Annotated in this window: 52 protein-coding genes, 2 tRNA genes, 1 pseudogene and 1 riboswitch (1 of these 56 running past the window's edge); of the genes and pseudogenes, 28 read left to right on the top strand and 27 right to left on the bottom strand. The window is 42.6% G+C overall.

Annotated features, from left to right (window positions below):
• The 5 genes from JWG45_RS14355 to JWG45_RS14335 form a co-directional block, all read left to right on the top strand.
• Window positions 1–931, top strand: partial view of a cysteine desulfurase gene (locus tag JWG45_RS14355; protein WP_205280375.1) — the 3' portion only. Its footprint begins 311 nt before the window's first position; the window shows 931 of its 1,242 coding nt (coding positions 312–1,242); the start codon falls outside the window, past its left edge; the stop codon is at window positions 929–931.
• The gene (sufU, locus tag JWG45_RS14350; RefSeq protein ID WP_205280374.1) at window positions 915–1,349 is read left to right on the top strand and encodes a Fe-S cluster assembly sulfur transfer protein SufU; all 435 of its coding nucleotides are present in this window, start codon (window positions 915–917) and stop codon (window positions 1,347–1,349) included. Before JWG45_RS14355 ends, sufU begins: the two co-directional genes overlap by 17 nt.
• Before the next feature lie 341 nt (window positions 1,350–1,690).
• Window positions 1,691–2,014, top strand: coding sequence for a metal-sulfur cluster assembly factor (locus JWG45_RS14345; RefSeq protein ID WP_118967684.1), 324 nt, complete (start codon window positions 1,691–1,693; stop codon window positions 2,012–2,014).
• 153 nt (window positions 2,015–2,167) lie between these two features.
• Window positions 2,168–3,061, top strand: a complete 894-nt coding sequence (locus JWG45_RS14340) for a DKNYY domain-containing protein (protein ID WP_205280373.1) — start codon at window positions 2,168–2,170, stop codon at window positions 3,059–3,061.
• A gap of 195 nt (window positions 3,062–3,256) precedes the next feature.
• A complete protein-coding gene (locus JWG45_RS14335) occupies window positions 3,257–4,309 on the top strand; it encodes a BPSS1187 family protein (protein ID WP_205280372.1) in 1,053 nt (350 codons plus the stop codon).
• 47 nt (window positions 4,310–4,356) lie between these two features.
• Here the strand turns inward: JWG45_RS14335 and JWG45_RS14330 are convergent, their stop codons facing one another.
• The 3 genes from JWG45_RS14330 to JWG45_RS14320 form a co-directional block, all read right to left on the bottom strand.
• Window positions 4,357–5,190: a hypothetical protein gene (locus JWG45_RS14330; protein ID WP_205280371.1), complete on the bottom strand. Its 834-nt coding sequence runs from the start codon at window positions 5,188–5,190 to the stop codon at window positions 4,357–4,359.
• Between the two features lie 726 nt (window positions 5,191–5,916).
• Complete coding sequence (locus tag JWG45_RS14325; protein ID WP_205280370.1) at window positions 5,917–6,423, bottom strand: hypothetical protein; 507 nt, start codon at window positions 6,421–6,423, stop codon at window positions 5,917–5,919.
• Window positions 6,413–6,880: a RidA family protein gene (locus JWG45_RS14320; RefSeq protein WP_205280369.1), complete on the bottom strand. Its 468-nt coding sequence runs from the start codon at window positions 6,878–6,880 to the stop codon at window positions 6,413–6,415. Before JWG45_RS14320 ends, JWG45_RS14325 begins: the two co-directional genes overlap by 11 nt.
• Before the next feature lie 126 nt (window positions 6,881–7,006).
• On the opposite strand from JWG45_RS14320, the gene JWG45_RS14315 reads away from it, so the two are divergent.
• Genes JWG45_RS14315 through JWG45_RS14295 form a run of 5 tightly spaced genes read left to right on the top strand, consistent with a single transcriptional unit; the run spans window position 7,007 to window position 12,640 of the window.
• Window positions 7,007–7,810 carry a class I SAM-dependent methyltransferase gene (locus tag JWG45_RS14315; protein WP_205280368.1) on the top strand — a complete coding sequence of 268 codons (804 nt, stop codon included), beginning with the start codon at window positions 7,007–7,009 and terminating at the stop codon, window positions 7,808–7,810.
• Window positions 7,807–9,450 (top strand): DEAD/DEAH box helicase, encoded by a 1,644-nt coding sequence (locus JWG45_RS14310; RefSeq protein WP_205280367.1) that lies wholly within the window; start codon window positions 7,807–7,809, stop codon window positions 9,448–9,450. The genes JWG45_RS14315 and JWG45_RS14310 overlap by 4 nt, the downstream gene beginning before the upstream one ends.
• Window positions 9,417–10,508, top strand: a complete 1,092-nt coding sequence (locus tag JWG45_RS14305) for an N-acetylmuramoyl-L-alanine amidase family protein (protein WP_205280366.1) — start codon at window positions 9,417–9,419, stop codon at window positions 10,506–10,508. The genes JWG45_RS14310 and JWG45_RS14305 overlap by 34 nt, the downstream gene beginning before the upstream one ends.
• Entirely contained in the window at window positions 10,489–11,277 is a 789-nt protein-coding gene (locus JWG45_RS14300) for an LIC_10740 family protein (RefSeq protein WP_205280365.1), read from the top strand. Before JWG45_RS14305 ends, JWG45_RS14300 begins: the two co-directional genes overlap by 20 nt.
• Window positions 11,278–11,335: 58 nt before the next feature.
• On the top strand, window positions 11,336–12,640 hold the full coding sequence (locus JWG45_RS14295) for a hypothetical protein (RefSeq protein ID WP_408611637.1): 1,305 nt from the start codon (window positions 11,336–11,338) through the stop codon (window positions 12,638–12,640).
• 569 nt (window positions 12,641–13,209) lie between these two features.
• Here the strand turns inward: JWG45_RS14295 and JWG45_RS14290 are convergent.
• From JWG45_RS14290 to JWG45_RS14280, 3 genes are all read right to left on the bottom strand, one after another.
• On the bottom strand, window positions 13,210–14,097 hold the full coding sequence (locus JWG45_RS14290) for a DUF2167 domain-containing protein (RefSeq protein ID WP_205280363.1): 888 nt from the start codon (window positions 14,095–14,097) through the stop codon (window positions 13,210–13,212).
• A 63-nt stretch (window positions 14,098–14,160) separates the two neighbouring features.
• Window positions 14,161–15,327, bottom strand: coding sequence for a hypothetical protein (locus JWG45_RS14285; RefSeq protein ID WP_205280362.1), 1,167 nt, complete (start codon window positions 15,325–15,327; stop codon window positions 14,161–14,163).
• 292 nt (window positions 15,328–15,619) lie between these two features.
• Complete coding sequence (locus tag JWG45_RS14280) at window positions 15,620–16,468, bottom strand: tetratricopeptide repeat protein (RefSeq protein WP_205280361.1); 849 nt, start codon at window positions 16,466–16,468, stop codon at window positions 15,620–15,622.
• Between the two features lie 114 nt (window positions 16,469–16,582).
• Here JWG45_RS14280 and JWG45_RS14275 point away from each other — a divergent pair, with 114 nt between their 5' ends.
• Complete coding sequence (locus JWG45_RS14275; protein ID WP_069608322.1) at window positions 16,583–16,762, top strand: hypothetical protein; 180 nt, start codon at window positions 16,583–16,585, stop codon at window positions 16,760–16,762.
• Here JWG45_RS14275 and JWG45_RS14270 read toward each other — a convergent pair whose 3' ends face one another.
• The gene (locus tag JWG45_RS14270) at window positions 16,763–17,590 is read right to left on the bottom strand and encodes a crotonase/enoyl-CoA hydratase family protein (protein ID WP_205280360.1); all 828 of its coding nucleotides are present in this window, start codon (window positions 17,588–17,590) and stop codon (window positions 16,763–16,765) included. It abuts the gene before it with no gap.
• 76 nt (window positions 17,591–17,666) lie between these two features.
• Here JWG45_RS14270 and JWG45_RS14265 point away from each other — a divergent pair, with 76 nt between their 5' ends.
• Complete coding sequence (locus tag JWG45_RS14265; protein ID WP_408611636.1) at window positions 17,667–17,918, top strand: LIC12628 family protein; 252 nt, start codon at window positions 17,667–17,669, stop codon at window positions 17,916–17,918.
• A gap of 144 nt (window positions 17,919–18,062) precedes the next feature.
• On the opposite strand, the gene JWG45_RS14260 is transcribed toward JWG45_RS14265, so the two are convergent.
• Window positions 18,063–19,442, bottom strand: coding sequence for a histidine kinase dimerization/phosphoacceptor domain -containing protein (locus JWG45_RS14260; protein WP_205280359.1), 1,380 nt, complete (start codon window positions 19,440–19,442; stop codon window positions 18,063–18,065).
• A gap of 569 nt (window positions 19,443–20,011) precedes the next feature.
• On the opposite strand from JWG45_RS14260, the gene JWG45_RS14255 reads away from it, so the two are divergent.
• Both JWG45_RS14255 and JWG45_RS14250 read left to right on the top strand, forming a co-directional pair.
• Window positions 20,012–20,464 carry a MarR family winged helix-turn-helix transcriptional regulator gene (locus tag JWG45_RS14255; protein WP_205280358.1) on the top strand — a complete coding sequence of 151 codons (453 nt, stop codon included), beginning with the start codon at window positions 20,012–20,014 and terminating at the stop codon, window positions 20,462–20,464.
• A 37-nt stretch (window positions 20,465–20,501) separates the two neighbouring features.
• Window positions 20,502–21,161, top strand: a complete 660-nt coding sequence (locus JWG45_RS14250) for a hypothetical protein (RefSeq protein WP_205280357.1) — start codon at window positions 20,502–20,504, stop codon at window positions 21,159–21,161.
• A 114-nt stretch (window positions 21,162–21,275) separates the two neighbouring features.
• On the opposite strand, the gene JWG45_RS14245 is transcribed toward JWG45_RS14250, so the two are convergent.
• The 5 genes from JWG45_RS14245 to JWG45_RS14225 form a co-directional block, all read right to left on the bottom strand.
• Window positions 21,276–22,343 (bottom strand): alpha/beta hydrolase, encoded by a 1,068-nt coding sequence (locus JWG45_RS14245; protein ID WP_205280356.1) that lies wholly within the window; start codon window positions 22,341–22,343, stop codon window positions 21,276–21,278.
• A 341-nt stretch (window positions 22,344–22,684) separates the two neighbouring features.
• Complete coding sequence (locus JWG45_RS14240; RefSeq protein WP_205280355.1) at window positions 22,685–23,803, bottom strand: M23 family metallopeptidase; 1,119 nt, start codon at window positions 23,801–23,803, stop codon at window positions 22,685–22,687.
• A 53-nt stretch (window positions 23,804–23,856) separates the two neighbouring features.
• Window positions 23,857–24,267: a bactofilin family protein gene (locus JWG45_RS14235; protein WP_100784954.1), complete on the bottom strand. Its 411-nt coding sequence runs from the start codon at window positions 24,265–24,267 to the stop codon at window positions 23,857–23,859.
• Between the two features lie 70 nt (window positions 24,268–24,337).
• Complete coding sequence (locus tag JWG45_RS14230; protein ID WP_205280354.1) at window positions 24,338–26,827, bottom strand: penicillin-binding protein 1A; 2,490 nt, start codon at window positions 26,825–26,827, stop codon at window positions 24,338–24,340.
• A gap of 6 nt (window positions 26,828–26,833) precedes the next feature.
• Window positions 26,834–27,910, bottom strand: a complete 1,077-nt coding sequence (locus JWG45_RS14225; protein ID WP_205280353.1) for a zinc dependent phospholipase C family protein — start codon at window positions 27,908–27,910, stop codon at window positions 26,834–26,836.
• Between the two features lie 75 nt (window positions 27,911–27,985).
• On the opposite strand from JWG45_RS14225, the gene JWG45_RS14220 reads away from it, so the two are divergent.
• On the top strand, window positions 27,986–29,254 hold the full coding sequence (locus tag JWG45_RS14220) for a diaminopimelate decarboxylase (RefSeq protein WP_205280352.1): 1,269 nt from the start codon (window positions 27,986–27,988) through the stop codon (window positions 29,252–29,254).
• A complete protein-coding gene (locus JWG45_RS14215) occupies window positions 29,232–29,942 on the top strand; it encodes an IspD/TarI family cytidylyltransferase (RefSeq protein ID WP_205280351.1) in 711 nt (236 codons plus the stop codon). The genes JWG45_RS14220 and JWG45_RS14215 overlap by 23 nt, the downstream gene beginning before the upstream one ends.
• 247 nt (window positions 29,943–30,189) lie before the next feature.
• On the opposite strand, the gene JWG45_RS14210 is transcribed toward JWG45_RS14215, so the two are convergent.
• Window positions 30,190–30,597, bottom strand: coding sequence for a hypothetical protein (locus JWG45_RS14210; protein ID WP_205280350.1), 408 nt, complete (start codon window positions 30,595–30,597; stop codon window positions 30,190–30,192).
• 13 nt (window positions 30,598–30,610) lie between these two features.
• Entirely contained in the window at window positions 30,611–30,820 is a 210-nt protein-coding gene (locus JWG45_RS14205) for a heavy-metal-associated domain-containing protein (protein WP_205280349.1), read from the bottom strand.
• A 186-nt stretch (window positions 30,821–31,006) separates the two neighbouring features.
• On the opposite strand from JWG45_RS14205, the gene JWG45_RS14200 reads away from it, so the two are divergent.
• The 5 genes from JWG45_RS14200 to JWG45_RS14180 all read left to right on the top strand — a co-directional run bounded on the left by JWG45_RS14200 (window position 31,007) and on the right by JWG45_RS14180 (window position 34,636).
• The gene (locus JWG45_RS14200) at window positions 31,007–31,291 is read left to right on the top strand and encodes a 2Fe-2S iron-sulfur cluster-binding protein (RefSeq protein ID WP_205280348.1); all 285 of its coding nucleotides are present in this window, start codon (window positions 31,007–31,009) and stop codon (window positions 31,289–31,291) included.
• A gap of 24 nt (window positions 31,292–31,315) precedes the next feature.
• Window positions 31,316–31,711: a Cu(I)-responsive transcriptional regulator gene (gene cueR / locus JWG45_RS14195; RefSeq protein ID WP_205280347.1), complete on the top strand. Its 396-nt coding sequence runs from the start codon at window positions 31,316–31,318 to the stop codon at window positions 31,709–31,711.
• A 136-nt stretch (window positions 31,712–31,847) separates the two neighbouring features.
• Window positions 31,848–31,929: transfer RNA gene (locus tag JWG45_RS14190), tRNA-Leu, on the top strand.
• Window positions 31,930–32,229: 300 nt separating this feature from the next.
• A complete protein-coding gene (locus tag JWG45_RS14185; RefSeq protein ID WP_232380698.1) occupies window positions 32,230–33,708 on the top strand; it encodes an MBOAT family O-acyltransferase in 1,479 nt (492 codons plus the stop codon).
• Window positions 33,677–34,636, top strand: coding sequence for a hypothetical protein (locus JWG45_RS14180; RefSeq protein ID WP_205280346.1), 960 nt, complete (start codon window positions 33,677–33,679; stop codon window positions 34,634–34,636). The genes JWG45_RS14185 and JWG45_RS14180 overlap by 32 nt, the downstream gene beginning before the upstream one ends.
• A gap of 483 nt (window positions 34,637–35,119) precedes the next feature.
• Here the strand turns inward: JWG45_RS14180 and JWG45_RS14175 are convergent, their stop codons facing one another.
• The 7 genes from JWG45_RS14175 to JWG45_RS14145 form a co-directional block, all read right to left on the bottom strand.
• Window positions 35,120–35,767, bottom strand: coding sequence for an FFLEELY motif protein (locus JWG45_RS14175; RefSeq protein WP_205280345.1), 648 nt, complete (start codon window positions 35,765–35,767; stop codon window positions 35,120–35,122).
• 53 nt (window positions 35,768–35,820) lie between these two features.
• A complete protein-coding gene (locus tag JWG45_RS14170; protein WP_205280344.1) occupies window positions 35,821–36,564 on the bottom strand; it encodes an SPOR domain-containing protein in 744 nt (247 codons plus the stop codon).
• Window positions 36,561–37,184 carry a dephospho-CoA kinase gene (gene coaE / locus JWG45_RS14165; protein ID WP_205280343.1) on the bottom strand — a complete coding sequence of 208 codons (624 nt, stop codon included), beginning with the start codon at window positions 37,182–37,184 and terminating at the stop codon, window positions 36,561–36,563. The genes JWG45_RS14170 and coaE overlap by 4 nt, the downstream gene beginning before the upstream one ends.
• A 456-nt stretch (window positions 37,185–37,640) precedes the next feature.
• Window positions 37,641–39,506 (bottom strand): NHL repeat-containing protein, encoded by a 1,866-nt coding sequence (locus JWG45_RS14160; protein WP_205280342.1) that lies wholly within the window; start codon window positions 39,504–39,506, stop codon window positions 37,641–37,643.
• A 407-nt stretch (window positions 39,507–39,913) separates the two neighbouring features.
• Window positions 39,914–40,366 (bottom strand): hemerythrin domain-containing protein, encoded by a 453-nt coding sequence (locus tag JWG45_RS14155; RefSeq protein WP_205280341.1) that lies wholly within the window; start codon window positions 40,364–40,366, stop codon window positions 39,914–39,916.
• Window position 40,367: 1 nt separating this feature from the next.
• Complete coding sequence (locus JWG45_RS14150; protein ID WP_205280340.1) at window positions 40,368–42,050, bottom strand: EAL domain-containing protein; 1,683 nt, start codon at window positions 42,048–42,050, stop codon at window positions 40,368–40,370.
• A gap of 214 nt (window positions 42,051–42,264) precedes the next feature.
• Window positions 42,265–42,669: an STAS domain-containing protein gene (locus JWG45_RS14145; protein ID WP_205280339.1), complete on the bottom strand. Its 405-nt coding sequence runs from the start codon at window positions 42,667–42,669 to the stop codon at window positions 42,265–42,267.
• A gap of 331 nt (window positions 42,670–43,000) precedes the next feature.
• On the opposite strand from JWG45_RS14145, the gene JWG45_RS14140 reads away from it, so the two are divergent.
• The 3 genes from JWG45_RS14140 (at window position 43,001) to JWG45_RS14130 (ending at window position 45,760) form a co-directional block, all read left to right on the top strand.
• Window positions 43,001–43,462 (top strand): globin family protein, encoded by a 462-nt coding sequence (locus JWG45_RS14140; RefSeq protein WP_205280338.1) that lies wholly within the window; start codon window positions 43,001–43,003, stop codon window positions 43,460–43,462.
• Window positions 43,463–43,812: 350 nt separating this feature from the next.
• A complete protein-coding gene (locus tag JWG45_RS14135; RefSeq protein ID WP_205280337.1) occupies window positions 43,813–44,250 on the top strand; it encodes a hypothetical protein in 438 nt (145 codons plus the stop codon).
• A 418-nt stretch (window positions 44,251–44,668) separates the two neighbouring features.
• Window positions 44,669–45,760, top strand: a complete 1,092-nt coding sequence (locus tag JWG45_RS14130) for a helix-turn-helix transcriptional regulator (RefSeq protein WP_205280397.1) — start codon at window positions 44,669–44,671, stop codon at window positions 45,758–45,760.
• A gap of 406 nt (window positions 45,761–46,166) precedes the next feature.
• On the opposite strand, the gene JWG45_RS14125 is transcribed toward JWG45_RS14130, so the two are convergent.
• Window positions 46,167–47,351 (bottom strand): DUF1577 domain-containing protein, encoded by a 1,185-nt coding sequence (locus tag JWG45_RS14125; protein WP_205280336.1) that lies wholly within the window; start codon window positions 47,349–47,351, stop codon window positions 46,167–46,169.
• Between the two features lie 1,009 nt (window positions 47,352–48,360).
• Complete coding sequence (locus JWG45_RS14120; protein ID WP_205280335.1) at window positions 48,361–48,792, bottom strand: AAA family ATPase; 432 nt, start codon at window positions 48,790–48,792, stop codon at window positions 48,361–48,363.
• 299 nt (window positions 48,793–49,091) lie between these two features.
• Between JWG45_RS14120 and JWG45_RS14115 the strand changes: the two genes are divergently transcribed.
• Complete coding sequence (locus JWG45_RS14115) at window positions 49,092–49,334, top strand: hypothetical protein (RefSeq protein ID WP_205280334.1); 243 nt, start codon at window positions 49,092–49,094, stop codon at window positions 49,332–49,334.
• 16 nt (window positions 49,335–49,350) lie between these two features.
• Here JWG45_RS14115 and JWG45_RS14110 read toward each other — a convergent pair.
• A tRNA-Phe gene (locus JWG45_RS14110) sits at window positions 49,351–49,423 on the bottom strand.
• 93 nt (window positions 49,424–49,516) lie between these two features.
• Between JWG45_RS14110 and JWG45_RS14105 the strand changes: the two genes are divergently transcribed.
• Together JWG45_RS14105 and JWG45_RS14100 are read left to right on the top strand one after the other, a co-directional pair.
• Window positions 49,517–50,182 carry a protein-L-isoaspartate O-methyltransferase family protein gene (locus JWG45_RS14105; protein WP_205280333.1) on the top strand — a complete coding sequence of 222 codons (666 nt, stop codon included), beginning with the start codon at window positions 49,517–49,519 and terminating at the stop codon, window positions 50,180–50,182.
• 952 nt (window positions 50,183–51,134) lie between these two features.
• A pseudogene (locus JWG45_RS14100) lies at window positions 51,135–52,498 on the top strand (acyl-CoA dehydrogenase family protein).
• A 573-nt stretch (window positions 52,499–53,071) separates the two neighbouring features.
• Here the strand turns inward: JWG45_RS14100 and JWG45_RS14095 are convergent.
• Window positions 53,072–54,043, bottom strand: coding sequence for a porin OmpL1 (locus JWG45_RS14095; protein ID WP_205280332.1), 972 nt, complete (start codon window positions 54,041–54,043; stop codon window positions 53,072–53,074).
• A gap of 157 nt (window positions 54,044–54,200) precedes the next feature.
• A complete protein-coding gene (locus JWG45_RS14090) occupies window positions 54,201–55,157 on the bottom strand; it encodes a porin OmpL1 (RefSeq protein ID WP_205280331.1) in 957 nt (318 codons plus the stop codon).
• A gap of 994 nt (window positions 55,158–56,151) precedes the next feature.
• Window positions 56,152–56,248: riboswitch (TPP riboswitch) on the top strand.
• Between the two features lie 128 nt (window positions 56,249–56,376).
• Between JWG45_RS14090 and thiC the strand changes: the two genes are divergently transcribed.
• A partial coding sequence (thiC, locus tag JWG45_RS14085) for a phosphomethylpyrimidine synthase ThiC (RefSeq protein ID WP_205280330.1) occupies window positions 56,377–57,671 on the top strand: 1,295 nt, incomplete at its 3' end.

Here is a 57,671-nt window from a genome sequence, read left to right as displayed (position 1 = left end):
TTGGGGAAGGACCCAGATCAAAGAAGGGGACGAGATTGTTCTCAACGAACTAGAACATCATTCCAATATCGTACCTTGGCAGATGTTGGCTCAAGAAAAGAAGGCGATTCTAAGATTCATACCTTTGAATGAGGACGCGACTCTCGATCTTGCGAATCTAAACGAAATCATAACAACGAAAACAAAGTTAGTCGCCGTTTCCCAGATGTCGAACGTGACCGGAACGATACACGATCTGGGGCCGATTCAAAAAAGAGCGAAGGAAGTGGGAGCGAAGGTTCTCGTGGACGGGGCGCAAGGAGTCTGTCATCTTCCCGTGAACATGAAGGAGATGGATTTTGACTTCTACGTGTTCTCCGCGCACAAGATGCTCGGACCGACGGGTGTCGGAGTTCTGTACGCAAAAGAGGAAATCTTGGAAGAGATGCCTCCTTGGATGGGAGGAGGGGATATGATTTCCCAGGTATTCAAAGAAAGATCCACGTATGCGGAACTTCCTTCCCGATTGGAAGCGGGAACTCCGAATATCGCGGGGGTGATCGGATTCGGAGCCGCGATCGAATATCTCGAAACGATCGGAATGAAAGAAATCCGAAATCACGAACTTGAACTTTTGTCTTATGCCTTGGATCGTTTGGAGGATTTCGGGGGGCTGGAACTGTACGGACCGAAGGATCTTTCCAAAAGGGGAGGAGTGATCTCCTTTAACTTCCAGGGGGTTCATCCTCACGACGTGGGAACAATTTTAGACGAAGAGGGAATTGCGATCCGTGTCGGACATCACTGCGCCCAGCCCTTTATGGCGTTCAAAAACATCCCGGGAACGTGCAGAGCGAGTCTCTATCTTTACAACACAAAAGACGATATCGATCGATTGATCGAAGGTCTAATTAAGGTAAAGGAGATTTTCTCCCGTGTCCTTAAGCGATAGTCTTTACAAAGAAGTTATTTTAGAGCATTATCAAAATCCGAGATTTCGAGGAAAACTCGAACCCGCCGACTTGTATGAACACGGGGTCAATCCTCTTTGTGGAGACGAACTCGAATTGACGATCAATCTGGAAGGGGAAAAAATCTCCGAAGTTCGGGTGAACGGAAAAGGGTGTTCGATTTCTCAGGCTTCCGGGTCGATGATGGCGGAATCGATACGAGGAAAGACGGTTTCCGAAGCTGGAAGGATACTTTCTCGATTTAAGGAGATGCTCTTGGAGGACAAGGATCCTAAGTTTGAAGAAAACTTAGAAGAATTGGAATCAATGGAATCCGTGAAAAAGATTCCCGCGAGAATTAAATGTGCGGTTCTTCCTTGGAATACGCTGGAAAGGGCTCTTTCCAAGATTCGGAAATGAAAGCCAGTCTTCTGTGAAAGATTTGAATTTTTGGGAGTTCCTACTATTGTTTCACAAAGAAACTAAATAAACTGCAAAAAAATGTCCATTTTGGGGCGGTTCCGCGTTGCGGATCGGGCTCGCGGCTCCAGTCAATAAATTGAATTGTTCTCAGTTCAAGAGAAAGGGCGCCGAGTTTCAATTTATTGACTCCGCCTTGATCCCTACCGCGTTTAGAACTAGGGCTTTTTTACCAGGACCGGGTTCGACCCAGAAAGTGGAAATTTTGGGAGTTCCCACACAGGTTTTTTCAAGAAACAAAGCGAGTCCGTGAAAAATTAGAAAAGGAGGGGCCCAAGAAAATGTTAGAAGCTCCCACAAACGCATTGGAAGAACAAATCTACGAAGAAGTCAAAAAGGTAGAAGATCCCGAAATCGGAATCTCGATCGCGGAACTCGGACTCATTTATAGGATCAAGGTAGAAGGAACCAAAGCAAAAATCGATATGACTTACACATCAATGGCTTGTCCTGCGGGCCCCCAGATGAAACAGGATGTCATCAATCACACACTCCGCGTGGATGGGATCACGGAAGCTGAAGTGGAAGTGGTCTGGATTCCGAAATGGGATCCGCGAGAAATGGCCTCTGAAGATGCGAAGATGGACTTAGGCATTTTCGACTAAGGGCCTTTTCAAAAACGCAAAACCTTCCCGATAAGAATTGGAAGTTATTCCATCCTTCTTGGGGTCGATGCTCGCAACGTTCGTTCTTTTTGAACTTCGCGAATTTTGTTGAATCGGTTCAAAAAAATTAAAAAAATAGAATATACAAAAATTATGAAATACAGATGGCTTTTGGTTTTTATGTTTATAGTCTCCTGTTCGAAAGGATATCATTATAAATATTGGATTCTTCCCTATTATGAAGACCACAAGATCGAAACAAGGGAAAGAAAAAATTTTGAGATTATCGACGGAGAATATGCGAAAGACGATCGAATCGTTTATTACAAAGAGACGAGACTACCCGAAGTCGACCCTGAAAGTTTTCGAATTCTGGGAAAAGGATATTCTTCGGATCGGAAGGCAGTTTATTACGTAACGACGAATTTGAATATCAGAACGAATTCTCCCAAAGCCTGGTTGATTGTGATTCCTCTCGATTTAAAGATTTGGACGGAGAAGGAGATCGTATTTTTCGTTTTAGAAAAGGCAAAGCCGGAAAGTTTCCAAGTTTTGAGTCGCGAAGGAAGTAACACCGATTACGGGATTGACGGAAAACGCCTTTATTATACTGGGATAAACATCGATGAGGATGCGGAATCACCTTTGTTTCTGGATTCTATTTTTTACGAAGTTTTAAAAACGAAAACCGCGATTTACTATCAGGGAAAACGAATTCCCGGAGCTGATACGGAGACGTTCACACTTTTGGGACAGTATGCAAAGGACGGGAAAGGATGTTATTTTTTAAACTCATCGGACGTTTTATCTTTTTCTTGCTCACCGAAAAGTTTTGAAGTCCTAAAATATCCCAATCCATTGGATGTAAATCTATCGATGGATTCCGAATACGCAAAGGACTCGCAAAATGTCTATTGGCAGGGGAAAGTCATTTCCAGAGCGGATTCCAAAACGTTTCAAATGGTTTTGGAAACTTCGGAGTGTGCGGAATCCGGAGTTTGTGCCAAGGATCGAAATCGAAAATACAAAGGCGGAGAAAGGCTCTAAGGAGAATCTTAGACGAATGATTTTCGATTCATTCCTGCAGATAGAATGATTCTTCGAAAAATATCGAAAAAAACTTCACTTTTTGTGAACCGAATTTCTCCAAAAAAAAGAAGAATGAAATTCAACGAAACAACGATTGTTTTGTACACTAAAGGATTTCTTTTTCGATTCTAAACTTGAAACAAAGAAGGTAAGATGAAAAAAAATACTTTAGAGTTTTCTACTATACTTTTCTTGCTTCTTCTTTTGTTCTTAGGTTGTACAAAGTGGACCGCTGATAAGGATGAAAAAGACCGGGATCTTCACGAGACGATTTTAGGATTTGCGGTGATCGACTTTATTCAATGCGCTCAGACTTCGCTTCCGCCGCGTGTTGATACCTTCAACGGACTTACTAGAATTTTTGTTCTCCCGAGTTATGGAGCGAGTTGTATTCTAAGATATAATGATCCGCATTTGATGTATCTCCCTTACGGGACTCCTAAAAATTTGCTGTCGGTTTTTTTGCCGGGCTCGGGTTCCAATCCGATCGGAGTTTCTAAGATCATAGAAGAAGGGGCGATCCGAGGTTATCATAGTATCGGCCTTATGTATCCGAACTCGGAGCCGATTAACGTTATCTGCAACACGGCGCCTAATAATTCAGCTACCTGTTTCGGAAATACGAGAGAAGAAATTCTAACGGGAGTGGATAAGACGACCGCGGTTTCGGTGGATTTTATTAATTCGATCGATGGAAGACTTTTGAAATTGCTTCAATATCTCGCGGCTAAACGGCCCAACGACGGTTGGGACCAATTCTTGAGCGGAGGCGGGGTTAATTGGAGTAAGGTTTATCTAGGAGGACATTCTCAGGGAAGCGGTCACGCCGCCTATCAAGGAAAAATCAAGTCTTTGGGAAGGGTTTCCATTTATAGCGGTGTTTCCGATTATCACGTCGCTTCTGCGAGCAACGCGGCTTGGTTGAGCGTTAGCGGTCTGACCTCGGCGAATTCTTATTATGGATTGATTCACATCGGAGATTCGGTGGCAAACTTTTCCGGGAATCCCAATCAGGTTACCGATGTTTGGTTGAATTCTTTCGGAATGACGGGAGCCCTCACGGACGCGGATTCGGGAGCGGCGCCTTTTGGAAACACACACCGTCTGACCACGAATCTCTGTGCCGGCGGGGACGAGAACGCAAAACACAACTGTACGATGTTGCCGAGCCAGAGTTCCACATGGGATTATATTAGTTATCCATAATATTTTAAAGATCGTATGTTTCAATACGGGCAGCGTGTTATGCGTTTTTATTTTCCGACAGAGACGCTGATGACAATACCAAAAGCATTGTAAATTCCATTTACCGCTTCGGTTGGTACGGAAAAACCTGCGTATTGATAGGAAGCTTTGGCGTCGGGTCCGAGTAAATGACTTGGATAGGGTTGACTCAGAGTTAAATAAGCGGGAAGTTTTCGAACGGAAGGGTCGAAGATTTGTCCATAAAAAAATCCGAAATGAACATTGCCCGATAAGACGACTCCGAAGGTAATTCCGTAGGCGAGGGAATAGCCGAGGCCTGAATTCTTGCCCTCATTCAATCCAACGGTGACTCCGACAAAGGCCGGGCTAATCTTTTCCGGAGACCAATACCCGGTGACCGTAGGAAACAAACGTGTGATATTCCTCAGTTTTTCATTTGCGACAATAAAGCCGAAAGAATCGACACTCGCACCTGAAATGTATTCCCCTCTCCCTTGGCCGGAAAGATACATGATGCCGGGAGAAATTCCGAACCTCGGTTTGAAGTTATATTCTTCGGATGCGATTTGTTCTCTTTTTCGAATGTATTCCGCTTTGATTTGTTGTAGTTTTGTTTTTACCTTTTCGACTTCTTTGAATGCACTTTTGTCCGAGTTCGCTTCCTTTATGAATGTTTCCGAATCCTTTTTTAATTCTTCGAAAGTTTTCCCTATGTCGCCATCCGGTTTAAGATCGCGTTCGCGCATCGGGTAGGAAAGTTGTTCGATAAATTGGTTGGAACGTTCGATGATCTCCGCGGCTGTCTGGGAATTTTTTGAAGATTGTGCTATTAGAATATTAAAAATTATAAAAGTAGAAAATACCAAAGTTATTATTTTCATTTTTATTTCTCCATAACGTCCGGATGATCGATTGAAATTTAAATTTGTAAATAAATAATTGTATAAAAGTTATTGAATTTGAATCCGCTTTTTCGAGAAATTTTTTAGACTATGTCTCTTCGGATTTTTTTTGTGGGAACTCTCACGATTGAAAAATTCTTCTGAAACCAGTCTTTCGAAAAAGGTGGGTTTGGGTTTTCCGCAGGAAAGAATTATGGTTTTGGAGGAAGGATGTAAAAGGGAGTTGTTTGCTCCTAAAAGAAGATCAAAAAGTAGGAACTCCTTTTTGAGGAGATCCTACTTTTTAGTATCCAAAAAGACGAAAGAATACGAGGTCCTATTTTTGGAAAACGAATCGTAAAATGAGAATTTAAAACTTTGGGAGTTCCTACTTTTACTTTGTCTTAAGCCAATAAAAGGAAAAATCGAAGATCCGGCTTTCTTGTTGTGAACTGCGGAATGGGAAGACGAAAAAATCGAAAAAGGAGTTCCCACGTTCTGCTTTTTCACGGAGTGAACCCGTTTTATTCCGGGGGATTTCTAACACATCGGATGTCTTCTGTTAGCGGAAAGTCTGCGCTCTCTAATCTAAGATTCTAAAAAGAAGGAGTTCCTACTTTAGGTTTTCCAAAAACGGAAAGGAGGAAATTGCGACGAAAGATTTCTCGCACCCATTTTTCGTCGGAGAAAATAAAAATGGATTTGTTTACGCTTCTTTATAAGCTCTTAGTCTTTCTGAAAGAACTGATTCAGAGCCAGAATCGAGGTGAAACCCCAAGCTCCCAAATAACCGTAGAACTTCCAACTGAAAACGTAATCGGTTTCTCTCAAAAAACTCACAAAGAACGTCTCAGGAAAAAAGATTCCAGCGAGAGTTCCCAAACCGAGAAGGAATTGAAGACTCAACAGAAGAGAACCCAGCCAGTGAGATCTCCAGAAAGAACCGAAAAAGAAAACACCGGCGGAAAGAATGATAAAGTAAAAGTTAGACGAAACACGAAGGCCTTCCGTTTCTTCCCCTCCGAGATTGATCGTGTATTCGATCCAAGTCGAAAGGCTGAAAAAAAGTTGAAGCGTGACCGCGACAAAGAGAACTTTTTCGGTCCCCGATTTTTCTTTCCAAAAGTCCGTAAATCTTCCGGTAAAAGAAAGATAGAACGTCAACCATTCTCTCGCGAGAAGAGGAATTGTTCTAACGCTCCACTGAATATCCTTCCAGAGATTACTGAACATCTGCGACCTGAAAAACGACCTCGATTTCAACGGGAGCGTTCAAAGGAAGAGAAGGAACGCCGACGGCAAAGCGCGCATGACGTCCCGATTCTCCAAAAACGGAAAGAAGGAAATTGCTTCCGTGGTTCGCAACCAAATGATGCTCGGTGAAGTTCGGACCACATGCGACAAACACTCCGATCTTTACGATCCTCACGATCTTATCCGGACCTCCGCAAATCGCAGAGGCGGCCGCGATCGCATTCAGGCTGGCTTGGATCGTGGCTTCCTTTACGTCTTCAATGGAAAGGCTTTCTCCTAATTTTCCAGTGAGCATCAATTGTCCGTCTTTTAGGGGAAGTTGTCCGGAAGTAAAAACGAGGTTGCCGCTCTGATTGGCAGGAATGTAGGCCGCGATTGCTTGCGGAGGAGGTGGAAGTTTGTAACCCAGAGATTCGATTTTATTTTGGATGCTCATACGTCTTGATTCTATAGAATTTTTTGAAAGATCCTTCCAAGAAGATTCTCTTCCTCGATTTTTCAAGCAGTTTCGAAAAAAGGAATTTTCTTTCTTCTCCCTTCCCGTTTCTCTAGGTCTGAGAGAATGTTTCCCAAACTCGAGCTCATTCCCCATCCACGCTTTCCCGATCAGTATCAGATCTGCAAACGCACCGGGGTTTGTTTTTATAAACCCGCCCAAACACGGGAATACAAAGATTCTTACTTCCTGGACGAATACAAAAATCAGTATCAAAAGACCTACTACGAAGACGAAGAAGCCCTTCGAGATCTCGCGAGAAAACGTCTTTCGATGTTGGGTCGATTTCAGAACCCGGAAAATTCTTCTCTTTTTGAATTGGGCTCCGCCGCCGGATTCTTCTTAGATGAAGCGAGAAAAAAAGGGTATCGGGTTTCCGGTCTCGAGATTTCTCCCGCAGAAGTGGAATATTCGAGAAAAACTCTGGGACTGGATGTCCTCTGCGCTTCCTTCTTAGAGGAGAATGTTCTGAAAAGCGCCTCCTTTGACGTTGTGGCGGCTTTCTTTGTGGTGGAACATTTTCCTGACGCGGACTTTGTCTTTGAGAAGTTAACCGGTCTTGTCAAACCGGGAGGCTTTTTGTTCTTAGGACTTCCTTCGCTCAACGGTCCCACATTTCAAACCAATCCGGAAGAATGGTTTCGCACGCATCCAAAGGACCATTTTTGGGATTACAGCCCAGCCTCCTTGAAAAAAATGTTGAAAGGATACGGTTTTACAACTGAGTATAAGAAACCGATGTCCTACCACCCGTCCCGAGATAGGGGTTGGCGAGGAAAAATCCTGAGTCACAGACTTTTTGCACGTCTCTCGGACCTCACCTGCTACGGGGATACATTCCACTTAATCGCTCAGAAGCAGCACACATGAAATTCGAAGAACTTTCCATACATTCCAAATTACTTTCCGCCATTCAAGACATCGGTTATACCGAACTGACTCCAATCCAAGAGAAATCGATTCCTCATGGACTGGAAGGAAAGGACATTACGGGTCTCGCACAAACCGGAACGGGAAAAACCGTGGCCTTTTTAGTGCCTGTCATTCACACGATTCTTACCAAAGAAATTCAGGGAGTTTCCGCTCTCGTCTTAGCTCCTACAAGAGAATTGACGATGCAGATTTCCGACGAAGCCAAAAAACTTCTCAAACACGCAGAAGGTGTTCGTGCGGTTCCGATCATCGGCGGAACCGATTACAAGTCCCAGAACAAGGACTTGGAAGGTCTGAAAGGAATCATCGTCGCGACTCCGGGAAGATTGATCGACATGATCAAGTCCGGTTCGATCGATATTACAAATGTTGAATTCTTCGTTCTTGATGAAGCGGATCGAATGCTCGACATGGGATTTATCCAAGACATCCGTTGGCTTCTTCATAAATGTAAGAATCGGAAGCAGACCTTGCTCTTTTCCGCGACTCTTTCCGTGGAAGTGATGCGTCTCGCCTATCGATTCTTAAACGAACCCGTAGAGATCCAGATCAATCCGGAAAAGATTATCACGGAGAGAATCGATCAAAAGATCGTTCACTTGGGAAGAGAAGAAAAAATTCCTTATATGACCAACTTGATTCTCAACTCGACCGACGAGGGACAGGGAATCATATTCACGAATTATAAAGCGAATATTCCAAAAATCGTACATACTCTTCGAAGATTCGGAGTTCCCGTTACCGGAATTTCCTCCGAGCTGGATCAGAAAAAAAGACTTAGGCTCCTCAGAGATTTTAAATCCGGTAAATATCGTTACATGGTCGCAACCGATGTCGCCTCTCGAGGAATCGACGTAGAGAATATCGACATCGTTTACAACTACGACCTTCCACAAGACACGGAAAACTACGTTCATAGAATCGGAAGGACCGCGAGAGCCGGAAGAAAAGGAAAGGCGATCGGCTTTTGTTCCGAATCCGATTACGTGGAATTGGAAAAGATCGAAAAGTATCTCAAACAAAAGATCGAAGTACTCGAAGTCAACGAAGAATACATTCAGTTTCCCAAGGGAGAATTTCAGGCATTTGTGGGTGGTGATTCTTACGATAAGGAAAAGGAAACTCATTTCAAACAGAACGGAAGACGTCCTCACGAAAGAGAACGCGGCGGGGCTCATCAGCACGGTCGCGACAAAAGAGGGGACAAACGTCCTGCACACGCACACGCCGGGCACGCAAATCCTCGCGACGGGCATAAGAAAAAGCCGGCGGCGGCGATTCAAGAGGCCGAAGTATTTTTGCAAAAAGCCGATTCAGTTTTATCCGCAGAGCCGAAACAAAACAAACCAGGCAATAAGCAGAACAAGTTCCAGGGCAATAAAGACAAACAACGTCAACCACAGGGACAACGGAACCAAAATCAGAATCAGAATCAGAATCGAAATCAGCAGTCGTCCAACAAACAATACGACAAGAGCAAACGGAATCTGTTCGATATCAACGATACAAAAAGAGAAGGTTCTCAGAAGAAAAAGGGTTCGATTTGGCAAAAAATCAAATCTATCTTTGGGGGCTGATTTTATTCTCCCTAAGTTTGTGGGAATTGGAGGCGAAAGTCGCCATTCCCACACAATCCTCCGAACGTTATGTGCGCTTTGAGGACGTTCAAAAAGAATTTCCTTCCCTCAAATCCTATTTTAATCCCGCGACTTTCGTAGGTTCGATCCGACATCCTTCCGGGGAAATTCGATTTCGGGTGGGTTCTTCGTTTTACACGTTCAACCAGACGATCGAAAAGATTTCCTCTCCGGTCCTTTACAAAGAAAGGGATTTTCTCGTTCCTCCGGAAATCATAGAAGCCCTCTTTGTTCAGTTGATGTCCGAAGACGTTCGTTATGAATATAAGGAAAACGTGTTGGAGTTGGAAGTCCTTCCTGGCGCCGAAAAACTCGGGATCAAAACGATTCTTATCGACGCCGGACACGGAGGAAAGGATCCCGGAACGGCCTCCGGTTCCGGAACCCACGAAAAAGAAATTTCCCTTCAGGTTGCGAAAATTCTCAAAAAATTCTTCGAGAAGGTTTATCCGGAGATCAACGTAGTCCTAACGAGACCGGACGATACGTTTGTGGAATTGGAACGCCGTTCCGAAATCGCAAATAGAGAACTCAAAAAAACGGGAAGTTCTTTGTTTATCAGTCTTCACTGTAATTCTTCCATCAACGAGGAAGTGAACGGTTTCGAGATCTATTATCTTTCTCAAACGCCTTCCACGGAATCGGCGAGAGAAACCGCTCTTCTGGAAAACAGGATTCTCAAACCCCGAGGAAGCACGGCGGTCAAACGTGTTCAGGCGGGAATGATGTCTTCCTTAATCCAGAGAAGGAGCAGAATCTTAGCAAGGTCTTTGGAATCGGAGATGAAAAAAAAGCTCCAACCTCAAATCCTGTCCAGGGGAGTGAAAAAGGCCGATTTTTCAGTCCTGAGAGGAAGCCTTATGCCAGCGGTTCTCGTGGAAATGGGCTATCTCTCGCATGAGAAAGAATCCAAACTTTTGCAAAGCAAGGGTTTGCAAGTCAAGTTAGCGAAAAGTATCGTAGAGGGAATCCGGGGATATGAATTGGCAAAAAATTAAAGAATCTGCAATCGCGATCAAAGACGCGGCATGGGAAGCGATCAAGGCCGCCGGAGTAAAAATCAATCTCGGTTATCTCTGGTTGTTTCGCACTGCGACCGAAGATGGTGTTTCGCGAAGAACTTTGTTTCTCACCTACGCTTGGATCGGAGTCATTTTGTTTTTTACTTCCTTTATTCTCGCGGGTCACAATCCCTTTATTACGCTCGTTCCTTTTTCTCTCTATGAAGTCGGAAACAGGGATCCGAGAACGGAGATCACCATCTACGGTTCGGACGGCGAAAGACAAGTTTTTCCGGTTCGGAGAAAAGTTCTTTTGGAAGAGGACGAATTCCGCCGCAAGACGATGACCCTCATCGGGGAAATCAGCGAATCCTCTTATTTTGATAAGGCCTTTGCTTCCGGCAAGGGAGAACATTATAAAAATCTAAAACGTTTACCTGAAATTCAATACGCGGTCAAAGCGATTTGGAAAAACGGGAACACCTTGATTCTTGATTTTAGAAAGTCGACTCTTCAGGAAATTCTTTCCGGAATGAAGTTTAGAATCGATTATACTTACGTACAACAGCAGATGAAAGAAGAGGACAAACAAAAGGAAATCGCTCGTAAGAAGATGGCACTTTTGGATTCCACGTTTATCGCTTTGGAAAAGACGGTTTTCGAAAACTTTTCGGACATTCAAAGCGTAGAATATAGGCTCGACGGTCTTCCCGAGACTATTCCCGGAATGGAATATTCTCTCAATTTAAGCCACAAAAGGAACTGAATTCTCTCATTCCAACGCTTTAAAAGCCGATACTAGAAACAAGATGAAATCCAATTTTATGGATCGCTTGTTTCTTACCGGAAAAAACAAACTCGTTTTTCTGTTTGTCCTTTTCATTTTGGGAGAGGCTCTCTGGTCTTCCTCCGATTTACAAATTTCACCCGATATACAGAATATTACGGAATTCCGCACCGATCGACTCGCATTCCATTTTGTTCAGTTAGTCGATAAGGAAGGAAAAGCCCTCGCGGATCGCAACCCGAATCGGGATTCTTCCGAAGCGACTCTTATGATCATTTATAAGGGTCAACTTACGCTTTTAAAAGACGGATACGACGATCCGAACGGCGTAAGAGAAAAAGAAAAAGACTATCTCGTAAAAATATCCAATTACGCAAGACTTCGAGAGTTGGAATCGGATTACTACAGACTTCCCGAGTCTGAAAGAAGTATCACCGGCGCAAAAACTCCCGAAAACAAATCCGGTTCAAACAAGCCGAGTGAAACGAACTCATCCAATATACAGACTCCACCTAACAAAGAAGAGGCGAGTCAGACCTCGGCCGAACCGGTAAAACGTTCGAAAGAATTGGATCTTCTCATGAAATACGACGAAGACCTTCTGAAAAATTATTCTTCGGAAAGAACGGTGAGCGCTGAACTCGAACGTTCGGAACGATTTTACGGAAAAGAATCTCCTAAGACGAGTTCACTTCGTTTTAGAGCGGAAGAACTCCGTAAAAAAGTAAACGAGAGAAGAGATAAACTTCTTGCATTCCTCAAGAATCCGGGCCCTGAAACCAATCCTTATCCGGGCGAAAGAAAGGATCAGTCGTTCTATATCAATACGGTCAATGGAATTCCGGATTATTATCTTCATTCTACGACTCCGAGAGAACTCGACGGCCAGATGAAAGGGGAAGAAGAAGTCGGAAAAAAATACGGAGAATTGTATAAGAGCGCGAGGGATCGTCTGATCGATTCTCAGATTAGAAAATTATACTATTATCTTTGGAACCGCGAGATGACCAACACACGCGTAAAAATCGATAAGGTCAAAAAAGGAAAGAAGGCGATCGTAGTAACCGGAGATTCCACCGTTTTTACGATGATCGATAAGGAAGGGGACGGAATCACCGAATCTTTTTTTGTCGAAAGTCCGGGAATCCGTTTTTCCTGGGGAAGAGATATTCCGAACATCATTTCGATTTCCAATTGCACCGATGAAACTATATTAGCAAAGATTAAAAATCTTACCGAGGACGTTCTTGCGGGAAGAATTCCGGAAAAGGTCGACAAGATCGATCTCACGGTTCCGGAAGAACAGTTGATCATAGAATTGGGTCCGAAAATCCCTCAGTGAGACGAGATCTGTAGTTCTTTAAGAATCGAGCGGCGTATATTATAGAACACAAAATCTAAAAGTTTGTCAAAAATCTTTCCGGAAATCGTTTCTTCTATTCGGTAAGCTCCTCCTGAGAACGCAGGAGTTCCCACAAACCGCCGCTTGTGTTAGCGGGTTTTTGAACTTTCTAACAAACAAACCTTGTGAAATTATGATAGGAGTTCCTACATTTTGAGATTTTGAAAAAAGCTCAAAAGAAATCGAAACACAAACAACCTTCGCTTTCCCTTTCTTCTCGAAGCTGTCAACGTTTTTGGGGTGAAAATCGATTGTTCCGACAAACGGATTAGAATCATAAAAAGGATTGAAACAGACTTTAATCCCGGCTTTCCGGTCTTATTTCTATTTTCGAGACTTTTGTCCTACTTTGGTCTCCTACGTTTTTCAAAAGAAACAGGTTCAGGCAATCCGTTTTTTGAAAAGATGAATTTCACTAAAAAGTAAAACGAAGAGCAAGAATCGGAGTTTTGTTTTATCGAATCCGTGGTTACAGACTCCTACTCCGATTCTCAATCCATCCCGCTTGATTAAGTGTTTGTTGTGTCGTCGGTCGGAGGGGGAGTTTTTTTCTCTCCGAAGACAAACTTTTTGAGAACGCTCAATCCACCGATTGCTGCTAACGCGATGACCTTCCAGAATTTTAGGAGAAGTGCAAAGATACCGGCTTTAGCCAAAACTTTTCCTGCGATCAAACCTCCGATTCCGTAAGCCGCAACCGTGTCCAATCCCGGATTAAAATCGGAATATCTGCTTCCCTCGTTGAACTCCGTGGAATTTACGATCGCATCCAATTCTTGATTCACTTGGGGGAGTTTGTCGATATCGGCGATGACGTTTAAGATCAATACGCCTTTTCTACCCAACATTCGAATATTATAATTAAGTGTGTCCACTTCGCTTCCTTCGAACTTGAGAATTTTCGCCCAGTGCAATTTTTTCGTTTTTTCGTCGTAAAACGGAGGAGAAGCCCAGCCGACGAGTTCTACGGTCTGATAACCTTCCTTCTTTCTTTCCTCATTGGATTCTTTCGTATCTTCTTTCATTTCATCGAGAAGGTCTTCGTAGTCCATGTCCTTTGCATCGTCGTCTTTGATATAACCTTCTTCCGAAAAGCCGATGCTGATCGCAAAAGTGAAGTTTGGACTGGTAGGAGTTTCATTTTTTAAGAATAACATCCCCAGCGGTTCGGAACCGGGCGGGTTTCCCCAAACTTTTTCCAAGACAAGTTTGCTCTGTTTTCCGTCGATATATCGAAAGTGCGGTGGAACGGTCAAGGTCGCAAGATTATCGCCTATGACAATTTTACCGGTTTGGTATTTTAAGTTTTTAACGATTTGATTCGCCTCTTCGTTCTGTTGTGAATACAGACCGAAGGAGAGAAGTATCAAAAACGCAACGGTGATTCTATATTTCATACTACGGTTCTCCTATGGTTTGGTTGATTGGTATTTTATTCTCAAAAAATTTTATCCGAATGGCTACTCAATCTGTTTTAGTTTATCGAGTGTATTCTGCAAATATTTGTATTTTTGTATATTTTCGCCGAATCGTTTTTCCAGAGTGAGTAGTCTTTCGTATAATTGCGCGTGTTGTGTCTGTAAGTCGTATTTCGACTGATCCGGAATTTGATCGTGGATCGTATCGACGTTTCGAATCGCCTGCGGAGCGAATTGAAGAAAAGAATAGATCGGAACCACCTGTTGATATTGACTCCAAGGATCCGATTTGTTATCCAAGGGAGTCGAGAGAAGTTGATCGAGGGTTTTTTCTATCAGCTTCATTTTCTCTTCATAAGTCAGTTTAAAACCGGATACATTGTAAAGATAAACGGCAAGAGACATGTCGTGACCGAGCGCAGCGTATGAGAAATAGTTTAAGTTGTCCTTTTCAAAACTCGTAGAAAGAAGAGTTTCAAAAGGTGTAAGTTTATATTTTGGGTTCTTCTTTAAATATTTTAGAATAAACTGAGATTCTCGATTATAGGAATCGAGTTCGTACAAATATTTTTCGAGCACGCTCGTAGAACTCAAATCTACAAAACGTTCGGGATCGTCGAAGTAACTTTTAGAATGCTGACATTCGTGGACAAAGGCGGAGAGTACGATGGAAGGGTGAGTCTGGTAGAGTTCTAAAAGATAAGGACTGAGATAGATACTCGGATCCGGATCTTCTTTGGAACGGATAGAAAAGGCCGCCGAACCGAAAATGTCCCGATCCATATCTTCCCGAATTCCGACTCTCAAAACCCCGCTTCTGAGTTTTGTAACTGATTCTTTTACGAGCAAATACACGTCGTCGTTTTCGTCTTTTTGTTTTTTAATAACCAATTGGTCTAGATCGTCTATGATGGAATGAACCACGCCTACGAGCTTTAGTTGTTCCTTGGAAAGGGATTCCGCAGAATGAGGAGGAGCGCTGAATAGGAAAAGTATGATTAAAAACGGAGGCGCGAAACGTGTCTTCAAAAGATTTGGGATCATCCCGTTTGATTCGATGAGGTTTTGCAATTTTATAAAACGGCTCGCGCATCGGACGGAGGAACGGATTTTAGATGGATTTTCGACTTTTTCTTTTTTTAAAGTTTTTTTTGAAACACAGATTCCGAACAAGGATTGAATCCAACGATAAAAGATAAAGTCTCTCATTTCAGGTCCTATGTTAAGAATGAAAAGAATTCTCTGGAACGAGCCTTTAAAAAAATCTAAAAAAACAAAACAGTCAAGAATTTCTTTCTTTAGAAGGTTTTCTGACGGTGGAAGAGGGTTTATCTTTTAAGCTTTTTGACGGGTACGTTTTTTGAAGTCGTTTTCTATTATATCGGGAGGTATTGCGATTTCGGCCTTTCTTCCGGGAAATTACGGTGATTTTATAGGAATTTTCGCGGATAAGATTTTTCCTCCATAACGGAATCGATAAAAACTGAGCGTGGATTTTGTTTTAGGGTTCTTCTATTTCAACATTTTCTAATGTATCAAAGAAACCAGTCTGCAAAAGAGGGGCGAAATCCACCATATCTTCCGCGTTTAGTTTGAGTCCGTTTTCCATCGAATACGCTTGTAAAAGAGACGCACAGGCCAGATGACTTTCTCCGAGTTGTGCGTGCGCTCTTGCTTTGATGATTAGAATATCCGAATCCGATTCTCCGAAATATTGAATGTAAAGATCGATGAATTTAAGCGCGTTCTTATGGTCGGCGACTTTTAGATAACATTGGGCGATCATGTCGTAGTGAAGAAAATTCTCATCATTGTCCATTCTCATGGAAGTTTTGAGGGAAACTAAGGCGGAGTTATAATCCCCCCTCTGGTAATAAAGATGCCCGAGTTCGGCCCAGATGTCTTTTCGAAGAATTCCTCGACCTCGGGAAAGTTTTTCTTGTGCAAGCGCTTGTTTTAAAACCGTGATCGCTTCGTTGGATCGATCCGTGTCTTTGAGAAGGGAAGCTAGAGTCAAATAGAGTTCCAGCTGATCGGGATAAAGATCGATTCCCTTTGTCAAAATCTTCTTAGCTTGTTTGAAATTGCTTACTTTGATGAGATAATTCGAATAATAGAGATAACTTCCTGGTTCGTCCGGATATTGTGTAATGATTTCTTGAAAGAGATTTAAGGTTTCCCTAGTGTTTCCAATATGATACTGGCACCAGGCTTGACGGTTTCTAATTTTTAGAATTGTCTTCGGGCTTTTTGTGAAAGAGAGGGCTTCTTTGTAGAGGTTGAAAGCTTTGGTGAATTCTCTTTGATTCTCCCTCTGAATCGCAGATCTGATCAGTGTGGGGAAACTCACAGTTTGGACAGGGTAAAAATTTTCAAAAAATAATCAAGTTTTCTATTTATCAACCGAGAATAGAATCGGGGGAAAAAGAAAGAAAAACCCCAAATTCTCATAAAGAGGGAATTTATGAATATCAACGGAAATACCAACCAGAGTTTACTTTTGGAGAGGGTAGCCAATCTACCCCGAGAAATATTTCAGGCTCAGAGCGACCTGAATCGGAAAATGCTCAATCTCGCAGTCGAGGCGGGAGTCCAGAATTCGAAAGAAGAAGGACAGAGACGAATTCTGGACCTTTATGCTTAATCAGTTTTGATTGTAGAGGGGGCGTTTGCGCTCCTTGAAAGATTGCAACGCTCCTCTGAAGTCTGCGGAATCCAAGAAACTCGAATTCCAAAGGGCCACATAGTTTAAACCCGCATCCAAGGGTTTTCCTTCCGAATAACGCATAACGTCTTTTACTCCGGAAACTACTAATTTCGGATTCTCTGCGATTTCTTTTGCCGTTGCTAAAGCGACATTCATCATCTCTTCTTCAGTTTGAAAGACCTTGGTTACGAGGCCGATTCTTTCCGCTTCAGGCCCGTCGATGTCCTTTCCCGTAAGAGCCAATTCTCTCGTATGTCCTTGACCGATGATCGCCGGAAGACGGTTGATCGAGCCCATGTCAGCCACGATCGCGACTTTCGCTTCTCGAAGGGAGATCGAAGCGTCCACGGTTGCATAACGAATATCGCATGCTGAGATCAGATCCAATCCACCGCCGATACAATGCTTTTGGACGGCGGCGATCGATGGTTTCGGAGAATTGTAGACCGCGTTGATTCCCTTTTGCATTTTTAAGATGAGATCGAAGAATTTTCTACGATCGTCTCCCAGGGGGGCCTGGATCGAACTTCCAAACTGCTGAAAGAATGAATCCAAATCCAATCCTGTTGAGAAGGATTTTCCTCGGGCCGCGATGATAAAGGCGTGAATGTTCGGATTGGAATCGATTTCTTCTATTACTTCAGGAAGATCCCTCCAGAAAGGCCAGTTCATTGCGTTTCTTTTATCGGGACGGTTTAAATAGAGAATTGCGGTTTTATCTTCCGGTCTTTCGACGATTTCAAAAAATTCGAATTTGGTTTTCATCTCGGTCAGTCTGGGAGGGAAAAAAATTCTTACAAGTCATTCCTGGATCCAAGAAATACTGGACATTTTTAAAAATATGAGAATGATTCTCAATATCGAACGGAGTATGGAAATGATCATAAGTTGGGATAAAATTCGACATCCGCATCCGAAGGAAGAATGGAAAGAACTCCTCGGAAAAGTGGATTCTTTTGTGGAAGAGGGGAATCGCGGGAGTTCCCGCATTTTTTTCGAAAGAACTCTGAAGAAGAGCGAGGTTCCTCAGAGAGAAGGGGAAGAAAGAGGGAGTTCCTACTTTTACGGATACTACAGGCCATTTTGGGAATGATCTGCTCCGTTGTTAGGATTTGTTTGCAACGAAAAAGAAAGTGGGAACTCCCTCTTTTCATTTCAGAGAAAGATCTTTGAGTTAGAGGAAACGATTCTCACGAAATCAAAGGATCCGTTCCAAAAGTGAGAGTTCCTACTTTTTTTAGTGGGACACGGGAAAACGGAGTTTTACGCAGGCCCCTTCCTGATTGAGAAGATCTATTTTTCCGCCGATTTGTTTCGCCAGCGATTCAACCAGAGAAAGGCCCAAAGAACTTGGGTTTCTCTTCCGAAGAGATTCTTCCGGAAGTCCGTTTCCATTATCGGAAACTTCGAGGACGAGCATATCATTCTCTTTTGTAAACTGAATTCGGATCTCACCGGCTTTGGAATCTGCAAGACCGTGTTTTAGAGAGTTGGTAATGAGTTCGTTGATAATCAGAGCAAGGTTCATTCCGGTTTCCGCCTTTACCTTGGATTCTTGAATATTCAGTTCCAAACGAACTCTTTCTCGGTTCACTTGATAGATTTCAAAAAGTGCATCTGTGAGTTTTTTTACATAGAGTTCAAAGCTAATCGAGGAAAGGTCTTTGCTTTCATAGAGAATTTCGTGAAGAAGAGCCACAGCTCTCAAACGATTCTGACTTTCCCGAAGGACTTCGTTTGATTCTCCGTTGGCTTGTCCCGATCGAAGGCTGAAGATAGAAGAGATGATCGTGAGATTATTTTTGATTCTATGATGAATTTCTTTGAGATAGGTATCCTTTTCCCCAGCGGTGCTATTCTGATCTTTGGTTCTCAGAATGTTAAAGGTTCCCGTAAGCTTTTCTTCGATTCCTAAAATTGGAGAACTTTGAAGAAGAACTTCCTGAAGAGTCCCGTTCTTCGAGAGTAAGATTAGATTTCCGTTTTCTTTTGGAAGGCGGGAAAGAATCACTTCTTCCACTAAATTTCCGGCAATTTCTCCGGCGCCATTCTTAAAATTAAATACTTCTTGAACCGGTTTTCCAAGGTGATCTTCGTATTTACAACCGGTGAGTTTTTCCGCGGCCGGATTCATAAAAAGAAGAAGTCCGTTTTCGTCCGTCGTGACAATTCCCGCTCCGAGCTGATCGAGGGCACCCTTAAGCTTTTCCTCCGTCTGTTTGGATCTCTGTTCGATTTCGTTTTTATAAAGCGCTACTTCAATCGAGGATCGGAGTTGATCCGATTCGAAGGGTTTTACGATATAGCCAAGAGGTTGGGTTTTTTTGGCTCGGTCCAAAGTATTCTCGTCGGCATAGGCGGTGAGATAGATAACAGGGGTGTGGAAACGATTACGGAGGACTTCAGCTGTTTCGATTCCATCCAGATTCCCTTCTATGTTTATGTCCATTAGGACAAGGTCGGGATGGTTTTCTTCGGCCTTTTGGATAGCCTCTTCGCCGGAGGAAGTAATCCCGACGAGCTCGTAACCCAATTTTTTTAGCTTTTGGCCTAGGTTGACAGCAACGATGATTTCGTCCTCAACGACCAAAATTTTGGGTTTCTGAAGCATATTCATTAGTTACTAAGAATAACCCCGAATTCAACAAGATAATTTGTCAAAATACGGAAAAAGTTATGGTAAAATTGTGTTTTCGTATTGGAGGAGTTCCTCATACGTTTCCCACTCTTCCCGGGGCGTTTTTTGGGAAAACAAAAAAAGGACGGTCAAAAATCGGAGCCGTTTTTATTCTTAGACGCTCTTCTGGTAACAATTTTGCCTGGAAAGTCTTTTTCCGGATGAAACTCGTATTCTTCGAGAACTCTGTGAGAATGGGAGTTCCCACACTCTCCCGAAAACTTCAAAGGATAGAAACTGACATTTCGAAATTTTTTGGAAAAGAAATTTCCCTCTCTCCTTTCGGAGAAAGGGATTTTAGAATTCATCTTATCTTTTGAGAAGGGGAGTTCCTACAGGGAAACGTTTGGTTTCAAACGTTATCCATCACATCGCTTTTCGAGTCGAATCCTGATTCCTAATATAGCTTCTCGGTTTCTTTTAAAAGTGAGTATTACTTTTGTGATTTTTGATTTTTAAAATATATTTTGCTTGCGTTGTTCATTTATAGTTGTATTATACAACCATAAATGAACAGCTTCCAAATCGAAAACACTTTAGGCTATCGTATCAATCGATGTGCCATCGTATTAAAACAGGAATTGCAGGAACGTTTTTTCCGAGCGGGTTTCACGATCACACCGGAAGAATGGATTATCTTAAATCGACTTTGGGAGAATGATAAAATGACCCAAAACGAATTATCTCAGAAAACCTTAAAAGATAAAACTACGGTAACTCGCTTTCTAAACGATATGGAGAAAGACGGGCTGATTCAGAGAGTTCCGTCCAGCACTGATCGAAGAAACAATCATATCCATCTTACTGCGAAAGGTAGAGGCCTGAAGGAAAAATTGATTCCTATCGCAAAATCACTGTTATCCGATGCGGCCAAAGGTTTGGATCCGAAGGCATTGGAAGTCACTTTGAGCTCTCTTATGGAAATTGAAAAAAATATGACTAAATTGAGAACAACTGAATAAGAAAGAATCTTATGAATATAAAAAAAGGAAACCTATTATGGTATTTAATTTTTGGAAAAAAAATCTAAACGCGATATTCGCCGCCACGTTTATCGTTTTGGCGTCTACAATCGGTTATATCAAAATCGGATTACAACCGGTGATCATCGTCGGCGGTGCCGGTTCGATCGGATTCGTATTTTGGTATTTTACTTATTTACAGTCTCCGGTTGAACCGAAGGTGATACTTCCTCTCTTCATACTTACGGTTACAGGTTTAGAAATTCACATGATTGAAGAATATCTAACAGGCTTTGGACCTGCTATGAGTCGCCTTTTCGGTATTCCCTGGAGTGAACCAGGATTTATTATCGTCTTTATGTCGATCGGACCGATTCTTTATACGCTGACCACTCTCGGTCTATTCTATCGAATTCCGATTGCCGGATTCGTGGCTTGGTTTATTTTTATCGGCCCCGGTTTTGCAGAGTTCACACATTTTATTTTTCCACTGATCGAACCAAAACTTTTGCCCTTGGATCCCGCCCCACTGACTCAAATGATCAATGGTGTTTTGATAAAAGATATGCCGAATTACTATTACAAGACTATCGACCATTTTTACTTTTCCGGGCTATATACTGCAGTGCTTCCTATGATACCCGGTGGTTATGCAATCATTCGATTGATAAAATATTCCCGAGAGCAAAAAGCCTAAGAATAAAAATACAATTAGTGAGTTCCAAAAGACGGTTTCCTCTTTTTCTAAACTGGAGAGGAAACGCTTCCAAAGAAAGGTTCGAGAAAGGTTTTTATTTTTCTCGAACCTTTTCTAATTCCTCAGAACAAAGTTTTCGTTTCCGGAAGACTTCCGTATGAAGAGTCTTTTTTCGGCACGAACTCCCAGAAGCAGTTGATAAAGGTCGGTGAGAATCGGTTTCGAGGAATAATACCCGTGGCCCATAGAAACCATCGAAGAATCGACCGGATTCACGTTGATAACGTCGACGCCGGGGACCAGGCTACAGGATCCCAAGCGACCTCCTTGGTTCACGGTGGCCGAGGCTTGAAGAGCGCTGTCTCCGGGAGAACAGTAGAGTGTGATTCTTTTTGCGGTTTTAGAGAGTTGGTTCGCGATCAGCTTGAATTCTCCGGAGTCAAAATCGGGGGCGTTGAGAATTAGTTCTTTCAAAATCGGTTCTTTTGTTTCCTTTCCAATTTCGGCTAACGCAGGTAGAACCACCTGATGTCCCATCGAGTGAACGATTAAGTGCACTTTTTTCCCGAGCGATTGCAGGGACTTTAGAAAATTCTTAAATTCTTCCCTTGAACTTCTCGCGGATTGGAGATTTTTTTCGTAAGTTCCTTTGAGAAGAACTTGATTGAGAAGTCCTCCCTCGCTTCCCGCAGGCCAGGTAAAGATCACTACCTTTCCCGGAAATTTAAGATCGTATCGGATTTGTCCACCTCTCAGAATCGCTTCTTCAAAACGGACGTTGAACCCGTGGACAAAAACCAAAACTTCGTCGAAGGGATCCTTTTTGAGATCCTCCAAAAAGTTCTCTTGCTTTTCAAAAGGTTTGTGACCGAGAAATTGAAAGAGGGTTTCTCGGCTTCCGAGTCCGCTCGGAAGAGCTCCTACTTCGTGATTGGCCGGGACGTTTACGATACAATATCCGGTCTTGAGTTCTCTGCTTCCGTTCGTAAGAAAATAAGAATCATTACACCCGATCTGCGCGTTCGTATTTTGAGTTCTTAAGGTAGCATAGTATAGGTTTAGGGTTTCGGTCTGATCGTAGGATTTGATCAGCCTCTGATCGATGAGTTCTTCGATTGTGGGGGTTTTGCAATTTTCAAAAATCAGAAAGAGGAATACGAATAACGTGATCGCGGTTTTCATTTTGGAACCATCTAGTTTTTCTTTTGCGTTGAAAATCAAAATCTTCGTTTTTCTTAGGAAGAATTCTGTTTTTTTCCGGGAGGGAGATTGGATCTCGGAGTTCGGCTCTTATCGTTTGTCGGGACGACAAAAGTAGGATCACCCACTTTTACGAAGTTTGTTCGGAGAAAGCTCAGTGAGTCGGGCCGCCCTTTCGAAAGGCGAGTTCGGACCAGCTTTTGTAAGGGTGCTCTTCCTTTTTTTCAAGAATGGAAGAAGTTCGCCTGCGCTCGATTCTGATCGGTTTGTCGGGACGACAAAAGTAGGATCACCCACTTTTGTGAAGTTTGTTCGGAGAAAGCTCAGTGAGTCGGGCCGCCCTTTCGAAAGGCGAGTCCCTTGAGATATTTGGAAGGATTGACCGGTTGCCCGTTTTTGATTACTTCGAAGTGAAGGTGAGGACCGAAAGAATAACCGGTCGAACCGGATCTCGCGATTTTTTTTCCGGCCAGAACGTAGTCTCCTCTCTGAACGAAAAGTTTAGAATTGTGAGCGTAGAGAGTTTTGAAATCGTCCGTGTGTTCGATCACGACTACGTTCCCATAACCGCCCATCCATCCCGCGTAAATTACTTTTCCGTTTCTTGCGGCTGCGATCGGTTCATAAAAAGCTTTTAGGTCGAGGCCTTCGTGGAACTTTCTTCTTGGGAAAGTCCTAAATCCGAAATTGGAAGTAACGATTCTCGAAGCGACCGGGATCACCCATTTCGGAGTTGGGTCCGGAATCACCGCTCCGGGTAAGAATACTTTTTGACCCGGTCTCAGAATGTCGAGATCGTCCAATTTGTTTTCCAACATGATCTCGTCCAAGTTGACTTTATAAAGACTTGCAACCTTAGCCATCGTCTCGCCGGTCTTCATCTTATAGAGTAGACCTTGTTTATTAGGAATACTTAATATTTGTCCCGGATATAACGTGTCGTCGATTCTAATGTTTGAGGAACCCGCGATCGATTCCATAGAAACCTTAAAACGAGTCGCTATTTCGGCTAACGTTTCATTTCTTTTGACCCGATAGGTTGTGACCTTGAGTTGTTTCTTTTTTTCGGAAGGGTTTTTGAGCTCCTTCGCCATAAGAATCGTAAGTTTTGCCTTTTCGGATTCTTCTAAGAATTTTTCATCTCCGGATTTTGCCTTCAAATCCTCGGAATCATTCTCCGTAATTTCATGACCGGAAGAATCCATCATCGCGCTACTTGGGTTCATTCCAAAACCTAAGAAGGCGATAAAGAGTGCGATGGAGGCAAAGATAGGAATGAGTCTGAATTTCTTTCTTCTGAAATCCAAATTCCCGTGATAGAGATTTCCTCTAAAATAGAATGAATAGTGAAAGTGAAAAGCGCCCAGATAGATCAGGGTGAAATTGTCTGTCCGAAGGAGTTCCTTTCCCGCGGTCAGTTGTCTGGGCTTTTTAAAGATCATACAGGAAGATTATCGGCCGGGATCCGGCCTTTCCTATAGTAAAGAAAAAGGACTTATTCGTCCTTTCCGTTGTCCAGGGTGCGGGTTCCACCGAAAGATTCTTCCACGATTTTTTTCACGTCTTTCTTTTGTCCGCCGGTGATCGTGATGTTTCCTTTTGCAACCACACCTTTTGCCAAATGAAGAGCGGGAGCGGTGATATCACCTAAAAGTCTTCCTGTTTCTTCCAGACGAACTTCATTCTCTGCTTTGATATTTCCGATCATAGTTCCCGAAACGGTTACTTCGCGGGCCGCGATATTCGTTCTTACTTTACCGGTTTCTCCAATGTAGAGAGTGTCATCGGTTTTGATCTCTCCTTCGAATTTTCCGTCAATACGGAGAGAACCTGCGATATAAAATTTCCCTTCAAAAATGGACCCGGGACCGATTACGCTGTTATTATTTTCCTTGCCGATGGCCATCTAAAACTCCTGATAACGATATTTCTATTTGTGTAAGCAATCCCAAAACGACAAGTATTTTTGTTCGGAATTACCGAATCAGATCATCGTCACCCTGGAAAATATTGGTTTTCTGCTTCTTTTTTACTTTTGTCTGACTGGAAGTCGGCGTCGAATTCGGCTCGGGAGTATAACCAGCTCCTCTGTGATCGTCGCAAACCTCTTTGGGAACCGTATCTTTCGTAAAGTATTCTTCTTCCGTTTGGTTGCAATGAGAACCCGGAAGTTTCCCGGAGATCGAACAAATTTGTCTTCGGACTACTCCCGTTTCGCCAAAATGCAATCCCTTGGATTTTTCCTTGGAAAGAGCGTTGGACATAAACCTTCCCCAGATCGGAGCCGCGACGACCCCGCCCGACATTCCTTTGCCCATCGAAAGAGTTCCCGTATCGTAGCCGAGCCAAACAACACTCACGAGTTCGCCCGTATAACCCGCGAACCAAGCGTCCCGAAAGTTATTCGTCGTTCCCGTTTTTCCTGCAGCGGGTCGGGAAAGTCCGTAAGAAGAGGCTCCGGTTCCCGTTCCTTTTTTGATCACGTCTTCCATCATCGACGTGAGAATAAAACAGACTTCCGGAGAAAGAATTTGTTTCCTTTCGATCTTACTCGCTTCTTCTCGAAAGTCCCGAATGATCGTTCCCGATCCGTCTTCCACATAAAGAACGCTCAACGGAAATACTTGTTTTCCTCCGGAAGCAAGGACCGCATAAGCCTTTGCCAACTCGTAAGGAGAAACTTCAAACGTTCCCAACGAGATCGAATAGTTTCTCGGTATGGATCTGTTTTCTATCTGAAGAATTTTTTCTAAGAACGGCATCAGGTTGCTGATACCCGTATGTTCCAAGACACGAACCGCGACGCTGTTTCTGGAAAGTTCCAGAGCTTCTCTGAGTCTTATAAATCCTGAATATTCTCCCGTGTAATTGGAAGGGTTCCATTCATCACCGTCTTCTAATACGTATTGAAGAGGAGAATCGGAAAAGAGAGAAGCCGCGGTAACATTCTTCTTTGGATCCGGATGTTGGTTGTAGTATTCCATCGCCGCGGCATAGACGAGAGGTTTGAACGCGGAGCCCGGCTGTCGATAGGCTTGGAACGCGCGGATCTGTTGGTTGTCCGATCGAAAGCCGGAACCTCCGACCATCGCCGTGATATAACCCGTATCGGGTCGCATCGAAATCAAAGCTCCTTCGACCGGAAGAAGGAAGTCTTCGGTCTGTTGACTTCTATAACTCCACTCGATCGCTTCTCCCAACGTTTCGGTTCCGCTCAAAAGATTGAGAGTGCTCAGTTCGTCTCTTAGGTCTTCCTGCCAAGCTCGGTTGAAGGTTCGGATCGATCTCGAAATCTTAAACTTAAATTCGGGAACGTCGTGGATCATCGCGAGTACGTCGTAGATTTCTCCGTAAGCGTCGTCAAACGCGTCGATCTTTGTAAACGTTCTCTGATTGGATTGAGCCGTTTGATTTTTCAAACCCGCATACAACGCCTTTTCGGCTTGGGTCTGGTGTTGAATGTTTAAGGTAGAATAGATCTTGAGACCGCCGCTGTAGAGAGTCGTTTTCGGAATGTATCGAGTTAGATTCTTACGGACGTATTCCGTAAAATAAGGAAAACGGTTCAGGCGATCACCGAATGCGGAGTCGTTCGGTGATCGGTTTAGGGTTATATAATATTCGGAAAATGCGTCGTATTCTTTTTCGGCGGTTTTAACGTCCAAGATCCCGTTTTCGACAAACTTCTTAAACACGACCCTTACTTTTGCGCTGGAAGAATTCGGATTCACCAAAGGAGAAAATTCGGTAGGTCTTGTGGTCAAGCTCGCAAGAAGAGCGGATTCTCCCCAGCTCAGATCTTTGACGTCCTTTCGAAAGTAGAATCGCGCCGCCGCTCCGACCCCGATCGTTCCGTGTCCTAATGGAATTTCGTTGAGATAGATTTCCATCAGAGTGTCTTTGTCGAATACGGCTTCGAGAAGAAGCGCGAGCCAGGCTTCTCTTGCTTTTCTTAAGAAAGAACGTTCCGTGTTTAAAAATCGAAGACGTGCGACCTGTTGTGTGATCGTGGAAGCGCCTTCCTTGATTCTTCCCGCGAGAACGTTGACCATAAAGGCGCGAAAGATTCCTCTTAGATCGAGTCCCCAATGAGAATAGAAATTGTTATCTTCCGTGGAGACAAAACTCCGAATGAGCTTGTTCGGTTTTCCGTCTTCCTCCGGAGGAAGTTCTTTGATGTTTAAGACAACGCGTGAAAAACGATAGAACTCGGCGATCGGTTCGTATTCGTTCTTGTCGTTAAGTCCGTAGAGAACCGAGGGTTTTTCGTAGAGGTTCGATTCCGGAACTCTCCAGAGATCCTTGATCGAAAAGACGAATAGGAATCCGTTGAGAAACAAAAGCCCCGCGCAGAGTTTTGCGAGTTGTTTGATCGGATCGGGTGAGTTTAGAACTTTTTGAAGAATTCTATCTCGGAAGTGGATCACAAAAAAACGAGAAAGATAACTGACTGGTTCGTGTTTCATATTCGATTAAACTTCTTCTATCGGTGAAAATTCTTTCATGCTGTCGATTCCTTGAAATCGGAGTCCCGTATCCAAGTTGTATCCCTGATATTCTTTGAGAAAAGCCGCGCGGGACATTTTGTTTTCCAGATAATTCCAGGCGTGAGTCAAGGCGTCTTTTCCATTCTGCGCGGAACGATTGATGAGTTCGACGAAAGAATCCTCTCTTACGATCGTAGGATCCGCGGGATAGTTCCACTTCTTGTGTTCTTCGTTCATGATTCTTTTGTCGATATGTTCTTTGAGAGGAAGCATAAGAACGGAGGACCTCACTTTGTGAAACGTGATTTTGTCGAGGAGTTTGAGTGCGCCTCGCATCCATTTGCTTCTGGAATCCAAAACTCTGTGAAATTCCAGATAACCCAGAAAGGATTCGTTTAACAAATCCCCCGGAATAATTTTATCTTCGGACCCAATATAATGTTTTTTGAATGCTTCCGGGAAGGTCGCCTTAAAACCCCGGAGCCAAAAATGCCAGAGCATCGGATCCATCTTCCAGTTTTTTTTCTCCGATTTAAAGATCGCGTCGACGTGGTGGACGAAATCGTATTCTTTCGGAGTCATTCCCCATCTGTAGTCGAGGAGCCAGGAATCCAGGGCATTCTCCACTCTCATGTGATGATATTGGGCGAGGCTGCTGATCTTCTTATCCTTGTTATAAAAATCTCCGGAGATATAAAAGATATAAGGATGAGTGATGATATCGACGGCGCAGTGACAGATATATCCCAAAGTAAAAGCGATGTAACGATCTCTGTGAATTCCTTCTTCGGTCTGGAGAATCAAATCCAAAAAGTTGAGAACCAATTCCGCGACCGAGTTATGGTGGCTCATGTCCCCCCAGATCGTAGCCTTTTTTGTTTTTGCAGGGGAAAGAATATGATAAAAATAAAATATATCCGGAGCGATGGCTCCGATGTTCGCGAACTTTCTATTGGATTCGGCCCGCATGAGTCCCGCGATTTTTCTTTGTTCCGGAGTTCCGTGATCCAGATGTTTACAAACCTGGGAAAGAACTTCGAGATGAGTGATTTTGCCAGCCATGTGTGAAAATGCCTTTAAAAAAACGGGACTCCAACAGAGCCTGTTCAAAAACCATTTAGAAATGCCCGTTTCACTATGCAATCAATAGAAAAATTAAAATTTTTGACTGAATCCCAAGTGCGTACCGTCGCCCAACAATTTGGAACTCCCGTTTTTGTGTATTCCAGAGAGAAAATCGAAAAAAGTTGCGAGACGGCTCTCGCGTTTCCGAACGCATACGGACTGACCGTAAGATATGCTATGAAGGCAAATCCGAATCGAACCATTCTCGAGATCATGAAACGAAAAGGAATTCAGATCGACGCGAGTTCGGAATACGAAGCTCGACGTGCGCTTTTTTACGGATTCAAGCCGGAAGAGATTATGCTTACCTCGCAGGAGCTCGCAAAGGGAATGAAGGAACTTGTGGAGAAGGGAGTGATCTTCAACGCGTGTTCTTTGAGACAGTTGGAAGCTTTTGGAAAGATATTTCCGGGCAAAGAAGTCAGCGTTCGGTTTAATCCGGGACTCGGCTCAGGACATACGAAGAAGACGGACGTGGGCGGAAAGACTTCTTCCTTCGGAGTCTGGCACGAAGACATAGAAAAAATAAAGGAGATCGCCAAAAAATACGATCTCAAAATTTTCAAAGTGCACACACATATCGGATCGGGAAGCGATCCGGCGGTTTGGAAAGTTGTAGCCCAGGTTTCTTTGGACATCGCCGCGCAGTTTCCGGATTGTAGAATTCTCAACCTCGGCGGAGGATTCAAAGTGGGAAGAATGGAAGACGAAAAGACTACCGACTTTCAGACGATCGGAAAACCGGTGATATCACTTTTCGAAGAATTCGCCAAGAAGAACGGAACTAAACTTAAGATGGAGATCGAGCCTGGTTCTTTTTTGATGGTGAACAACGGCGCAATCGTGACCACGATCGACGATATCGTCTCTACGGGAGAGAACGGATACAAATTCGTCAAAGTGGACGCGGGCATGGACGTGAACACAAGACCTTCTCTTTATGCCGCCAAACATCCATTAGTCGTCGTTCCTAAAGAGGGAACTCATTCCGGAAAGACCGAGGATTACGTTTTTGTGGGACACTGTTGCGAAAGCGGGGATCTTTTTACACAGGCGGAAGGCGGAGGTCCCATCACAAGAACGACCGGAGAAGCCGCGATAGGCGATTATATCGTGATGGAAGGCGCGGGGGCTTATTGTTCGTCCATGTCCGTGAAAAATTACAATTCGTTTCCGGAGACCGCCGAGGTTTTGTTGGGGCTTGACGGTTCGTTTCAACTCATAAGAAAACGTCAGAACTTAGAACAGATCTTTCAAAATGAAGTCCCTGTTTCTCTCTGAAAAAATCTACATATTGATCCTAGCCGGAGGAACCGGTACAAGAATGGGATCGGAAGTCCCGAAACAATTTTTAGAATTTGCAAACGAGCCCGTTCTACTCCATTCTCTCAAAAGTTTTCAGGAATGGGGAAAACAAAAACGGACGGTTCTTGTTTCCCACAAAGAATCGATCCCGAAAACGGAAGAAATCTGCGGTCCTTTTTTACGGGACGAGGATCGGATCGTGGAAGGCGGAAAAACTAGACATTCTTCCATGCTACAGGGGCTTTCCGTTCTGGAAATTCAGAGCGAAGATATCGTTCTTGTACACGACGCCGCAAGACCTTTTGTTTTGGGAGAAGAATTGGATCGCCTTTGTGAGAAGGTGCGCGAGAATGGAATTGCGACCCTTGCCTCCAAAACGTCCGAAACCGTATTAGAAGAATCGAATGGACTTACCGCGTCTCTTCTGGATCGAGAACATATCTGGTTTATGAAAACTCCGCAGGCGATTCGAGGTTTCGTCTTAAAGGAACTACTTTCCGCCCCGCTTGAATTTGTTCCCACCGATCTTTGTTCCTGGGCTTTGAGTTACGGAAAAAAATCGGCAATCGTAGAATCTCATCCTTTCAATCTCAAGATCACCCGAAAAGAAGATTTGGAACTTGCCGAATTCTATTTTTCCTTATTTCAAAAACTTTCTACTTAGTTTGAAAACCTTTCTCTGCGTTCGAAGAATCTTTTTTATCGAAGCCGTTTCGTTCGAATCCAATCGTTTTAAAAGTTCTTCCGTCGATAGAGAATTGGATCTATTCGACACAGGAGTCGATTGCTCGAAGAGGTTTTGTTTTTCTTCCGGGCGGATTTTTTTCTCTAAAATATTCCAGTGAATGGAATCGTCCGTCTTTGATAAACTTTCAAAGACGGAAACGATTCTACGAAACCAGGGCACCGATTTATTTTTTCGGAATAGGAAGGTCGTAAACGGCTTCCGCGCCTTGTAGTTTTGCACGGGAGGCTTGGAGGATCAATTTTCCCGAAGTCGGAATTTTGGAAGACGGGCAAAAGAAATGATCCGGATGAACCTGACATTCCAACTTTTGTTCTTTGTTTCCGACTACGAGTTTTGCCTGAAGGGAACTGTCTTTTGTGATCGGATTTTTTAAACTCACATCCAAAAGAAGAATTTTAAAACCTTCCTTTAAAACGATGAGTTCGGTGTGAAAAGATCCCGGCATACGAATGGCTCCTCCGTTCGGTCCCGGATGGTCGTCTCCATGAGCGAGCAACATTCCCGAAGAGAGAAAGAAAAAGAGGATCGCAATTCCTACTTTGATGGAGGTTGTTTTTTGTATTGTGAACATGTTCGTTTTCTCCTTAAGAAATTTGTTTTGTTCCGAGAACGGGATAACCGCTTTCTTCTATGAGACGGATCAGCTCCTGTTCGGGACGGTTGCTTTTGACTTGAACCGTTTGTTCTGGAATTTTTACGTCCACGGAAACCGACGGATCTACGGTCCGAATCGCTTTTGAGATGATCGAAGCGCAACTAACGCAGGTCATTCCTTCCACTTTAAATTCTAACATTTGAATTCTCCTTAGATTCTTTTTGGAATCTTTAAGAACCAGGTTAAACCTTCCCATAATGGGAAGGTCAAGGGGCGATTTAACTTTTTTTTGCTGAGAACCGATTTTTTTGTCTCCTCATCTTGACCTTCCCACAATGGGAACCTTTAGAGTTTTCTCGAAATAGAAATTGAAAGAGGAGATATTATGGGTTTTAAAATTCACTTTCCGGATTTGAATCGAAGCGTCGAAGCCGAGGAAAAGGAAACGATTTTAGATTCTTCGTTGAATGCGGGAATCGATCTAGAATATTCTTGCAGATTCGGTCGTTGCGGCGCTTGTAAAATTCTTCTGTTGAGCGGAGAAGTGGAACATCTTTCTCACGGAAAATTCTCTCTGACGGAAGAGGAAAAAAAAGAAGGTTATATTTTGGCTTGCAGATCCGTTCCTCTGAGCGATCTTATTCTTCCTTGGATTAAAAAAAAGGTCTAAGAAATAAATCGTGAGAAGTCGGTAATGAATATCGGAGAAGTTTCCAAACAGTCCGGAGTTACGGCCAAACAGATTCGACACTACGAAACGATCGGGCTGATCCCGAAAGCGAGAAGGGGAGAATCCGGTTATAGAATGTATTCTTCCGATGACGTTCATATCCTTCAGTTTGTGAAAAGAGCCCGAAGTATGGGTTTTGCTCTGAAAGAGATCAAGAAGTTAGTCGGTCTTTGGAGAAATCAGAGTAGGGCGAGTTCCGACGTAAAGGTTCTCGCTCTTGCTCATTTAAAAACTCTGGAAACAAAAATTTCCGAGATGCAGGAAATGGCGGAGACCCTCAAGGATTTGGCGGCCCATTGCCAGGGAGACCACCGGCCACATTGTCCGATTCTAAAATCGCTTTCGAATGAGAAGGTCTGAGACCTTTTTCACTTTTGGAAACTTGTCTTTCTTTTTCATTTCGGATTGGCCCGCTTTCTTTCCGGGGTGCGCCTCGGAAGAATTGTTTCTTTCAGCTTGACTCCGGTCGAAACTCACAAAAATTGGAATTCTCACCGCGAGTATGGTGGAATTGGTAGACACGCCAGATTTAGGTTCTGGTGCAGTAATGTGTGGGGGTTCGAGTCCCTCTACTCGCAAGCTCTTCTTTTTAAATCTAGAACATCTGAGTCAATAAAATCCCGGACTCGAACGCGAGTTCAGGATAGCATTTGAAGCGACCCATAGGGAGCGTAACAAATGCGTCCGAAGCACAGGAGGTGCTGAGGCCTGAACGAGACGCCTCGGTTGTGGGAACTCTCACAAATTGAAACCGTTTCGGGAAGAATCGGGCTTCCTCCGTGGACTCTGGAAAAGTAGGAACTCCCCCGAATCCGCTTTACTTTTCCAGCTTCCCTTTAAATTCTGATTTTTACTTTATTGAAAAGAGAAAAGGGGTCTTGAAAGATTTTTCCAACTTTGGAAAAGATTTCAACCTTCCTCTCAAAACGATCTTTCAAGACACGATGCTCTTTAATTCAATTCACTTTCTTTTCTTCTATCCGATCGTAGCTGTTATTTATTTTCTACTTCCGTTTCGTTTTCGATGGATCCTTCTCCTTCTCGCGAGTTGTTATTTTTATATGGCCTTCATACCGGCCTATATCCTGATCCTCGCGTTTACGATCGTCTTGGATTATTATCTCGCGATCTGGATCGAAGATGCAAAGGGATCGAAGAAAAGAACCTTTTTGATTTTGAGTCTTACATCGAATGTGGGAATTCTAATCTTTTTTAAGTATTTCAACTTCCTTTTGGACAATACCGGATATTTTTATAAATTTCTTTTTTCCTCGGAGATGCCGGTTTCGTCTCTCGAGATCATCCTTCCGATCGGTCTGTCTTTTCATACGTTTCAGTCGATGGGATATATAGTGGAAGTCTATCAAGGAAAGATCAAAGCCGAAAGACATCTCGGATACTATTGGGTCTATGTGATGTTCTTTCCGCAGTTGGTCGCCGGTCCGATCGAAAGGGCTCACCATTTGATGACTCAGTTTCATCAGGAGCACAAACTTCTCTTTCAGAACGTGGAGAACGGACTGAAATACATAGTTTACGGTTTCTTTATGAAGCTTTTTATTGCGGATCGTCTTTCAGTTTTTGTGGACGCTATGTATAACCAACCTTCGGAGAAATCCGGAGCCGATCTATTGGTTGCGACCTACTTCTTTGCGTTTCAGATTTACTGCGACTTCGCAGGTTATTCGAATATCGCGATAGGAACCGCAAAAATTCTCGGGATAGATTTGATGAAGAATTTCGATCGTCCTTATTTTTCCTCCAGCGTTTCCGAATTTTGGAGTCGTTGGCATATTTCCCTTTCTTCCTGGTTTCGGGACTACGTTTATATTCCGTTAGGCGGAAATCGAGTGTCCACTTCTCGCCATATTATAAATCTCTTAATCGTTTTCGCTCTTTCGGGGATTTGGCACGGAGCCAATTGGACTTTTGTAGTCTGGGGAATTTTGAACGGAATCTATCTAACTCTGGAAGTCCTTTTTCGAAGAATTTTTACCGGTGAAATGCCGAAACGGAATTGGATCCGAATCTTCGGAGTTATCTTTACGTTTCACTGTGTTCTTTTGAGCTGGATCTATTTCCGGGCGAGTTCGGTCGGAGTCGCTCATCAGATTCTTGGAAGAATTTTCCAATTTACCTCCGGAGAATCTTTAGATCTTATCGTGGAGTTTCAAAAAAAGGCCGGAGTTTTTGCGATCTTTCTTTTTTTAATCTTAGAGGGAATTTTTCCTTTCTGGGAAAAAAACAAAGAAGGTTGGAAAAAATACGGAGACTGGGCGGTTGCGGGTTTATTCGTCGCGTTGATCTTTACGGGAGGGGTGTTTTATGGATCCAGCTTTATCTACTTCCAATTCTAAAGTTATACGTTATGCGGGCTTGTTTCTGACTCTTTTTATCTCAGTTTTTGCATTTGATAGGATCTCGTATTCTTTATTCTTTCCACAATACGACAAGATGTTTTCGATGTATAAGAATTTCAAACCTTCGAACGTTTTGATCGTCGGTTCGAGTCATATCCTCTGGGACTTGGATCCTTTTGTTTTGACGAAAGAATTCGGAAAACCGGTCACTCTTCTGAATGTCCCGGGAGCCAATTTGATTCTTCGAAAAGAAATCGTCCGAGAATATTTAAAGAAGAATCAAAATCAAAAACCTTCTCTTCTTGTTTTGGAAACTGATAAGTTTGTCTTTCACAAGGAACGTTATCCGGATTCCGCTTATAAGTCCGTAAAAGGTTATTATCACAAGGAAATGTTCACCGACTTCTTGGATAGAAAAGTTTTGGAAGAATCCTTTCTGGAATATTGGATGTTTCGGATTTCTCAGGCGTATTCTTTGAATTCTTTTTCTCATTTTATTTTTTCAAAACTTTATGATAAATATCTTTCATCGGTTTTTGTCTGGAAGTTGAGTGCAAATGAAAACGAAGAAAAAATTCAAATTTGGAAAAAACAATACGAAAATCTTTCGCCTAAAATCGAAGCGGATCTTGTAGAAGAACTTTATGAAATTCTAAAATTCTCTCGGGAGAACGGACTGAAGGTGATTCTTCTGGAAACTCCGAATTACCTCTTCTCGGAGGAAGAAGATCAAAAATACGACGTAGTCCGAAAAAAACTTTCGAAAATTGCGGAAGATTCCGATTCCACTTATTTACGCCTGAGCCCGAATTCTTTCGAGACAAAGTCCGAATTTTTCTTTGACGCTTCCCATCTCAATCTTTTGGGGAAAGCTGCATACACGGATTCTTTTCAAAAAGAACTCAAAAAAAGATCTCTTTTCTAAATTAGAATTTTAACCTTTTACGATTTTTTCTCCGCAACTAAAAATAACCTCAACCACCTTGGATCTCAAGATGAATCGGAATCGTCGGAACTACGACGGCTCTACCGTAAAAGTCGCGGCCCCACCCTGATCTTGGGTGGAGGGGCGGGTGGTGGAAAAACTCGGGAAACTTTCCTCTATCACAAATTTCTAATTTTGCAAGTAACAATTCCCGTGTAGGAACTCCTAAAAAAATCCACTTCTCGTGACGATTCTCGTTACAGTTCCTAACAATCCGTCAGCAAGTTATACAATGAAGAGACGTGTCGTTGTTAGAGCAAGAGGTCGCTCAGAAAGAAACTTAAAACGAACTTAAAGTCCCGCTTTGGGTTACGAGCACGGGCTAACTTCTGTTGAAAGAAATTTTAAAAAGTAGATTTGCCGAGTTTTGAGACGGGTGCGAGCCGGACCCGCAATAGGCTTTTTGAAAAAAACTGATTTCGATTACGCGTGGAGTTCGCTAACTGGACTTCCAATTTCTAACTTTCCGATGAGTTTGGTTTCTCTATCCACGAATGCTTCGATAAAAGGGTTGAGATCCTTAATCTTACTCGATAAATCATAACCGGCTTCCATCGTTTCCACTAAGGAGGTCGCCCCGACCATAGACGCGGCAACTTTGATCGGAGCCATCACGAGTTTGATCATTGGAAGTTTGGAAAGAGAAAAGAAAAAACGAAGAGTATTGCCGACCATCTGGATCTGTTGTTTTCTTTCTTCAAAACGATCTGCTTCTCCCATAGCGGCGTAGAGATTGTCTCTCGAAATTACACCGTCTTCCATCAGATTATTTTCGATCACCACTTTAGCGGTGTCGTAATCGAGAGAGTCCGTTAGACGATTTAGGAGAATGATTTGATGAATATTGTCGGTCATGGATTTACCCGCGACCGTTTTCAACTTTTCATAGAGGCTTTCTAAAGCGTTGTCTCTTTCTTCCTTATTGGAGGGAGAATAGAGATTGTATTCGAAAAAATCCGGAATCCCATCGTATCCTTTTATGATCAGAAGATCGGAATACGTTGTGCGAAGCCTCTCTATTGTCGCGCGTACAACTGCTTTGCGCGTTAGCTCTAACACCTTTGGATCCATTCGAAACTTAGAAACTGATTTCGTAGGCTATAGGGAGAAGGTCAATATAAAAATCAATCCCTGACTATGATGGCTCCGGATCTCAATTTTGCGGGCAGCATTTTTGAAAGGCCTTCTGCTTCTTTTTTAGACGATGCGGAGCCAAATCGTACCGTATAATATCCGTTTCTGGATCTTTTGACGGTTGCTTTCGAATTTTTATCCTTTCCGGAGATTGATTTTTTTAGTTCATCGGCTTTTTCTTTTTCTTTAAATGCCGCAACTTGAAGAGTAAAACCGTTCGATTCTTCTTCGGAAGAGGATTTAAAAATTCTTTTCGATTTTTTTTCCTCATTCTTCTTAACTTTTTTCGATTCTCTGGAACCTTCCGGTTCTTTCACGGATACAGTCTCCGGAGTCGATTTGTTTTCTTTTTCTAAGGATGTGGAAGGAGAGGTTCCGGATTTCTTAAACTCGACAACTTCCGTTGCGGGTGAAATATTCTTAAACGTAACGGAATCTTGATTTTTAGAATTCGATGGAGAATTTGTAGTCGCAGGCGGAATTTCATTCGCAACGACCGAGTTATTTCCTTCCGTCGGAATTTGCCCCGGCTCGGAAAACGGAATTCCGCTTTGTATTTCCTGATTTTTGACGTCGTTTAACGTTAAGGATTCTTCTCCCGAATTGCCCCCGCGTTTTTTCCCAACGGAAACTCCTAAGAAAAAAAACGAGAACAAAAGTCCGAGTAAGAATAAAGAGAGTATTAGAATTCTCTTATTATCCAGATTGATTACATAAAATATTTTTTCTTTCATAACATTCTTCCTAACAGAGTGGTGTAGAGATTCTTACATTCTTCTCTCAGCATTTCCAAATTCCCTCTGTTCTTAATTGTATAATCGGCTCTTTTTAGCTTTTCCGAAAGAGGAAGTTGGTTCGCAATTCTCGCCAAAACCTCCTCTTTTGTCGTCCCGTCTCTCGATATCGTTCTCAAGATCGATTCATCCGGGTCCGAATCCACGGCGACCGTCGCGTCGCAAAGTGTGTATGCGTCCGTTTCAAAGAGAAGTGGAACTTCCCAGATCACAAGTTTTCCCGAAGCTTCCGTCTCCAAGATCTTCAGAAAATCTCGTCTTACCCTCGGATGAATCAGTTTGTTGAGGCCTTCCAATTTTTTCGGATCGTGGAAGACGAGTTCAGCGATTTTCTTTCGGTCCGGTTTTCCTTCGCCGTCGAGAATCTCCGTCCCCAAGAGTTCAACGAGTTCCTCAAGTATGGGAGAATCGGGCGCGGTATAACGTTTGGCGAGTGGATCGGCTTGGACCGTGAAGGCCCCCAAATCCGACAAAATTTTTGTCGCGGTACTCTTTCCACCTCCGATCATTCCGGTAATTCCGACCAAGAAGGCCTTTTTTCCAGAACTCGAACTCTGCATGCGTTGATGTTGATCCCTGGCCTCAAAAAGTACAAGCAAAAAAGAAATTTCCGAGATTCGACGGAGGGCGGACCCCAAAGTCCGCTGACAACTCTTTTTAGAATGGGATTTGTTTGTCGGAACAAGAATCCGAGGCTTGACCTTGCATCAGTTCCGTTTTTTTTGAATTCGGTTTTCAACGGGGCCTGCGAGGAAAGCCAGGGCCGGGCTTAAAAAAAGTAGGAACTCCTCGTTTTGGAGGTTTTAAAAATGAGAGCCCTGATTTCTATCAGGTTCGAGTGATTAAAAAAGTAGGAACTCACACTTGGAGGCACCACGAATCTTGCTTGTGAAAAACGGACTGGAGCTTGCGATTCTTACCGCAAAAAGGATTCTAGAAAAATTCCTTTCAAAGTAGGAACTCCTCCTTTTCAATCTCCTGAGCTTCCTTAGAAGAAACTCAGGGTCCTTTTCCGATCAATCGATCTTTCGAATAAAACGCATATAGGGATGCATTTCCACGACAAAGAGACTTCTTCCGTTTGAGACCATTCCCTTGGGATTGTAAAAACTTCCTTCTCCAGCTTGGCAAGTTCCGATCGTTCCTCCGTCCGGTCCTCCGGACCGATGTGCTCCGGCAGTCGCTGGAATCGGCGAACAACCGATCAGATTCGAGACGGCATAAGGCGCGGACCTTGCAATCTTCTTGATCAACGTAGTTCCGTCCGAAACGTAGAGATTGTTATTGTCCAACGCGATCGAGAACGGTCTTGTGAGGAGCGCCGAGGTTCCCGTCGTATCGACAAGATTCCCTGAGGCGCCTGTAGGATCTCCCGCGATCGTCGTGACCGACACGGGGTTCACTGTAAGATCGATTTTCTTAATATTGTTGGAATTCGTATCTGCAACGAAGAGGGTATTCGAATCGTAGATGAGATGGGTCGGCTGATTGAATTTTGCGGTGGTTCCGATCCCGTCCAAAGATCCGGCCGTTCCAGTTCCTGCGATGGTCGTCACGGCATTGTCGGAGATTTTCATCTTTCGAATCTTATTGTTTCCCGTATCCGCAATAAAGAGATAAGTTCCGTCCGTTGCGATTCCTCTCGGCGCGTTGAATCTGGCCGCAGTTCCGACGTCGTCCGTAGAACCGAAAGTTCCCGCAAGGCCTGCGATTGTAGAATAAGAATTGGTGATCAGATTGTATTTTACGATGAAGTGATTTTGGCTCGTGAGATACAGATGGACCCCGTCGGTCGTAATTCCCCTCGGTTTATCGATTGTGATCGGAAGGGTGGAAAGGGTTCGAGACGCGATATGAATTTTCCGAACGGTTCCAAGAGTTGGGGTCGCCAGATTAAAATCCACGACGTAGAGGTTGATTCCGTCCGTTGTGATATGATACATGTTCGAGAGATGTCCTAGAGGAGTGGAACCGGAACCAAAGCCGAAACCGTCCTGCATGGTATCCGGATCTGAATCACCCGGGTCTCCCATAAACCAATCCCAGCCTCCGGTCGCAGGATTCTCCACATAGGGCCCCAACGGAAGGTTGTTCACAAGAATGTTTCCGTTTACCAAATTCCCCAAAGTAACTCCGTTAACACAATGGATGAGCGTCGTATTGGCGTCGGCCGAAACGATCGTTCCGGACGTTTGCGCGATATAACAGGTTTGTCCTGTCGGTTGACTCGAAATCGAAATAGAATACGTTGAAGAATCCGCAATCGGAGTCGCCATCGTAAACGTCCCGTTAGACGAAACGACTGTCGCGTCCGTGCCGTTGTTCAGTAACGTAAGCCCGCTTCCTGTCAGCCCGGAAACCGTACCTAACACGTTGAAACCCGTCAAGGAACAGGTCACTTGAATATCTGTGATCGGATGAGAGAAAACGGTTCCGGATCCGTTGTTTACGGAGCATATCTGGGCGGGTGCGATCGGATTTTGTGTTACCGTAACGTTGTAAGAAGAAGAATCCGAAACCTTTCCTTGAAAGACAAAAGTTCCGTTTGTCGAGATAACGAGAGAATCCGTTCCGTTATTCGTTAGGATCAAATCTGTTCCCATTAGACCGACTACGTTGCCGCCAATCGATTCCGGAGTAAAATCCGCTCCGTTCGAAGTGATAAATCCTGGAATGTTGAGAATTCCCTTTAAGGAAAGATTGGAATTCCTTTCCGGGAGACAATGAAACGTAAGAAACGCCGCCGCAGTCACGGCCACATGAAAAAATTTGAATGAAACTTTTCTAAAAAATATATTTCCAAGAATAAAGAATTCTCGGATAAAATTCGACTTCTCCGTAATGGTTCTCAGGCTTTCCCTCCGACGGTCGCTCGGTTTCAAGAGAGATTTTTTCCGTTTCATTTTTTCATGAAGAAGGATTGAATCCAATGAAATTTTTCGATCCGATTTATTGGGCGAACATTCCCTGTTGAAGATTCCGTTTCAAGTAATTTAAAAAATAATTTTTTAATACATTATAAATGAATCATATTCTTGGATTGCCTAAACCCGGGATTAAGAATGAATTATATAGAGTCATCAGAAATTATAAAAAGTAACAGATCGGAACGATCTTCGATTGAGAAGTAAGAAAAAAGAAAAAACGAATCCGGTAAGATGTGGGTATTAAATCTATGTAAAATATCCGAACGGAAGTATACAAACAATACTAAAAGAAATTTTGTTTTTCTCGTTCGATTTGGAGCTTATCAAACCGTATCCTTTGGAAGATGGGTTTGTTTTGAGGGTCATTTCGTTATCTCTTGTTCAAGGGAAATTTTTCGGAGAATCTCCTCTATCAAAGGATAGAATTCCGATTCTTCCCGATCGATTCTTTTTCTCGAATCATTGAGGATTTCGATCGTCTCCTCTTTAAAATTACTAAAGTTCATTTCAATCGTAAGAGGATCAGAGTATTTGCTGGCATAATCCAGTAAGGTATCCTTTAAACCGAACATAGTTTTCCGATATTGTTCAAAAAGGGAAACTAGAGTGGGAGAGTTATGTCTGTAATGTTCCATTCTGAGATAGAGGTCCATATCTTCTACATTTAGATGAAAGAGCAACGAAGCCGAAAAAACAGAAAGCAGTTCGACCAGATGACCGATGTTCGGATTTGCTTTATCGATTTCGGATTCGATTTGGCGGGTGTATTCGTTTACGATTTGATGTTGTCTTTTAAGTTTTCCGATGAGTTCCATTTTAATTCCTGCTGATATTTTGATTCAGTTTGGTCTTTACGAATTCTTCCACCTTCGAGGCTTCCAGCGGATAGGAATAGTAATAACCTTGCGCGTAGTTGCAATTGAGTTCTTTCAAAAGTTCGTGTTGATTCGGATTTTCGACACCTTCCACGATGATCGCTTTGTCCATAGCTTGGATAAGATTGATCAGAGAGGAGATGATAGTCTTGCTGGAGGATTTAAAGTAATTAAAAAGAAATACCTTATCCAGTTTGATATAATCCACGGGAAGCGTCTGAAGTCTTCCCAACGAGGAATATCCCTTTCCGAAATCGTCTATCGCAAATCGATAACCAAAGTCTTTAAGAAGGGATATCACTTTATTGACCTTTAATAGATTGCTGTCAAAGGAATCTTCGATAATCTCCAAAATGATGGAATCCGGAGAAATTCCGTAAAAGTCGGTAGCCTCTTTTAAAACGTTGAAGATCTGTTTGTCGTTAAGTTGTTTCGCAGAAATGTTAAGCGAAATGCGGATCCGATTTTCTCTCAAGATGGACGTGTTATACGATTTCAGGGTATCCCAGATCAACCATTCGCCGATCGTTTTGATAAAACTGGAACTCTCCGCGATGGAAATAAAACTCGCGGGCATAAGTTTTCCCTTTTCAGGATGATTCCAGCGTAATAAAACTTCCATAGAAAGAATCGAATCCTGACGAAGATCCATGATCGGTTGGTAGGCCAACTCGAGTTCATTTCTGTTTAATACTTTCCTTAAATCGATCTCAATCTTCGCGCGCGTTGCATTCTGTTCGATCGTATTTCTGTCATAGTGATAGAAGGAATTCGGTCCAATCAAGGCGGATTGTTGAACGGCTTCCTCCAGAATTCTCAAAGAATTCAGATCCGAGTTCACAAGTTGATCGAATTGAGAATAACCTACGTTTGCGTTTAGATGGAATTCCCTTTCGCGATAAGTGAACGGAAAAGAAAACAGGAGAACGATACATTCGGCGAACCATTCGGCTTCCAATTCGGATTCGATATTCGAACTCGCGATCAGAAAACGTTCGGACCCTAGACGAAAGATTTGATCTCCCTTAGAAATATATTTCTTAAGACGTTCCGCGATCTTCAACGCGATAGATTCGTAATAAAAGTTATCTTCTTTGTTGAGGATGGAATCCGGATTGGAGAGGGAGATTAAAAAAAGAAAATAAGGCCGATTCTCCTTATGATTGTAGATTCGATTATTACTATAGATAGAAAGAAAATAGTTCTTATTGGGAAGTCCCGTAAAACAATCCTGATAAAAGGATTCCTTAGTGTCTGTCGAAAGATTTTGTCTTACCGTTAGAAAACGAATCGCGTTGATATCCTCCAAATCGTGAATGATGAAGTTCAACATCAGAGTCATGTCGTTGAAGTAAGCAACGTCGATTAATCCGGATTCAAGGAGAAGGCTGGAAAGCCCCATCTCTTTTTCAAATTGAATCTCTTTTGCCGTCTTTAAATAGGATAAGAACGATTTCTGAATGCTCTGAAAATTCGGCGATTTTAGAAACTCTTCGAAAGTGGTGTTTGTATACAACAACTCCCAATTCTTTGAGTAGAGAGCTATGCCCTCTCTAGAATTGTCCGAGCAGAACTTAATTGCTCTTCTCAAAATGAGGGGTGAAACCTGTGTATTGTTAGTCACTTTGCTACCAGCCTATACTCGAGTAGTCTAACAATTTAGTTTATAAATAGAAAATGAACTTATAAGACTTTCAATTTAGTTTTATAAAAACAAATCGATTACGTTATCTCTGTAACATCGATTCAAAAGCTATGTCGCGTTGAAATTTTAAGAACCCGGAAGACATAGAGAGGCTATCCGGTTGCTGCAGTTAAGGTGAGGGTAAAGGTTTAGATCAAGGACTGAAAAGCCGAACCGCATCCGCAAAGCTAGAGGCGGTACGAAGCAAGGATTTTAACCGGGTGAGCTCCAGCATCTTTTCGATTTCAGGAGTAAGGGAATATAGAATGATACCGGCGTTCGGCATCTTATTAAGCCTGGAGTGGGTCGCGATAAACGTCGCAATCCCGGAAGAGTCCATAACTCTGACTCCGGATAAGTCTATAAGAAGAATGTAAACTTCGTTTTCGATGGATTCGTTAAAAGCGTCTTTCAACTTTTTAGCGGAGAAGATATTGATATCGCCCTGGATTTGAAAGATAACAGCCGGTCCTGGGAGGGTTCCTCCGGAAGATATTTGTTCAATCGTTAGTTTCATATCGTTGGTTTTATAACTGATAGAGTCTGCTTTGGCGTCCATTACTGTTTCTCCGAACACATCTTTACTAAGGTTCAAATGCTGATATTTAAATTCAATAAAAAATGGAAAGAAATTTTTAATTGATAAGCTTTCGGCCGAAACCGTAAGAGTCGTCTGAATTTCGGAAATAGGGACAAGCGAAAGTAATTTGATTCTGGCTTGTGAAAAATAAAACGAATATGGTATTAAATTATAAATCAATATTACCTCTGTTTTACTGTAAGAATTGATTTAAGATGAAAGTCTGTTCTCCGCAGGAAAGACAAAATACGCTTGTTAACTCTACTTCCCTTTGATAGAATCCGAAAAAAATCCGGAGTGTTCGATGCTATTGGGAAAAAAGGATATAGAACTGGCAAGATCTAACTCTGAGAAGAGTTCCGCGAACCAGTGTGATGTCAGTTTTCTCTCTTACGGGAAACTCTTCGAATTAAACCCGGGTTATAAGTTGATGTTCCCGGGTTCCATTGTCGATCTTGAAAGAAAGTTTCTTTTAACGGTGAAGGTTTGGGTTTCCGGCCTCGCTGATTTTATCAGTTTCGTTCCTTTTATGCAAGATAGAGTAAGGCGCCCGGTAGAAGAACGTGAGTTTCAGCGGAAAGATTACGATATCGATGCGATCGTTTTACTCGCTGCTCTACAACAAGGCTCAGGAGCCCAGTTTAATTCAAAATTAAGAAGCGAGCTGACTGCTATTCATCCAATTTTAACGAAAACGACGGTCGAGGAAGTTCGTAAGCCGTTATCGAATTCGATTTCAAAACAACCATCGTCTGACGGCATTTCCTTTTAAAAAGGATCACAAAAAAGAATGAAGGGGAAATTAAAACTACTCTTACTCGTCGATACGCCTTTGTGTAGAGCGTTCCGTCAAGGATGCAGCTTCGGATCGTTTTTAAAAAACTTAAGAATATTAGAATATTTAATGAATGATAAAATTTCCACGGATCCGAGCTGAATTCTCTTCGAGTTGCGGATGTAAAAAGTTGTAGTTTTAACATTTTAAAATCGTTGATGAATGATGCCAATCGACACAACGAAAAATCGTTACGGATAATAAAAATAAAAAAGGGAAAATAAACCCTAATCACAAAAAGGAGTCTGGTCCAAATACAAAAAAATCGAGAGGTGAAAGAAACAAATATGCAAACTCAAATATATGTAAGACAAAACGAAGTTCTAAAAAGATTGGTAATCGAATTGATTCGAATTTTAAGAACTGATTCGGTTTCGAGTCAAGTCAGCGAGGTCTTAGACATTCTTGCCACAATGAATGCAAAACTGAACGAACACTTGATGACGGAGTCCAGTTTGATTTTGTTGGAATTTTTGCCGAAGGAAAAACTATTGAGGGAAGAATTTGAATTTTGCACAAAACCTGTAAGAAACGAATTGAAAAATCAGTTTCGTCAATACATCACAATGTGGTCTCTGCCGTCATTGATTTTGCAAAGGCCAACGTCGTTTGTGAACGATTCAAATGAGCTGATGAACCGACTCCATCAAAGGTTACAAAGTGAAATCGAACATTTGTTTCCAATTTTGAATCACTCATTCGTCGTTACCGAAAAAATTCTATAACCGCTGACAATATGACCGGGATATCGACAATGAAATCTCTTACGTACTATAAATGAGAAGTCCTGTCAAAATTATTTTTTTTACCGCGAAACGACGTGCCAAAAAGAGCTAACGTAGATAGAGGGGGGATTATGGATATCCAAAGGACTGAAATCATTCTGGAAATAAGTTATTCTAACTTCCGTGGATCTTCGTTTGACGTTTATTCTTAAAAAAACGTCGTTCAGTCCAAGAGAGTTGTAGCTGCATTCTTTTAAGTGAAAAATAAGCCGTGATATTTTGTTGGTCAATAGGAGTGGTACTTAGATTTTAAAAGATTCGATTATTCGATAAGCATGATTTTGATAAACGAATACACTTTTAAAGAAAAGGACCGGAATTATAAAAAAGAAGAAATTCGATTTTGGAAGTTGAAATTATGGTAAACACGTTAGATTGGCTATTACGAGATGAATTACTGATAAATATATCGAGATTCGGGGCATTTTTTGCTTTGATCATCGGGCTCGGTCGATTATTAAGAGCGAGACGCCAGATCGATTATTTTTTATCGGCGCTTCTTGTTCTTACCGCTATTTTTCAATACATAGACGAAACAACGATTAACGCAGTTTCATACAATTGGATGAAACGTTTCTTATTTCAGATCGATTTGATCGCGTTATCCACTGCCGGGATATTCGTGTATTTGATCTCGATCATGGTTTTCTCGAAGTATTCTAAACTTCCCTCACGGTATTATTGGAACTTTGTTCCGCCGATTGTATTATCAATTCCCGTAGCAAGTTTATACGATCAACAAAGTCGATTCGAATTTGGAATGTTCTTATATCTTACCGATTTATTCGTGTTAGTCTATGTAGGAGCCGCCGTCTATCGTATGTTCACGACTCGGGTTTTCGATTTCCGCAATCTAAGGTCGAAAGTTTTGGGTGGATTGATAGCGTCGGTTTCTTTGTGTGCCTCTATCGAAATTATGGGAATAGTTTTAGAAAATAAGACGCTCGTAATGCTTTCCGGTGCGTTCACCACGCTTGAAATCGTATATTTCTATTTTGTCAGCGTTTACTATCAGGATTTTTTAGGGGATCAGGCAGCAACGGAGATTCAAAAGAATGCTTCCAAGAAATCTTTATTAGGTGACATCGACATAGACGCGCTTGAGAAACAGTTGAGTTATCTCATTCGTGAAGAACGAATCTATTTGGACGAGGATATTCGACTCCCGAACGTAGCGGAAGAGTTGGGAGTTTCCGTTCATCAGCTTTCGTCATATCTAAACGATCATAAAGGAATCAACTTCAACAACTATATCAATCAATTTCGAGTCGAGGAAGCGAAGTCGATTTTAATCAACGATCCAAGTCGATCCGTGATTTCAGTCGGGAACGCCGTAGGTTTTAATTCAAACTCGGTATTTCATAGGGCCTTTTTGCGGGAAACGGGAATGTCCCCAAAAAAATTCAGAGAAGCTCAACTCTTTAACAAACATTCTTTCACTCTGAATTGAAGGAAGCTTCGGATCATTCAAAACGGAAGCGGAACGTATCGAAAAATAGGTTTAGATTCGGCTTCGGAATTTTGACCGTGAGAGTTGTTTTGGAAAGAACAGCGGAACAACGCTTTTCTCTCTATCGCGTTTTACACGGTTAGGAATTTGTGGACTCGGAACTCGGAAGAGATGGCGAGTTAAAAAAAGGCTCCGGGAAGTGGGCTGAATTTTAGGATTTTCGAGTCCAGCCGAAAGATTTACTGAGTGTTTTCCGAGGTAGTATTTTTTTGGGGAGGATTGCCGGTGAAGAATTAAGTCTGCGATCGAATTCTTCAGCCCGGGTATTTGCAGGAATTCTAATTTTTATATTCCACAATCCTGAAATATATTCAGAAAATAGAATGTATTTGAGAATCGGAAAAAATCAGACCGCGTTGCTGGTTTTCATTCCCGTAAATTTTCCTTGCCCCAACAACTCCACGTTTTTGTGAAACTTTTCTCTTTCTCCAGGAAGCGCCGATTTTGCGACCAATTCCAAACCTAAGATCAGATTTCCGGAAGAATCGTAAGAGATCCATCGCACGGCACCGAAAACCTTAAAGTATCCCTGCATACGGATATAGATATCGAAGACAAAACCGGTATGTTTGGGAAGTGTCTGAATCAGATGAGAATTGGTGATTTTCACACAAACTCCGTTATTGGAAATGTCGAGGATCGGAAATTTTTCCGTGGTCATGACAGTGTTCGATTCTTTGATTCTTGCGACCATTTCTTTCGCAAGTTCCGATACTTGATGAACGGTTTCCTTTGTGAGAAATTTGTCCTTATTTCGAATCCAGATATAACCGAGAGGGATGGATTGTCTGGAGTGATTGATATAAATGATCGGATAGATGATTTCGGAAAGAATCTTCTCATCTTTGTATTTGCGGATCAGAGTCGGAATCTCTTGGTGAATTTGATCTTCTATATCGATTTGATTTTCATTCTTGGAATTGTAAGAGGATTCTTCCGAAGTGTTTTCGATATGAATGTATTTTTTTGTTCTTTTTACCAGATCGAATTTTTCATCCAGATCCGCTTTGAAGACGTCAATCTCGACGATTCCGAAATCGAAAGGTTTTAGTTTAGTTTTATAATCCTCGAAGCTTACCTTGACCAAAGTGGGAATGTTAAAAAGGGAGGCGTCGATCACCGTCTTGGAAGAATTGATGTTGGTGATATGTGCTGTATCTTCGGCGACCGGATATCTTGGAAACGCTCGATTGGATTTTGCTATGGATATTTGACTGACGGAAAGTTCCGCAGTTCTTTCGTTGATACTCTGCTGAAAAAAGCACTCCAGTTGCACATACTTCGCAAGAATTCTATAAAGGACCAGCTCGTTTTTAGAAGTTAGGTCGGTTTCTCCTTGCAATTCTACGATTAATCTTTCTCCTTCGGGAATAAATTGTTTGATCGTGAGGCTGGAACCTTCTTCATCGCCTTTTATAATTAAGGACTGGTTCAATAAATGTTTTTCAATAATATGCTTTCTCTGGTCCGGAGAATGGAGCACATCCAATTCTCTATTTTTCGATTTGATTCCGTTCCTTGATTCCAACATTTTACTCTTACTCTCTTTCGAAATATAGCAGCTTAACACTGAATGAAGGGATGGATTAGTAAATATAAAATTTCCTGAACAAGTTTCTGAATTATAGATCTGATATTTTGACACTCTGAAAATTATCATTTTACCGATGGATTCGAAGAAAGAAGAATCGCTTTCACACGGGGCCTTGGCTGCAATGGAAGAGGCAAGTTTCTGAACAGTTTCGTCCCGAATTAAGAAGCCGAGGATGTAAATTTCAGTTGGGAAATTTAGAATCTGTGAATATTTTCGTGGCACGATTGGACGAGAATGGACAGTCGCGGCTTTCTCAAGATCGGAGAGGAAATTTGCAGGAGTTCCTACAAGGATTGTTCCTTTTTTGCTGTCCTTGGTTTTTCGTGAGATCGAGGTCTTTTCGATTGGAAACGGAGGAGTTCCCACGTTTTTAGATTTTCTCGGAAGCTCCGGATGATTGCCTAAGGAATTCTTCCTGTAGAATGGAACATAAATCGGATTTCTCTGCCCGGAAAATTTTGCTTTGAATTTAAAGTTGGAATTCTTGGGATTCGAAAAAGGAATTTCCTCGCCTCCGCTTCGGTCCGTGGGATTGAGGGCTTGTCCTCAAACCGGAAATTGTAAGCGATTATAATATTCTGTAATTCAGTATATCGCTGTCGAATTTTGATTGGAGTTCCCACTTTGAGAATGTTCGGACAAGCCAAGCTAAAGTAGGCTCGTAATCAAATCCGTGGAGTTCCCACAGATTTCTTCCTTTGAAAAGGTTTAAGAACTCGGTCGCAGCATATCGTTGTCGAATTTTGATTGGAGTTCCTACTTTGAGAATGTTCGGACAAGCCTCTTTGTCAACTCTACTGAAATTCTCTCGCAAACCGACTTCAAATCCGTAGGGAATTATTTTTAGATAAAAATTCTTTTTATAGGAATCAACTTTGAATCGATCTTTTCTTATGAAGGAAGAGTTTTGAAAATCGATCCTTGTGTTCTCTAAAAAGAAAAACGTTTATTCCATCAAATCGGAAGAAAGGAGACGGACCTTGTATTTGGAAGCCATCTTTCGGAGTTGTTCTTCTTCGATGGAATGGATGTTTTTGCCCTTGTGATAATTTTCCACCGTAAGAACAAAAACGGTATAATTCAATTCGGAAGCCATTTGAAAGTAGGGCTCCATTTCCCAAGAAAGTGTAAACGTATTGTCCAAAAAAATCCTCGTTGTTTTTACTTCCATCGCCTTCCTGGTTCTCTCTTCGCAACTTTTATAGGCGAGATAATTTTCCGAGAACTGAAATTTGTATTCTTTCGTTTCCGGATTTGTAAAGTAATCATCGACGGAAAAAACCGGATACTTCCCGTTTTCGGATAAGAGTTTTGCAAGGACGCTTTTTCCGGAGCCCGGAAGCCCCCTTATGAGGATGAGTGAAAATTCTAAATCCATATTTCTTTGTAAAAAGGGAGTTCCTACTTTTTGAAGGATTTTTCGGACGGATAAAATTCAAAGGATTCTTTCAAAACGATTCTGATCTTTTATTTAAAAAAAAGAGAAAGAAGATTCTCCAAATTCGCGCAAAAGTCGGATCTTCTCGAAGATTCTCTCTAAAAGAAGGCAAAGCCGGGCTTTCCATTCTTCTTTTACTTTACAAATACGTTCGATCTGATTAGCCTAGAAGAAAGACTTATTGAAAACAATCCTCACGCTCAAAAGACGAGCCCTTGGAACAAAAGGACCAGAGTAGAATGAAATATTTAGAAACCGAACAGATCATTCCCGCGAAGGGAATGTCTTATACTATGTATGAAGTGGAGGGAGAAGATCAGATTCTGAAGATGATGACTTATATTCCGAACACGGACGAAATTCATATCTATCCGAAGCCCCCGGTCAAAAAATTATACAAACCCGAACTTTGTAAGGTGATCGACGAACTCGTATTTACGGAACTCTGGAAATTGGGAGAAGAAAGGAAGGCGGCGAAGTAAAGGAGAAGTTGAGTTCTGGCCTCGGAGAGAATCGAACTCCCGACACAAGGATTTTCAGTCCTCTGCTCTACCGACTGAGCTACAAGGCCGAACTCATGGACAGCATAGAAAAACGGACTTCACTGTCAACGAAAAAGATCGGAATCAGCTTCTTCGCCTCGGAGCCTTTCGGAGAAATATAAATGTCCTCCGCTTCCGAAATCTGCGATCCTCGCCTGAGACGTCTCGAACGCGAAAGGATGGTGAAAACTCAGATCGTTTCGAGAGGAATCCGAGATCGAAACGTTCTCTCTGCGATGCTTTCGATTCCGAGAGAATGTTTTATTCCTTCCTTGTATTCTTCCCAAGCCTACGAAGACAAACCGCTTCCCATCGGATGCAAACAGACGATCTCTCAACCGTTTATGGTAGCTTGGATGTCCACGTTACTCGAAATCGAAAAGGGAGATCGCGTTTTTGAAATCGGAACCGGTTCCGGTTATCAGAGTGCGGTTTTGGATTTTCTCGGGGGAATCCTTTACTCCGTAGAATTTTTTGAACCTCTTCACAAAACGGCGATTCGAAATTTGGAAAGATGGAAGCCGGGGTCTACAAAGAAACATCGTTTTATGAACGGAAGCGGACCCGAATTCTTAAAACCCGATTTGTTTTTTGAAAAGATGATTTCCTGCGCTTCTCTTGCGGAGTTGCCGGATCGGGAAAGCCCTTACTTTCGTTCCTTGGTTCCGGGTGGAATTTTCGTTTTTCCGACCGGAAAAGAAGAACAGGTTCTGATGATCGCCAAAAGAACGTTAGACGATTGGTCCTTTCGCAGTCTGGGAGGTGTTCGTTTTGTTCCTTTTTTGTGAAAAGAATCCTAAGACTCTTTTTTCAGAATTCGACTTCAAGAATTCAGTTCTTCTTGCATGACCTTTCCCATGAATTGAGAGGAACTGTAACGAGAATCTTCTCGAGAAGAAGAGGTTTTTTTAGGAGTTCCTACACGGGGATTTGTGCTTGCAAAATTAGAATTTTGTGATAAAGGAAAATTGCCGGAATTTTTCCCCGCCACCGCTCCCCACCACCCGAAATTTGGGCGGGGCGCGCGACTTTTACGGAAGGGCGTCGTAGATCCGACAAATTATCTGAAGATCCAGACAACGTTTGGGTAAGGAAATCTCTTTTTTTGGAAGAATCCAAGGAGAAGAAAAGACAAAACCGTTTTTTTGTTTTCTTTCGGAATTGCCTTTTTTCTCCCAAAATGACATTCTTCAATCGATTCTTTCGATTTAGAATTCTCAAATGGAATCGGAGAATTCTTTCAAACGTTGAAATTGTTTCCCTTCTCGGTTTTTTATCTCAGCATTATCTGAATCTATGTATTAAGTTTTTGTAATATATTTTGTCGTGACTTTGTTTTTTTAAAAGAATTTCGAATTCTTATGAGAGAGGAGATTCCAAATAAACGACTTTTAATTCCATTCTACAAATCTGGAAAGGATTGTGCAAAAGCCCCTTGAATCAGAATTACTTGCGGGTTCGAAAACTCAGGATATTTTTTCTTTTTCAATAACAAACAGGATTCGGCATAAAAGAATCGATCGTAAGTTTTTGAAAATCGACTTCCATTCTTTAAATAAAACTTGTTCGTAGATTTCTTTTTACTAGGATAGGTTTTTCAAACTCCCGTTTTTTTTCGAACTCGAAGAATTCGATTCAATTTGACTTCGATTCTTTTCATTCCTTTTGAAAAAGGGATAAAGTCGGAAATGGCCCTTGATATTCAAACAAAGTAAAATAAATTCAAAAAGAGATTAGAATATGGAATTGCTAAACCCTAAAAAAACTGAATTCGCGCACCTGGATGAAAAATCCAGAAACATCATGAAACGGACCATCGAGTTCTTTGAAAAAAAAGGAAAGAACAAGTTAAAGGAAGACGATCGTCATCAAACATGGTACGGGGATTTTCTCGAGTTTCAAAAAGAAGTAAAGGCTTTCGCAACTCTGATGACCCCAGCCGGTTATGGTGATTCCGACTCACGTTGGGATACAACTCGAATCTGCGACTTCAATGAGATCACCGGCTTTTATGGTCTTTGTTATTGGTATACTTGGCAGGTTACGATGTTAGGCCTCGGTCCGATTTGGATCAGTAAGAACGAAGAGATCAAACACAAGACAGCGAAACTTTTACAAGAAGGGGAAATCTTCGCGTTCGGTCTTTCCGAAAAGGAACACGGTGCGGATCTGATTTCGAGCGATATGATTCTCGAAAAAAAAGGGGAAGGATCTTACGTCGCAAACGGAGACAAATACTACATTGGTAACTCGAACAAGGCGGCAATCGTTTCCACATTTGGAAAGATGAAAGAGACGGGGAACTACGTTTTTTTCGCGGTCAATTCTCAACATAAGAATTATGAACTCATCCAGAACGTCGTTAACTCTCAGAGTTACGTGGGAGAATACGCTCTTCACGACTATCCAATCTCGGAGAACGAGATTCTTTCCAAAGACAGAGACGCGTGGGATGCTTCCCTGAGCACGATTGCAATCTGTAAATACAATTTAGGCTGGGCTTCGATCGGAATTTGTACTCACTCTTTTTACGAAGCGATCAATCACGCTTCGAAGAGAAAATTATTCAATCGTTATGTGACCGACTTTCCTCTCCTGTGATTCCGAAAGTGAACGATTTCAAAAACGACGATTTTCTTTTTAATCAGGGCGCGACCACGAAAGGTTTTGAGAAAATTTCCTTTCACGATTACAACGCCGTGTATTCCAGCGTAGATCTTCCGAACGTGAAAATTTTTAGAAAACAAATTGCGACTCTTAAAGAATTCTTAGAAAAAACTCCTCCCGATGGAAAACAATCCAAGGATCTCGACTTTATGTTGATCGTAGGAGAATTATTTACGTTAGTCGCTTATGGACAACTTCTGATCGAAAATGCGAAGATCGAAAAAGTGGAAGACGATCTGTTGAGTCAGATTTTTGATTTTCTGATCCGAGATTTTTCGAAATATGCCCTTCAGCTTTATTCCAAGAGGAGCAGCACGGCGGAACAGATGGCGAAATGTCTTGAAATGATTCACAAACCCGTGGAAGACGAAGAACTGTTTTTAAGAGTTTGTGCGAAAGTTTATTCTTACAAAGACGCCTACGAGATGGCTCCTTGATTCTTGTCGGAGAACGGTTTTTTCAAGTCCGCTTTGTATAAAGAAGAAATACGGAAGAGTTCGTTTTTCGGAAGAATGACGGACCTTTTGTTTTCTCAAAGTAGGAACTCCCAAGCAAAGCGCGTGTTTGTAACAGGCGCGTAATTAATTGGAAAGCCGGGGTTGGGAAAGATTGAGAATCGTCCTTTAAGAGAAGAATTTTGTTAGAGTTCCTACACGAGAATTTTTACTTGCAAAATTAGAATTTTGTGATAGAGGAAAGTCCTCCGGAATTTTTTCCACCACCCACCCCGCCACCCAAAATCAGGGTGGGGCGCGCGATTTTTACGGAGGAGCCGTCGTAGTTCCGACAGGATTAAACTTGCAATCTAAGGGAAATCTACATTGATTGGTGAGTCCGAACGGAATGAGAATTTCTCTCGAAGTAAATCCTGGAACATAGAAACACTTTTTTGAAGTCCTTGTTCCTTTTTTTTTGGAAGGAACCGATTTTTAGAAAGCTGAAGAAGATCTTCCAGAGATCATTCTCGATGGGCTTGAACCCAATTCTTTCCCTACGAATCAGAGATTGATTTAGAGCTCGTGTTTGTAACCGGCGCGAAAAACCTGGCCACCCAATAGAATCGGAAAGGCCGGAGTTGGAGAAAGGTTGAGGATCGTTCCCAAGGATTGGCTCGTTGTGGAATCGTATTCGGAAGCGAAGACCGTTTCCACCTCTAAAAAGAGAAGACCTCTCTCGGTGATTCTTGCCTGGGTTCCTAACAGCCAATGAGGAGAGAATCCGGAGATTCGAAATTGAATGTTTTCTCGAACCGCAGTCGGATCAGGTCCGTCCCTCAGGAGGTCTCTTACCAAGGCTAATTGGGGAACGCTTACGGAAAGAATATCCAGAGTGTCGGAAACGGTTTTAGAATCGTTTCTACCCCTCAGCCCCCAACCTCCCGAATAATAATTCAAACCCAAACCCATATAAACGCTCGAGTCTTCCGAGACGTGAATTTTGATTCCGATCGTCGCCGGAATCATCACGGATTGAAAATTCCAGTTCGCGTCAATAAAACGATAACCTAAAAAACTCGCCTTTGTGATTCCCCCCGCGATCTTCTCAGTGTAGTTTCCTGAAATTCTCCAGAAAAAATATTTACTGAAATCTTTCTCAAAACCGACCATCAGATTTCCTCCGACCATTGCCCCCTGCGCGCTCTCGGCTTGGAAAACGCCTCCGGTCGTTCTTTCGATTGTGATCAATCGATTCTCCGGGACTACGAGTCTTCGCAGTTGCAGGCCGCCGATTCTTCCGTTCGGGTTACAACCGACCATGCCCGGTTCGCAAGGATTTGAGGATTGTACCGGAAAGTATTGGCCCGAGTTAATTCCGTCTTTTGTGATGACCTCACCCATATTTCCAAGATCGAATTGAAGGCCTAAGCCGGTAACAAAATAAGATTTAGCGTGGAGGTTTGTTTGAAAAACAAGGATTAAGAAGAATGGAGTAAATCTTCGAAAGAACGTAAAAGAGAGAATGAAGGCCCCGCGTAGAATCATTGATAAATTTGAAAACTTTTAGGCTTCTAAAAATTAGGAGGCTAATCGGGAAGGAACTCCTGTCAAGGTTCTAAAGGAGTTTTTTTTGATCGAAGGATATTAAAAAAAAGGCCCTCACGAGGAGAGCCTTTTTCCAAAAAGATCTTTAAATTCGATCTTAGAGTTCGTGTTTGTATCCGAATCTGTAAATCTGTCCACCCACAACGATTGGGTATGCAGGATATGGGGAAAGGTTGGAAGCTCCACCCACAGACTGAGTTTTACCGACAGAATATGCCGCAGACATGATCGTTTCGAGTTCGATAAATACGTGACCTTTGTCGGTTACTCTTGCTTGAGTTCCGATCAAGAAGTTAGGTGCGATTCCGGAAGCTCTAAAACGAGTGTGCTCGCGAGTTGTTACCGGATCCGTTCCATCGCTCAATAAGTTTGCGATTGAAGTAGCGCCTGCTGCGGTAAGAATATCATAACCGCCTTTTACGTTGTTGGTTCCGTTCAAAGACCATCCACCGTTAAAGTAGTTCAAACCAGCACCCATGTAAACCGCGGTGTCTTCCGTTACGTTGAGTTTGATACCCACAGTGGCAGGAATTACGATCGCGCTAAATCCCCAAGTGATGTCTACGATGCTATAACCAGCAATATCAGCCTTAGTCACACCACCGGAAATCTTTTGAGTGTATTCAGCTGCAACTCTCCAGAAGAAATACTTTGCAAAGTCGGACTCGTATCCAACCATCAAGTTACCACCGACCATCGCTCCCTTTGTGGTTCCAGCGTTGATAAGTCCACCGGAAGTTCTTTCCAATGTGATCAGTCTGTTTTCAGCGGGGATTGCGCGTCTTGGTGCAACACCGATATAATTACCAGCTCCTGCAGCTTTGGAAGGATCTTGAACGCAACCTGCGTCCGTTCCTACCGTACAAGTATTGGAAGATCTAACAGGACCATAATAAGTGGCCGCATCAAGACCATCCTTAGTGATTGTTCCACCCAATTGCCCCAGGTCTAATTGTAATCCAAATCCTACAATGCCGTATGATTTTGCACTTAAGCTTGCTGCCGAAGAAAATAGGGCGAGGACAAGCAACACCTTACTCATGTTACGAACCATTGATAACTCCTTACTCACGATTCAATTTGATTTGATGTGTTTCCGGAGGTTATATGTATTTCCTGAATCCCGGACACAGGGTGAAACTTTAGAAGTTCGTAGATTAGTGTCAAACAGGATTTCGGCAAAAGGTTGAAAAGTTCCCAAAATTCTCAAAAGGATAAAAAAAATTTTCATTTTTTTATAACAAATGTTATGAGCGATTTTTGGAAGGAGAAAAATTCCGAAGAGCAAGAATTGATTTTGAAAAAAAGATCCTTCTTCTCGTCCAGAAAGAGAAAGCCCTTTCCAAAATCGGGCACATTCGACGAAAAGTTTTAGGAAATCCTGATATAGAAAGAAGAATCTCGGATCAGGATCGATTTCTTTTTTACGGATCCTTTCAGAAAGACTTCCGACTAGAACGAACATTCCAATCCGAAACTGTTGCTTAAGGAAGGTTGTTTGTTCTTTTGTATAAGATCTTGGAATTCCAAATTCGATTCTTAAATTGTCGCGGGTTAGGCAGGACCACGTCATTTTTTAAGACTTCGAACGTTAGGCACGATTCCTCTCGCGCGTTTGTTCGGAATTCTGAACTCCGTATTGTCGAAGCGAGATTAGATTTTTAAGATGAATGGAGCGCTTCGGAAAGTCTTTCTTCCTTTTACTTTCCCGAAAGCTCAGATGTAGGAACTCCAATCAAAATGGAATCCGGGATCCGTTTCTGGGAACGTATTCAAAGGCGCTTTTCAGAGAAGCCGTCTGTGGGAACTCCCCGTTTTGGATTTTGGGTTTTCCGAGTATGGTCCGTGATTTTTGGAAAGTTTTGGGAAAAAGCCCTCCGTCTGTTTGAGAATCCGGTTCTTTTGGGATGGAATTGGGAAACCGTTTCCCCGCGACCTCAATTATTTCCGAGATCAAATCTGAGAATTCCTTTTAGAAAACTCCAAAATGCGAAATGAGACTTGCCGTTTTATTCTTGTCATCTTGTTCTCTTCCGCGATTCTAAACTGGAAACCGTTGGGGGTGGGGCAAAATGTTTGCCTCTGAGAGAGTCCCCGGAACCTGATCAGGATAAAGCCTGCGTAGGAAAACGGATCATACAAAAGATTCTTCTCTCGTAAGAACGTGCCCTAACGCGTGTTTTGCGAAAGCAAAGTTGGATTCTTTTGATAGCTTCTTGTTTTTTGGCGGCCCCTTTTTTTGTTCCTCTCCAAACCGACGGTCAGGAGAATGTATGGAACCCACTCAAGAATTTCAAGTCCCTCTGAAATCGATTCAGCTTACCGACGGGACTCAGTATCAATGTTATCACACGGAAGGCGCTCTTTCCGGAAAACTTCCTTCGGATTATAAGAATGGGATTCCCAAACTTCGAAAGGAATGGGTCCAAAAACGTCTGGACCGCGGAGACGAAAATCATTCTCAGATGTATTACGCCCGCAAAGGGATCATCACGGAAGAAATGCGTTATGTGGCCATTCGAGAAAAAATGTCCGAAGAATTTGTTCGCTCCGAGATTGCATCCGGTCGCGCCATTCTTCCATCCAATCGGAATCATCCCGAACTTGAACCGATGATCATCGGGAAGAATTTTTTGGTCAAGATCAACGCGAACATCGGAAACTCGGCCTTGGGTTCTTCGATCGAAGAAGAGGTCGAAAAACTCCATTGGTCGGTGAAATGGGGCGCGGACACGGTGATGGATCTTTCTACCGGAAAAAACATTCATGAAACGAGGGAATGGATCATCCGGAATTCTCCGGTTCCGATCGGAACCGTCCCAATCTATCAGGCTCTGGAAAAAGTAAAAGGTAAAGCAGAGAATTTGAATATTCAAGTTTTCTTAGAAACCCTCGAAGAACAGGCGGAACAGGGAGTGGACTACTTTACGATTCACGCGGGAGTTCTTCTGCGTTATATTCCCTGGACCGCGAACCGCGTGACAGGAATCGTTTCGAGAGGAGGATCGATTCTCGCGAAGTGGTGTCTCGCACATCATAAGGAGAATTTTCTCTACACTCATTTTGACGAGATCCTCGGAGTGATGAAAAAATACGGAGTTTCTTTTTCACTCGGAGACGGACTTCGTCCAGGCTCCATCGCGGACGCAAACGATAAGGCTCAGTTTGGAGAATTGGAAACCCTCGGTGAATTGACAAAACGCGCTTGGAAGGAAGACATCCAAGTGATGATCGAAGGTCCGGGGCACGTTCCTATGCATCTCATAAAGGAGAATGTGGATCTTCAGATGAAACTCTGTCAAGAAGCCCCGTTTTACACGTTAGGCCCTCTTGTCACAGACATCGCTCCCGGTTACGATCATATCACTTCCGCGATCGGAGCCGCGATGATCGGTTGGTTTGGAACGGCTATGCTCTGTTATGTGACTCCCAAGGAACACCTCGGTCTACCTGACAAAGAAGACGTAAAGCAGGGAGTGATCGCTTATAAGATCGCGGCTCACGCAGCGGACTTAGCAAAGGGACATCCAGGCGCCATCGAAAGAGACAACCTTCTTAGCAAGGCACG

Origin of the sequence: Leptospira ainlahdjerensis (assembly GCF_016919175.1) — a bacterium.
Taxonomy (GTDB): Bacteria; Spirochaetota; Leptospiria; order Leptospirales; family Leptospiraceae; genus Leptospira; species Leptospira ainlahdjerensis.
This window is presented reverse-complemented; position numbering and strand designations above follow the sequence as displayed.

Coding starts and splice junctions, on each gene's coding strand:
- coaE (WP_205280343.1), bottom strand. CDS start 37,184: ATGCAGAGTTCGAGTTCTGGAAAAAAGGCCTTCTTGGTCGGAATTACC.
- JWG45_RS14155 (WP_205280341.1), bottom strand. CDS start 40,366: ATGGAACTCATCGGAAAACTTAAAAGACAACATCAAATCGTAAACGAA.
- JWG45_RS14285 (WP_205280362.1), bottom strand. CDS start 15,327: ATGAGAGACTTTATCTTTTATCGTTGGATTCAATCCTTGTTCGGAATC.
- JWG45_RS14175 (WP_205280345.1), bottom strand. CDS start 35,767: ATGGATCCAAAGGTGTTAGAGCTAACGCGCAAAGCAGTTGTACGCGCG.
- JWG45_RS14180 (WP_205280346.1), top strand. CDS start 33,677: ATGGATCCAGCTTTATCTACTTCCAATTCTAAAGTTATACGTTATGCG.
- JWG45_RS14265 (WP_408611636.1), top strand. CDS start 17,667: ATGAGAATGATTCTCAATATCGAACGGAGTATGGAAATGATCATAAGT.
- JWG45_RS14250 (WP_205280357.1), top strand. CDS start 20,502: ATGGTATTTAATTTTTGGAAAAAAAATCTAAACGCGATATTCGCCGCC.
- JWG45_RS14235 (WP_100784954.1), bottom strand. CDS start 24,267: ATGGCCATCGGCAAGGAAAATAATAACAGCGTAATCGGTCCCGGGTCC.
- JWG45_RS14215 (WP_205280351.1), top strand. CDS start 29,232: ATGAAGTCCCTGTTTCTCTCTGAAAAAATCTACATATTGATCCTAGCC.
- JWG45_RS14295 (WP_408611637.1), top strand. CDS start 11,336: ATGGATCGCTTGTTTCTTACCGGAAAAAACAAACTCGTTTTTCTGTTT.
- JWG45_RS14240 (WP_205280355.1), bottom strand. CDS start 23,803: ATGATCTTTAAAAAGCCCAGACAACTGACCGCGGGAAAGGAACTCCTT.
- JWG45_RS14225 (WP_205280353.1), bottom strand. CDS start 27,910: ATGGCTGGCAAAATCACTCATCTCGAAGTTCTTTCCCAGGTTTGTAAA.
- JWG45_RS14220 (WP_205280352.1), top strand. CDS start 27,986: ATGCAATCAATAGAAAAATTAAAATTTTTGACTGAATCCCAAGTGCGT.
- JWG45_RS14340 (WP_205280373.1), top strand. CDS start 2,168: ATGAAATACAGATGGCTTTTGGTTTTTATGTTTATAGTCTCCTGTTCG.
- JWG45_RS14120 (WP_205280335.1), bottom strand. CDS start 48,792: ATGGATTTAGAATTTTCACTCATCCTCATAAGGGGGCTTCCGGGCTCC.
- JWG45_RS14200 (WP_205280348.1), top strand. CDS start 31,007: ATGGGTTTTAAAATTCACTTTCCGGATTTGAATCGAAGCGTCGAAGCC.
- JWG45_RS14170 (WP_205280344.1), bottom strand. CDS start 36,564: ATGAAAGAAAAAATATTTTATGTAATCAATCTGGATAATAAGAGAATT.
- JWG45_RS14310 (WP_205280367.1), top strand. CDS start 7,807: ATGAAATTCGAAGAACTTTCCATACATTCCAAATTACTTTCCGCCATT.
- JWG45_RS14125 (WP_205280336.1), bottom strand. CDS start 47,351: ATGTTGGAATCAAGGAACGGAATCAAATCGAAAAATAGAGAATTGGAT.
- JWG45_RS14275 (WP_069608322.1), top strand. CDS start 16,583: ATGAATATCAACGGAAATACCAACCAGAGTTTACTTTTGGAGAGGGTA.
- JWG45_RS14290 (WP_205280363.1), bottom strand. CDS start 14,097: ATGAAATATAGAATCACCGTTGCGTTTTTGATACTTCTCTCCTTCGGT.
- JWG45_RS14245 (WP_205280356.1), bottom strand. CDS start 22,343: ATGAAAACCGCGATCACGTTATTCGTATTCCTCTTTCTGATTTTTGAA.
- JWG45_RS14270 (WP_205280360.1), bottom strand. CDS start 17,590: ATGAAAACCAAATTCGAATTTTTTGAAATCGTCGAAAGACCGGAAGAT.
- JWG45_RS14300 (WP_205280365.1), top strand. CDS start 10,489: ATGAATTGGCAAAAAATTAAAGAATCTGCAATCGCGATCAAAGACGCG.
- JWG45_RS14325 (WP_205280370.1), bottom strand. CDS start 6,423: ATGTTCAGTAATCTCTGGAAGGATATTCAGTGGAGCGTTAGAACAATT.
- JWG45_RS14335 (WP_205280372.1), top strand. CDS start 3,257: ATGAAAAAAAATACTTTAGAGTTTTCTACTATACTTTTCTTGCTTCTT.
- JWG45_RS14210 (WP_205280350.1), bottom strand. CDS start 30,597: ATGTTCACAATACAAAAAACAACCTCCATCAAAGTAGGAATTGCGATC.
- JWG45_RS14130 (WP_205280397.1), top strand. CDS start 44,669: ATGGTAAACACGTTAGATTGGCTATTACGAGATGAATTACTGATAAAT.
- JWG45_RS14090 (WP_205280331.1), bottom strand. CDS start 55,157: ATGGTTCGTAACATGAGTAAGGTGTTGCTTGTCCTCGCCCTATTTTCT.
- JWG45_RS14315 (WP_205280368.1), top strand. CDS start 7,007: ATGTTTCCCAAACTCGAGCTCATTCCCCATCCACGCTTTCCCGATCAG.
- JWG45_RS14115 (WP_205280334.1), top strand. CDS start 49,092: ATGAAATATTTAGAAACCGAACAGATCATTCCCGCGAAGGGAATGTCT.
- JWG45_RS14330 (WP_205280371.1), bottom strand. CDS start 5,190: ATGAAAATAATAACTTTGGTATTTTCTACTTTTATAATTTTTAATATT.
- JWG45_RS14095 (WP_205280332.1), bottom strand. CDS start 54,043: ATGATTCTACGCGGGGCCTTCATTCTCTCTTTTACGTTCTTTCGAAGA.
- JWG45_RS14255 (WP_205280358.1), top strand. CDS start 20,012: ATGAACAGCTTCCAAATCGAAAACACTTTAGGCTATCGTATCAATCGA.
- JWG45_RS14145 (WP_205280339.1), bottom strand. CDS start 42,669: ATGGACGCCAAAGCAGACTCTATCAGTTATAAAACCAACGATATGAAA.
- JWG45_RS14135 (WP_205280337.1), top strand. CDS start 43,813: ATGCAAACTCAAATATATGTAAGACAAAACGAAGTTCTAAAAAGATTG.
- JWG45_RS14260 (WP_205280359.1), bottom strand. CDS start 19,442: ATGAATATGCTTCAGAAACCCAAAATTTTGGTCGTTGAGGACGAAATC.
- JWG45_RS14230 (WP_205280354.1), bottom strand. CDS start 26,827: ATGAAACACGAACCAGTCAGTTATCTTTCTCGTTTTTTTGTGATCCAC.
- JWG45_RS14320 (WP_205280369.1), bottom strand. CDS start 6,880: ATGAGCATCCAAAATAAAATCGAATCTCTGGGTTACAAACTTCCACCT.
- JWG45_RS14105 (WP_205280333.1), top strand. CDS start 49,517: ATGTCCTCCGCTTCCGAAATCTGCGATCCTCGCCTGAGACGTCTCGAA.
- cueR (WP_205280347.1), top strand. CDS start 31,316: ATGAATATCGGAGAAGTTTCCAAACAGTCCGGAGTTACGGCCAAACAG.
- JWG45_RS14345 (WP_118967684.1), top strand. CDS start 1,691: ATGTTAGAAGCTCCCACAAACGCATTGGAAGAACAAATCTACGAAGAA.
- JWG45_RS14205 (WP_205280349.1), bottom strand. CDS start 30,820: ATGTTAGAATTTAAAGTGGAAGGAATGACCTGCGTTAGTTGCGCTTCG.